The organism is Nocardia sp. XZ_19_231 (assembly GCF_015355705.1).
Lineage (GTDB): Bacteria > Actinomycetota > Actinomycetes > Mycobacteriales > Mycobacteriaceae > Nocardia > Nocardia salmonicida.
This window is the reverse complement of record NZ_JACUZI010000003.1, coordinates 911159-967190: the sequence shown is the minus strand read 5'-3', so window position 1 is coordinate 967190 and position 56032 is coordinate 911159. Positions and strand designations below refer to the sequence as shown.

Below are 56032 nucleotides of genomic sequence, written 5' to 3'. Positions count from 1 at the left end.
AACTGCTCGCCGACGGCGGGCTGATCGCCCACGGCACCCACGCGGGCACCCCGCGCTCGGTGAGTTTCAATGTCCACGCGTTCCGGGTGGCGGTCCAGCCCTCGACGGGTGTGGTCCGGATTCTGCAATCGATCCAGGTCGCCGACGCGGGCACCGTGCTCAACCCCGTGCAGCTGCGCGGGCAGGTGGAAGGCGGGGTCGCGCAAGCACTCGGTACCGCGCTCTACGAGGACATGCGGTCGGAATACGGTGTGGTGACCACCAGGACGCTGCGCCACTATCACGTTCCACAGTTCGCCGATCTGCCCCGCACGGAGGTCTATTTCGCCGAAACGAGTGACGAATTGGGCCCGCTGGGTGCCAAATCGATGAGTGAGTCCCCCTACAACCCGGTGGCCCCGGCCCTGGCGAACGCGATCCGCGACGCCATCGGTGTCCGCCCGGACCGATTACCGATGACCGCCGACCGGGTGTGGCGGGCCATCAAGGAAGGAACCGCCGGGTGAATACTCGCCTGCCCGAACATATTCGAGCCCGCATCGACTCCGTTCTCGACTCCGTCGACGCCGAACTGCGCGTGCGCTACCCCGGGGCCGGTGACCGGGTCCAGCCCGTGCACACCGCCTACGTTGCCGCCGACCGCGCCACCGCGCAGACCCCCGCCGAGTGGGGGGCTACCGCCTCGGAGTTGCTGCATCGCCACGCCGACTTCCTCGTCGGCCTCGACGTCACCGGCTCGCTGCCTGCCGTGCGCCGTCAACTCACGGACCGGCCGGTGCAGGACATGCGCATCGACTTCGAGGACGGTTACGGGTTCCGGACCGACGAGGAAGAGGACGCGGCGGCGAAGGTGGCGGGGGAGGCGTTGGCGGCGTGGGCCGAAAAGCCCGGCGCTCCGGTCTCTTTCGGTGTTCGGACGAAGGGGCTGGCCGCGAACGAACGTCGGCGCGCGTTGCGGACCCTCGAACTCGTCCTCGACGGGGCGGGTGGCGCGCTGCCCGGCTTCGTGTTCACGGTGCCGAAGATCCGTGCCGCGGAACAGGTGTCGGCGATCGTCGACCTGTGCACCGGGCTGGAGCGTGGCCACGGCCTGCCCGAACGGTCGCTGCGGTTCGAGCTGCAGATCGAGAGCCCGCAGGCGATCATCGCCTCCGACGGCACCGCGCCCATCGTCAAGATGATCCAGCTGGCCGACGGACGCTGTAGCGCACTGCATTTCGGTACCTATGACTACACCGCCGCCTGCGGCATCGCGGCCACCGATCAGGCCCTCGACCATCCCGCCGCCGACTACGCCAAGTCGGTGATGCAGGTCGCCGCCGCGCAGACGGGGGTGTGGATCTGCGACGGCTCCACCCAGATCGTCCCCGATGTCGATCCCGAGGGCGCGATGGCCAACCATTACCGCCTGGTCGACCGGGCGCTGCGTCGCGGCTACTACCAGGGCTGGGACATGCACCCCGGTCACCTGATCACCCGTTGGCTCGCCACCTACGACTTCTTCCGTAGCGCGTCCGAGGTGGCGGTGCCGCGCCTGATCGCCTATCTGGACCGGCGCGGCGGGGGCGTGCTGGACGAGCCCGCTACCGCCGAAGCGCTGGCGAGCACCGTGCTGCGTGGCCTGCGTGCCGGGGCGTTCACCGAGGCTGAACTACTCGCGAAGGCCCCGGACCTGACCGGCGATGTTCTGCTCGACCTCGCCGCTCGGCGGGTGCGTACGACATGAGCGACCCCCCGCAAATAGCGGTATACCAGTAATATCGAACCCGACCAGAGGAGGCACCCGTGAGCCGAGTCAACGGCAGCGACGATTTCACCCTGCTCCCGGATCTGGCCGTCCGCACCCTTGGCGGTTCGGTGATCTGGGCGAACGACGAATTCTTCGCGGAGAAGGAGAACCTCGTCAGCCCGGGTCCGTCGGAATACCAGCCGGCGACGTTCGGGCACAAGGGTCAGGTATACGACGGCTGGGAGACCCGCAGGCATCGCGGCAGACCCGGTGACGATTCGGCCGTCGTGCGCCTCGGCGTGCCCGGCGTGATCCGCGGCGTGGTGGTGGACACCGCCTGGTTCAAGGGCAACTTTCCGCCCGAGGTGTCGCTGTCGGCGCTGGCGATCGAGGGCTACCCGCCCGCCGAGGAGATCGCCGCCCGCACCGACTGGGTGACCCTGCTCGACCGCGTGAAGGTCGGTGGCGACAGCCGGAATCCGTTCGCCGTCGACGACGAGAACCGGTGGACCCATGTGAAACTCACCATGCATCCCGATGGCGGCGTGGCCCGCCTTCGCGTGCACGGCGAAGGTCGCCCCGATACCGCGCTCCTCGGCCTCGGCCCGCTCGACCTCGCCGCGCTGGAAAACGGCGCCATCGTGCTCGACTGCTCGAACCGCTTCTACAGTTCGCCGAACCAGATGCTCTACCCCGGCCTGGCCAGGGAGATGGGCGACGGCTGGGAGACAGCGCGTCGCCGCGACGACGGAAACGACTGGGTGCGCATCAAATTGGCGGGCCCCGGCGCGATCCGTCTCGCCGAGATCGACACCTCCTGCTTCCTGGGAAACAGCCCCGCCTCCGCGTCGCTCACCGGATTGACCAGCGACGGAACAGAAGTCGAACTCCTGCCGCGCACCGACCTGCTCCCCGACACCCGGCATCGTTTCGCGCTCGCCCTCGCGGCCGCCTCGGTAGTAGAGGTACGACTCGACATCTATCCCGACGGCGGCCTCGCCCGGCTGCGCCTCTACGGGGAGCTCAGCGCATGAGCGAGCTCCGCGATTTCGTCGGATACGGGCCGAATCCGCCCGACCCGCAGTGGCCCGACGGCGCGCTGATCGCGGTGCAGTTCGTGCTGAATTACGAAGAGGGCGGGGAGAACAACGTCCTCGACGGTTCGCCGCATTCGGAGACCTTTCTCTCCGAAATGACGCCCGCCGATGCCTTTCCGAACCGGCACATGAGCATGGAATCGCTCTACGAATACGGCTCGCGCGCCGGGTTGTGGCGGGTGCTGCGCGCCTTCGAACGGCGCGGCATCCCGCTCACCGTCTTCGCCGTGGCGCGGGCGATGCAGCGCAATCCCGAAGCGGTAGCGGCCTTTTCCGAACTCGGCCACGAAATCGCTTGCCACGGACTGCAATGGAAGTCGTATCAGCTGATCGATCGCGAGCGCGAACGCGCCGATATGGCCGAAGCGGTCCGCATCCTCACCGACCTCACCGGGGCGGCTCCCCTCGGCTGGTACACCGGCCGCGACTCCCCGAACACCCGCGAATTGGTCGTCGAACAGGGCGGTTTCGTCTACGACTCCGACTCCTACGCCGACGATCTCCCCTACTGGACCGAGGTGCGCGGCCAGAACCACCTCGTGGTGCCGTACACCCTCGATACCAACGACATGCGCTTCTCTTCCCCGGCGGGCTTCGCCAACGGCGACGAGTTCTACGCCCACCTGCGCGACGCCTTCGACGTGCTCTACCGCGAGGGGGCTGAAGGCTCCCCGAAGATGTTGTCCGTCGGCCTGCACTGCCGCATCGCGGGCCGTCCCGCCCGCACCGCCGCCCTCGAACGGTTCCTCGACCACGTCCGATCGCACGACCGGGTGTGGACGACGCGCCGCATCGACATCGCCGAGCACTGGCGCAAAGTCCACCCGGCGGGGGTTCGGCTCCTCGGCGACTGATCGCGCGACGCCGACCCCGCTGCGCGCGGGGTCGACGTCGGTCCGGCGCCTAGGCCAAACCGCAGCGTTCGATGTTGCTCAGCGTGATCTGGCGATCGGATTCCTTGGCCTGCGGGACGCGGTTGTAGGCGCCCATGGAATCCATGTAGTCGACGAACGCGGCCGCGATCTCTTCCGGCGTCGCATCGGGTTTCGCGGCGCGGATGTTGTCGACCAGGGTGCGCGTGGTCTCGCACTGTTCTTCCTGGGTGAAGATCGGCGGCGGGTCGGCGTGCGCGAAGGCCGGTGCGAGCAGCAGCACGAAAGCGGCAAGGACGGCGGATCGAATAATTCTCACGCCTGCGACTGTACGTTCGAAAAGGTAACGGCCCCAAGCTACTTGGCGTAGCGCGGGGCCGTTTTCGTACTCGGGTCAGGCGAACAAGGCGCTGACGAAGGGCACCGAGTCGACCAGGGAGGCGTTGACGGTGCCGTCGTGGTCGGTGGGGTAGGTGCGGAAGGTGAGCGGCTGGCGGTTGGCTTGCAGGACCGCGGCGTAGCGCAGGGTTTCGGGGGTGACCACGTCGGTGTCCTGGAGGCCCTGGCCGAGGAAGAGCGGGCGGTCGTAGCCGGATTCGGGCAGGCCCATGTAGTGGGCGAGCAGGCCGTGGACGTCGGGGATCGAGGACATGGGGCGGGCGAACATGCTGCCGATCGAGGGCTTCGCGGCGGCGAGTTCGTCGCCGAGAGGGCCGATGCATTCGGTTTGGGCGCGGGCGAGCCAGGTGCGGCCGGTGTCGGTGAGCAGGCCGTCGATGTTCAGGTCGGGGTAGGTGGTGCGCAGACCGCTGAGGATGTACAGGACGTAGGCGGTGAGGTGTGAGCTCAGGGCGATGGGGGGCACGCCGGGGCCGAGGAGTCCGATGACGTCCTCGATGTAGGCGGGGACGCCGGTGCCCACCGCGCCGCGGTAGTCCAAGGCGGGACCGCCGAATTCGGTGGCGTAGCGGGCGGTGAACACCGCGGCGCCCGCGCCCTGGGACTGGCCGACCACGGCCCACCTGTTCGACAGGGACGAGTACTGCTCGGTCGCGGCCTTTACCGCGTCGACCACATTGTGCGCTTCGGCGATGCCGTTCAGGTAGGGATGTTCGCCGGGGCCGCCGAGGCCCGCGTAGTCGGCGGCGACGATCGCGTAGCCCTGGTTCAACCAGGTGCCGAGGTAGGCCCAGTCACGTTCGACCGCGGCGGGCCCGGCCACGCTGTAGGCGCAGTCGTCGCCGAGTCCGACGGTGCCGTGTGCCCACGCGATCACCGGCCAGCCGCCCTGCGGGGCCTCGCCGGCGGGGAAATACACGGCCGCGCTGGTGGTGGTCGGCTGGTCGCCCGCGGTGGTCGATCGGTAGAGCAGGCGCTCGGCCCGGGCGGAACCGGGCAGGGTCGCCGCGGCGGACAGCGACTCGACGCCGACGACGGTGCCCGCCGACTCGTTCGGTTGCGCGCTCGCCACCGGTACCAGGCACAGGGCCGCCGCCAATACGGTCAGCGATGTCGCCGCGATCCTCGAAATCCTCATGGACCCACTCTTTCGTCTCGGTGGATGAGTGTCTCGCACGCTGGGCGGTGCACCCACTTCTGGGGGGCGATGGGGGAATCCTCGCGTCGTGACCGAATCGAGTGACGACACGCACATCATTCGTGTCCGGCGTGGTGTGTGAAACGACTCACACGCTGGAAGGCTCGGGAGTGTCGGAGGGCGCCCGCCCGGTGATCGCTAACAGTACGAGCGTTATGCTAAAACTCCTGGTCAGCACTACCCGCCGGTAGGCCCGATGCTTGCAATCAGCCCGCTAATTTCGCAAAGTTAGCAAACGCGTCGACAAAACTAGCTGAGATTCACACAACCAACAGGTAGACGGCTATTTCCGGGTGTGCCATTGTTTGGAAGTACACCCCTTGGGCCCTAGTAAGTCCTAGCAAGCCTGCAAATTGCTCCAGCAGTACGAGATGTGCAACCGAAAGCCTTCAGCCGCCGGTTGATTCGCACGCCGACTGTGTGGGGCACCGACCACACGAGGAAGTGGAGTCAAGAGATGTCTCTCCCCGGCACCCCGAAGACCGCAGCGGAAATCCAGCAGGATTGGGACACCAACCCGCGTTGGAACGGCCTGACCCGTACCTACTCCGCCGAGCAGGTCTCCAAGCTGCAGGGCAACGTCGTCGAGGAGCACACCCTCGCCCGTCGCGGTTCGGAGATCCTGTGGGATCTCGTGAACAACGAGGACTACATCAACTCGCTGGGCGCCCTCACCGGCAACCAGGCCGTGCAGCAGGTTCGCGCCGGCCTGAAGGCCATCTACCTGTCCGGTTGGCAGGTCGCCGGTGACGCCAACCTGTCCGGCCACACCTACCCGGACCAGTCGCTGTACCCGGCGAACTCGGTTCCCGCGGTCGTGCGTCGCATCAACAACGCGCTGTCGCGCGCCGACGAGATCTCCAAGGTCGAGGGCGACGAGACGGTCAAGAACTGGCTGGCCCCGATCGTGGCCGACGCCGAGGCCGGCTTCGGTGGCGCGCTGAACGCCTACGAGCTGCAGAAGGCCATGATCGTGGCCGGCGCCGCCGGTGTGCACTGGGAAGACCAGCTGGCTTCGGAGAAGAAGTGCGGCCACCTCGGTGGCAAGGTGCTGATCCCCACCCAGCAGCACATCCGCACCCTGACCTCCGCGCGTCTGGCCGCTGACGTCGCCGACGTGCCTTCGGTGATCATCGCCCGCACCGACGCCGAGGCCGCCACCCTCATCACCTCCGATGTGGACGAGCGCGACCGTGAGTTCCTGGACGGCACCCGTACCGCCGAGGGCTTCTTCGGTGTGAAGAACGGCATCGAGCCCTGCATCGCGCGTGCCAAGGCCTACGCCCCCTTCGCCGACCTCATCTGGATGGAGACCGGTATCCCGGATCTCGAGGTCGCGCGCAAGTTCGCCGAGTCGGTTCGCAGCGAGTTCCCGGACCAGCTGCTGGCCTACAACTGCTCGCCTTCGTTCAACTGGAAGCAGCACCTGGACGACGCGACCATCGCGAAGTTCCAGCGTGAGCTCGGCGCGATGGGCTTCAAGTTCCAGTTCATCACCCTGGCGGGCTTCCACTCGCTCAACTACGGCATGTTCGACCTGGCGCACGGCTACGCTCGCGAGGGCATGACCGCGTTCGTCGACCTGCAGGAGCGCGAGTTCAAGGCTGCTGCCGAGCGTGGCTTCACCGCCATCAAGCACCAGCGTGAGGTCGGTGCCGGCTACTTCGACACCATCGCCACCACCGTCGACCCCAACACGTCGACCGCCGCCCTGAAGGGCTCCACCGAAGAGGGTCAGTTCCACTGATCTCCCTCGGAGTTGCTTTGACCGGCAACGTCTTTCCTCTACTCCGGTAGGGGTGTACGCCCTCCCTCGCCGATCAGCCCTCGGTGAGGGAGGGCATCCCTATACTTTGGTCGCTATGACCTCCCCAGCCACCCCACAGCCAGACACACAGCAGGAGCGGGACGTGAGCAGCAGCGAGAAGATTCAGCGCGTTGGCATCATCGGCGCCGGACAAATGGGCGCGGGCATCGCGGAGGTGTGCGCACGCGCGCACGTCGACGTCCTCGTTTACGAGACCACGCGTGAACTCGCCGCAGCGGGCCGCGCACGCATCCTGCGTTCGCTGGACCGTGGCGTGAGCAGCGGCAAGATCACCGAGCGTGAGCGGGAGCAGGCCGCATGGCGGCTGCGCTTCACCTCCGATCTCAGCGACTTCGCCGACCGTCAGCTGGTGGTCGAGGCCGTTGTCGAGAACGAAGAGGTCAAGACGGCCATCTTCGCCGAGCTGGACAAGGTCGTCACCGACCCGAACGCCGTGCTCGCCTCCAACACCTCCTCGATCCCGATCATGAAGATCGCCGTCGCCACCGCCAACCCCGAGCGCGTGGTCGGTCTGCACTTCTTCAACCCGGTGCCGGTGCTGCCGCTGGTCGAGCTGGTCACCACGCTCAAGACCAGCGAGCCGGTCGCCAAGCGCGCCGAGCAGTTCGCCGCCGAGATCCTGGGCAAGCAGATCGTGCGATCGGCCGACCGCTCCGGTTTCGTCGTCAACGCGCTGCTGGTGCCGTACCTGCTCTCGGCCATCCGGATGGTCGAGTCGGGCTTCGCCACCAAGGACGACGTCGACAAGGCGATGGTGCTCGGCTGTGCCCACCCGATGGGCCCGCTGGCGCTGACCGACCTCGTCGGCCTCGACACCGTGAAGTCCATCGCGGACTCGATGTACTCCGAGTTCAAGGAGCCGCTCTACTCGGCGCCGCCGCTGCTGATGCGCATGGTCGAAGCCGGGCTGCTCGGTAAGAAGACCGGAGCCGGGTTCTACCAGTACGGCAAATAGAAGTTTGCTCACCGGAGGGCTGTGTTGATCGGAGCGCTGGCGCGCTCGAGCGGGGCCCTTCGGGCCCCTGATCTTCCCTCCCTCCGGGTACTCCTTCGTCGCACCCTCCGCTCAGTCCAGATCAGGGCGGGCCCCTAAAAGACTTACAAGAAGAGGCACTCAGGTGCTCGGGGTTTGCGGGGGGAGCGGCGCGGAGGCGTTCTTGCGGCTTAAGCTGCTGTAGCCGGACGCGCTCGCGTGCCCGGTGCTATGTCTCGAGCGCAGCGTGTGATCGAAAGGGAGTATCGGCGGTCATGGTCAACGTCACCGATGGATTCGGGTCGAGCGTTCTCGGATACCCGAGGATCGGTCCGCACCGAGAGCTCAAGCGTGCGCTCGAGTCGTACTGGCGCGGATCGCTCGAACGCGAGGAACTGCTCACGGTAGGGCGCGATATCCAGGAGCGTCAGTTCAACGAGCTGGCCGCGACCGGACTCTCCCAGGTACCGGGCAACACCTTCTCCTTCTACGACCACATCCTCGACAACGCGCTGCTGTTCGGTGCGGTGCCCTCGCGTTTCAAGGAATTTCAAGAGGGTCTCGACCCGCTGGACTTCTACTTCCTGATGGCGCGCGGCAACCCCGACACCCCGCCGCTCGAGCTGGTGCGATTCTTCGGCACCAACTACCACTACCGTCAGCCCGAACTCGACGCCGACACCACGTTTTCGCTGCATCCCGAGGCCCTGCTCGACGAGTGGGACCGGGCGGCCGCCCGCGGGATCGAGTTGCGTCCGGTGGTGCTCGGCCCGGTGTCGCTGCTGCTGCTGTCGAAGGCCGGGCATGTGCCGGGCGAGACCGAGTTCGACACGTTGAGCCTGCTCGATCAGCTGCTGCCGTTCTACGAAGAGCTGTTCTCGATCCTCGCCAAGCGAGGGTCGACCTGTGTGCAGCTCGACGAGCCGTGCTTCACCGGCGAGCGCACTCCCGCCGAACTAGCCGCGTTCGAGAAGGCCTATACCCAGCTGTCGAAGGCGCCGTTGCGTCCGCGCATCCTGGTCACCGGGCAGTACGGCGACTTCGGTGAGGCGCTGCGGATTCTGGCCGCGAGCAATGTCGAGGCGATCGGCCTCGACCTGGCCTCCTACCGTATGCAGCCGGAGGAGCTGGCGGCGATCCCCGGCATCAAGCGCAAGCGGATCTACGCGGGTGTCATCAGCGGCCAGAACGTGTGGCGGGCCGACCGGGTGGTCACGCTGAACTACCTGAACGCGATCGCCGAGGTGTGCCCGGATCTGGTGGTGTCGACCGGCACCACGCTGTTGCACGTGCCCTACGACGTGCTCGCCGAGTACGACATCGAGGGCAACGTGGCCGACCGGCTCGCCTTCGCGAAACAGAAGGTGGGCGAGGTCGTCTCGCTCGCCAAGGCGCTCACCGAGGGCCCGTCGGAGCACTGGCGCAAGCGGCCCACCGAAGTGCACTTCAAGCAGAAGCACGCGGTGCGTCAGCGGGTGTACGCCGTGACGCCCCAGATGCGCGAACGTGCGCCCTACGACGAGCGCGCGGCCGCGCAGCAGGAGCGGTTGAACCTGCCCCTGGTGCCCGCCACCACGCTCGGCTCGTTCCCGCAGAGCGGCAAACTGCGTCAGGCCCGCCACGAGGTGTCCTCGGGACGGCTGTCCGACGACGACTACCGCAAGCTGGTCGAGGCCGAGATCGAGGCGACGATCCGGCTCCAGGAAGACATCGGCCTCGACGTGTTCGTGCACGGTGAGCACGAGCGCAACGACATGATCCAGTTCTTCGCCGAGCAGCTCGACGGCTTCGCGACCACCCGTTTCGGCTGGGTGCAGGTGTACGGCTCGCGGTGTGTGCGCCCGCCGATCGTCTACGGCGATGTGGCGCGGCCCGCGCCGATGTCGGTGGAGTGGACCACCTACGCGCAGTCGCTGACCGACAAGCCGGTGAAGGGCATGGTCACCGGGCCGGTCACGATGCTGGCGCGCTCGTTCGTCCGCCAGGATCAGCCGCTCTACGAGACGGCCGACCAAGTGGCACTTGCCATCCGGGACGAAGTGGTGGACCTGGAGAAGGCCGGAATCGCGATCATCCAGGTCGACGAACCCGCCATCCGTGAGCTGCTCCCCGCCCGCCCGCACGGCCGCGAGGAGTACCTGCGCTGGGCGGTCGGCGCGTTCAAGCTGGCCACCTCCGGCGTGCGTTCCGACACCCAGATCCACACCCACATCGGCTATTCCGGCCGCACCGAGGTGGTTGACGCGATCGATCAGCTCGATGCCGACGTCACCGCGATCGTGGCGACCCGCTCGATCGAATGGGTCATCGAGGCGCTCACCGAGGACCTGTCCTCCGGCCACGGCCTCACCCACGGCGTCGGTCCCGGTGTGTACGAGAGCCGCTCGGCCCGCATCCCCGACATCGACGAGTTCGACGAGTTGCTCACCCAGGCCGCGAATGCCGTGACCCCGCAACGGTTGTGGGCCAACCCGGACGGCGGCCTCAAGACCCGCCACTACTGGCAGTTGGAGCCGTCGTTGCGGAACATGGTGGCCGCGGCTCGCCGGGTTCGTCGACGGGCGTTGGCCGCCCAGGCGGCTGCCGCGACCGAGGAGTAAGCGAACAAGACAAGGGGCGCACCGGATTCCGGTGCGCCCCTTTGTCTGGGCGTCGAACGGACACAGCGTGATTCGGATCAGGCCCTGATGATCGGGGGGAGGACGTAGGACTGGTCGAGGACTGCCTGCTGGGGCTGGTACATGCGCAGGCAGGGGCGGAAGTCGCCTTCGGGGGCGGGGAGCCAGTTGGCGCGGGCTTTGGGGTCGGCGGGTTCGGCGTGGCTGATGGTGATCGTGAGCGCGCCGTTGTCGTCGTAGACGAGGCCGGGGGTGCGGTCGCCGATCGAGTAGCGGTCGATCGGGTTGGCGCACAGGTAGAAGTCCGGGGTCGAGTACATGGTGATCGACCAGAAGGCGTCGACCGGCGGGGTGGGGTCGAGGCGAAGGGTGTAGGCGTTCGCGCCGGTCAGCTGCTGGCCGGTGCTGTCGGTGTAGATCATCGCGTAGGCGGCCTCGTAGGCGTGGTTGCCCCAGAGTCCGGCCTTGGCGGCTACGGCGCGAGCGATGATTCGCTGGTTCGGGTCGGTGATCTTGAAGTTCTCGTCGTCGACCGTGCCGACCTCGAAGAAGTCGATGTTGTAGTCGAAAAGGTGCAGCATCGACTGCCAGCCGTTCTCCCCGGCGCCAGCCCCGCTCTTCGTCGCGTTGCTCAGTTCTTCCTGGCCCTCACCCAATCCGGCGCGCAGCGCGGATGCTCGATCCGGGTCGAGGGACAGGTAGGGCGAGGCGCCCGCTGTGGTCAGGTCGATCGGCGCGAACGATTCCTGGAGCGCGAGATCGCGCTTCGCGGGAGGAAACGCCTGCGACCAGACACGGACTTTCTCGAGGAACATCAGGTCCGGGGCGACCGTCGGATCCGGCGACGGAAGTCCCGTCGGCTGTGCGGCTCCGTCGGCGGTTGTCAAGGTCAGCGCGTCCTGCAAGGCGTGCACGGCGGGGAGGTCGGCCTCGTCGGCGCAGGCCCATCGTCCGGCGATCACGCCGATAACGGTGGGGAAATGGATGACCGTCGTGTCGTCGGGGGCGGTACCGGTCCATCCCGGCGGTACCAGGAGGTAGTCGCCCGCGCGGTTTCCGGTGGCCCGCGTGCCGACGTAGGCGAAGTTGTCGGTCCAGGCGTCGATGAACTGCATGACGTAGTACCGCTCGCCGGCCTCCGGCACGTGGAAGGTCACCGGACCGACTGACAGGTCGATCAGACCGATCGAGTACACGGTGTCGTTGTTGATCGAGACGAAGGTCGCCGAGGCGTCGGCGAGGGTGCGGGCATGGGCGAAGTCGTTGAACGGCGTCGCGGGGAGATCGCCGATGCCCTCGTGGAGCAATCGCTCGATCGAATCGAGGTTGAAGACCAGCGGGAATCCGTACAGGTAGGCCTGTGCGGTCAATTCGGGGACGTTCTGATCCGGCATGCGCGCTCCTCGTCCTGGCGTCCGCGTCGCGCGACCATCGTCGGACCGCGCGACACCAGCATCCGCCGATACTCGGGCGGCTCACATCGCCCGGAGCGGGTGAGATCGCTGCGCGCCGGTTCGGTGGTCGAGCGGGTCAGGCGCGGATCATGGCGCGGGCGCCCGCGGTGAGCTCGGGCGCGGTGGGGGCGTTGTCCGGGTCGATCAGCCACTGCAGGAGCAGGCCGCCGATCATCGTCTGCAGGATCGCGCCGACATTGCTGTCGCCGTTGCCGAAGGCCTCGGTCAGACCGCGCCTTGCCCGGCCCTGCGCGTGGGCGAGTTCGGTGCGCAGCTCGGGCGAGTGCAGTGCCTGGTTGAGGCATTCGGCATTGGCGTGCCACAGCGGCGCGTTCTCGACGAACGAGGTGATCAGGCTGTGCCAGAACGCTTCGAGGCGGGCGGTGGGATCGGCCGGATCGCTCGCGGGGAGGGCGTCGAGGATCTGCGTGACCGCGCTCGCGCTCGATTCCAGCATCGCCTGTTGGAGCAGCTTGTCGCGGGTGCCGAAGTGGTAGTTGATGGCCGCGAGGTTGGTGCCGGAGGCGGCGACGATATCGCGGACGGTGGTGCGGGCATAGCCGCGTTCGGCCAGGCACTGCTTGGCGGCTTCCAGAAGATCTTCGCGCGTTCCCACCCGCGCACGATAGCAAGCGGCGCATACGTCTGTTTGTGACATCTGTTTCAAACAAACGTCAGTGACAAGTGTATGAAACGGATGTATGTTTCGCATATGACCTCTCGGCGACGTATCTCCCCGTTCGAATCCAGCTTCTTCGGCACCGGCACGACCATCGGCAGCGTGCCGACCGGCGGGATGCCACTGTTTCTCGGCACCACGGTGCACGGCGTGCTCGACCCCACGATCCTGCGGACAGTGCTCGACGAACTCGCCGCCGCGCATCCGCTGCTGCGCAGTCGGGTGGTGACCGACGACGGCGTTGGCTATTTCGTCCGCGACGACGAGTTCCGGCCTCGGCTCGACATCGTCGAAGGTGGGGAAGCCGAGTATCTGACGCTGGTCAACGGGCCGAGGGACTGGAGTGACGGGCTGTTTCGCGCGTACCTGCTGCGGGCGGGTCTGCGTCAGCAGATCGTGTTGGTCGTCCATCACGGAATCTCCGATGGCAGATCGGGATTCGCGTTGCTCGGGCAGATGTGGCGGCATTACGCGGCACACGCGACAGGTTCTGCTGTGCCGGAGGCGAATTCGGATCAGGCGCTGCCCGAGGCCATGGATACCCGGCTGGCCGAGGTGGTTTCGGTCGCGGCGGCCGGAGCATGGCTGGACGAAATCAGGGCTGGCGCGGCGACGATGGGTCCCGAGGACGCGCCGCGAACACTGCCCCGCGATGGTTCCGGCACCGATCCGCTCGGCCGATTCGCGATGCAGCGCATCGAACTGAGCGCCGAGGAGACCGCCGGACTCGTGACAGTGGCACGCGCCCATGGCCTTTCGGTGACCAGCCTGCTCGCAGGTACGGCGCTGACCGCCTTCCGAACTCGATTCTCCGAATCAGGCCCCTTGCCGATGATCTGCGGGTACGCGGCCGACGTTCGCGCGGAATTCGACCCGCCGGTACCCGCCGAGACGGTCGTCAACTTCGCCTCCGGCGCGGGCGTCCTGGTCCACGCGACCGGCGAAACCACCCAGCTCGAACTGGCTCACGCGATCGAAACCGGCCTGCGCGCCGGCCTCGACCGCCGCGAACCCGCCCACTTCCCCCTCGCCGCCCAACTCGTGAACGACGAACTCACCGCCGCCCTCCTCTCCGCACCCCCCACCATCGCCATCTCCAATATCGGCCGCCTGCAACCCCATTCGATCCCCGACGACATCGCCTTCGTCCGCGACGACGTCTACGCCATGGGCCCGGCCATGCCCCCGAAACTCACCACCTTCACCATCGCGGACCGCCTCACCCTCCAACTCGAATACGACACCGCCCTCTACCGCCGAACCCACATGGAAAAGCTCCGCCTCACCCTCGTCGAACTCCTCCAAACCCTCGAGTGACACAAGGTCAGTTGGGGGTTCCGTGGGCGAGTACTGCTTCGACGGTGCGGGTGGTGCCGTTGGGGGAGGTGACGTCGAGGCGGACCGGGTCGGCGGGCTTGCGGAGGTTGATGGCGGCGCTCAGGGCCTTGGCGGTGGTGATCGAGACGCCGTCGACGGCGGTGATCACGTCGCCGATGGTGATACCGGCTTCGCGGGCGGGCTGGCCGTAGAAGGCCCAGCTCACCTGGGCGCCGGCGGGTCTGGCATCGATGACCTGGACGCCGAGGGTGGCGGTGGGGCCGATGTGGACGGTGTCGGTGGGGGTTCCCGAACGGATCTGGGCCACGATTCGCATGGCGGTGTCGATCGGGACGGCGTAGCCGTTGGCTGGCTTGCCCTCGGCGCGGGCGTGCTCGCCGGACGCCGCCGTGATCACCCCGACCACCGCCCCTGACGCGTCGGCCAGCGCGCCGCCGGACTGCCCGCCCATCACCGGCGCGGCGATCTCGACCATCCCGTTCAGTGCCTTGCGGGTCAGGTCGGCGGAGTTCATGGCGACGATCGTCGCGTCCAGATCGGTGATCGGACCGGCGACCGAGGTCGGCTCGCCGCCGTCGCCGCCCGCGTCGCCGATGGCCAGCACATCCTGGCTGATCCGCAGGTCGGCGGAGGTGCCGAGCCGTGCGGTCGGTAGTCCCGTAGCCCCGGCCAACGACAGCAGCGCGATGTCGGCGCCGGAGTCGTAGCCGAGCACGGTCGCCTCGTAGACGAGTCCGTTGGCGATATCGGTGACGCTCAGCGCCTCGGCGCCCTTGATCACATGATGACTGGTCAGAATCTGTCCGTCGGAGGTGAGCACGATCCCCGATCCGGCCGCCCCGATGCCGAAACCGGCCGCGTCGACGTCGATATTGACCAGAACCGATTCCATCTGTCCCGCGACCAGCGCGGGGTCGAGCGGCACCAGCACGGGCGCCTGCGCCTGCGCCACGAACTCCGGCTCGACCAGGGCGAACTCCCCGCGATACCCGAGAAACGCGCACACCCCGAGCAGCGCGACCAGCATCGTCACCAGCACTCGTCCGACACGCTTCATGGCGGATGTCCTCTCTCGCGAGCCGACCAATCCATTGTGACCGGTTTTCCGCGTCCGCCGGTCTCGATACGGACGCGGTCGAGGCGCGGCCTACTTGGCAAAGCACGCATGCGGCTGTAGGCATGTAGCCATGAGCACCGCTGCCGCCTACGCCAAGCCCTCTCCTGACGGGGCCTTCGAAAAGGTCACGATCGAACGTCGCGAGGTCGGTCCCGATGATGTGCTGATCGATATCAAGTACGCCGGTATCTGCCATTCCGATATCCACACCGCGCGCGACGAATGGGGTGGCGCGCAGTACCCGTGCGTGCCAGGCCACGAGATCGCGGGCATCGTCGCCGCGGTCGGCTCGTCGGTGCGCAAGTACCAGGTCGGTGACCGGGTCGGCGTCGGCTGCCTGGTGAACTCGTGCGGAAAGTGCGTGCCGTGCCTGGCGGGCGAGGAGCAGTACTGCACCAACGGTCCCACCTGGACCTATAACTCGCGCGTCCCCGAAACCGCGCAGCCGGGCGGGTACACGATGGGCGGCTACTCCACCCAGATCGTGGTGGACGAGAGCTTCGTCGTCGCGATCCCCGAAGGCATCGGCCTCGACGTCGCCGCGCCGCTGCTGTGCGCGGGCATCACGCTGTTCTCGCCGCTGAAGCACTGGAACGCGGGACCGGGCAAGAAGGTCGCGATCATCGGGATGGGCGGGCTCGGGCACGTCGGTGTGAAGATCGCGGCGGCGCTGGGCGCGGAGGTGACGGTGCTGAGCCAGTCGCTGCGCAAGCGCGACGACGGCCTGCGCATGGGGGCCCACCACTACTACGCCACCAGCGACAAGGAAACCTTCCGTCAGCTGCGCGGCCGGTTCGACCTGATCATCAACACCGTCTCGGCCGACCTGCCCATCGACAGCTACCTGCGCCTGCTCGCCCTCGACGGCACCCTCGTGATCCTGGGCCTGCCGGAGAACCCGATGAGCGTCACCGGGCGCAACCTCGCCGGTTTCCGCCGGTCACTGGCCGGTTCGATGATCGGTGGCGTGGCGCAGACCCAGGAGATGCTGAACTTCTGCGCCTCGCACGGGATCGGCGCGGAGATCGAACTGATCTCCGCCGATGAGATCGACTCCGCCTACGACCGCGTGGTCGCCAGCGATGTCCAGTACCGGTTCGTGATCGACACCGCCACGGTGTAGCTGTCCGGGTCGGCGTACGCGCGCCGACGGGCTGGTGGGCGCTCGTCCTGGGTACCGTGACATTCGTGGTTGCCCAGGACGAATCCGCTGAACCTGCCGCACGGTCCGCCGACTCGAGACCTCTGCCTGCCTTCTGGTCGGTGCGAACACCACCGCGCTGGCTGCCGAGGGCGCTGCTGTATTCCGTGCTCGCGGTAGCCGGGTTGATCGCGGCATTCTGGGTGCTCGGCAAGATGCAGGGCCTGCTGACCGTGCTGCTGGTGTCGATCTTCCTGGCGTTCGCGATCGAACCCGCGGTGAATTGGCTTGCCGCGCGCGGTGTTCCGCGCGGGGCCGGCACCGGCGCGGTGTTCCTGGCCTTGCTGGTGGTGATCGTCGCGTTCGTGTGGACGCTGGGCGCGCTGCTGGTCAACCAGGTGACCATGCTGGTGGCGAACGCCCCCGACTACGTCCAGGATCTGGTGAACTGGATCAATTCGACCTTCCACCAGGATCTTTCGGGTGACGACCTGACCAAATACGCCTCGGAGTGGAGTTCCACGATCGAGAAGTATCTGGTGGGTCTGGCCGGAAACGTCTGGGGCATCGGCACTGTCGCGATCGGCGCGCTGTTCCAGCTGCTCGGGGTGCTGTTGTTCACCTACTACTTCGCCGCCGACGGCCCGCGTTTCCGCACCTGGGTGTGTTCGCTGCTGCCGCCGAGACAGCAGAAGCATGTGTTGCGGGCCTGGGACATCGCGGTCGAGAAGACCGGCGGCTACATCTATTCGCGGGCCCTGCTCGCGCTGTGCTCGGCGATCGCGCACTATGTCGCGCTGCGGGTGCTCGATGTGCCGTCGGCGTTCGCCTTGGCGCTGTGGGTCGGCGTCGTCTCCCAGTTCATCCCGACCGTCGGCACCTATATGGCCGGTGCGCTCCCGGTGCTGGTCGCGCTGGTACACGACCCGATCACCGCCCTGTGGATACTGCTGTTCATCGTCGCCTATCAGCAGTTCGAGAACTACGTCCTGCAACCGCGCATCACCGCGACCACCCTGGACATGCACCCGGCGGTGGCCTTCGGGGCGGTGGTCGCGGGTGCCGCGTTACTCGGGCCGACCGGCGCTCTGCTGGCGATTCCTGTCACCGCCACGCTGCAAGGTTTCGCGGGCGCGTATGTGCGCCGCTACGAGGTCACCGAAGAGGTCGACGCGCCTCCGTCGAAGAAGAAGCGCAAGAAGGCCGAGTCCGAAGCCGCATCCACCGACGAATAGGCAGCGCATGGCGATCCTGTTGTCCCTGGTGTCGATGTTGTCGACGCTGTTCGGCGGTTTCGTCGCCATGCGGATCGGCGACCGCAAGCACCTGGTTCTCGGATTGGCGGCCGGGGTGATGTTCGGCGTGGTCGCGTTCGATCTGATTCCCGAGGCGCTCGAACAGACCGACGGCATGTTCCGCGGTATCCCGTATGTGTTGATCGCCGCGGTCCTCGGCTTCCTCAGCCTGCACGTGATCGAGCGAGCGGTCGCCATCCATCGTGGTCACGAGCAGGAATTCGGTACGCACAAGCACGGTTTCGAGTCCGTCGGTCTCCTGGCCGCGGGCGGCCTGATCTTTCACAGCACCCTGGACGGTTTCGGTATCGGCCTCGGGTACCAGGCGGGCGCGGCGGTCGGCATGTCCGTCGCGATCGCCGTGATCTGCCACGACTTCGCCGACGGCTTCAACACTTTCACCATTCCCACCGTCTACGGCACTGCCCGCAAACGCGCCCTCATCCTGTTGGCCCTCGACGCCGTCGCCCCCGTAGTAGGCGCCGTTCTCGGCACCGTGATCCACGTCCCGGAGAACTGGATCGGCCTCTACATGGGTTACTTCGCCGGGTTCCTCCTCTACCTCGCCACCGCCGACATCCTCCCCGAAGCCCACGCGGGCCACCCCTCCCGACTGACCCTGCTGTGCACCCTCTTCGGCGTGGCCGCCATGTTCGTCGTCTCCGCCCTCAGCCACTGAGCAACATGGGACGCAGCCTGACCGGTCACGGCGCGCGCCGGCGGTAGCGTTCGCCGGATGGACACCCTGAACTCGGTGATCGTCGATGTCAACGATGTGTTCTGGAACTGGCTGCTGATTCCGCTGGTCATCGTGGCCGGGGTGTACTTCACGGTGCGCACCGGCGTGGTGCAGGTGCGGATGCTGCCCGAGATGTTCCGGGTGGTCGCGGAGAAGGGGCCGACGGCCGCCGACGGGAAGAAATCGGTGTCGGCGTTCGGGGCCTTCAGTATCTCCGCGGCGGCGCGGGTGGGGACCGGCAATATCGCGGGGGTCGCGACCGCGATCAGTGTCGGCGGGCCGGGGGCGGTGTTCTGGATGTGGGCGATGGCCACGGTCGGTGCCGCGTCGGCGTTCGTGGAATCCACCCTCGCCCAGCTCTACAAGCGCCGCGAAAACGAGCCGGGGACCTTTCGCGGCGGCCCCGCGTACTACATGGAATACGGGCTGCGGCGTCGTTGGCAGGGGTTGGCGTTCGCGGTGATCATCACGGTGACCTTCGGTTTCGTGTTCAACGCCGTGCAGGCCAACACCATCGTGGCGACCGGGCGGGCGTCGCTGTCGGCGCTGGACGGTGACTGGTTCGCCCCGGTGGTGGGGCTGTGTCTGATCACGCTGCTCGGGGTGGTGATCTTCGGTGGCGTGCGCCGGATCAGTCACATCACCGAGGTGCTGGTCCCGGTGATGGCGATCGTGTACCTGCTGCTCGGCATCGCGGTGGTGGCACTCAATATCACCGACCTGCCGCGGGTGCTGGCCGATATCGTCGGCGGGGCGTTCGGGTTGCGTGAGGTGGTCGGCGGCGGGATCGGTACCGCGCTCGCGCAAGGTATCCGGCGCGGGATGTTCTCCAATGAGGCGGGGCTCGGTTCCTCGCCCAATGCGGCTGCGGCAGCGGATGTTTCGCATCCGGTGAAGCAGGGTCTCGTCCAGTCGCTCGGCGTCTACTTCGACACCCTGCTGATCTGCTCGATCACCGCCTTCATCATTCTCACCACCGACCCCGACCTGTCCGAGCGGCGTAGCGCCGACCTCACCCAGAGCGCGCTGCAGGCGTCGCTGGGCGACTGGGCCGGGCACGTGCTCACCGCGGTGGTGTTCTTGCTCGCGTTCAGCTCGATGATCGGCAACTTCTACTACGGTCGCGCCAATATCGAATTCATCACCACTCGTCCACAGGTGCTCACCGCCTTCCGAATCCTGGTGCTGGTAGCCGTCTTCGGTGGCGCGCTCGGCTCGGTGGGTCTGATCTGGAACCTCGCCGATGTGTTCATGGGCGCGATGGCACTGGTCAACCTGGCCGCGATCATTCCGCTCGGCGCCGTCGCTTTTCGTCTCCTCGCCGACTATCGCGCCCAGCGTGGCGCGGGCGAAGACCCCGTCTACGTGCACAGCGCCGACATCGCAGACCCGGCGGGCGTGCAGTGCTGGCAGGCAACGATTGCGTCGAGCTTGCCCGGTAAACCCACCCACTAGTGGTAGGCATGGGAAATGGCGAAAAACTGGACCGAACCGGCTGATATCGCGCTGCGCGCCGACGGTCAGCGCGTCGCTGATCTCGACCCCTCGAGCACGCCGGGCTTCACCGGCGACAAGCGTTCGGGCAAGGAACTGCTGGCCGAACGGGCGACGGTGCTGTCGGTCTTGCAGGAGAAGCTGTTCGCGCACGGTCGCACCGGTGGACAGCACAGCGTGCTGCTGATCCTGCAGGGCATGGACACCGCGGGCAAAGGCGGCATCGTGCGCCACGTCATCGGTTCGGTCGACCCGCAGGGAGTCGATCACGCGTCCTTCGGCGTGCCGACCGAGCTGGAGAAACAGCACGATTTCCTGTGGCGCATCCGCAACAAACTGCCCGCGCACGGTCAGGTCGGCGTCTTCGACCGCTCCCACCACGAGGACGTGCTGGTGGTGCGGGTACACGAGCTCGTGCCGCAGGCGGAGTGGGAGCAGCGCTACGACCAGATCAACGCCTTCGAAAAAGAGGTCGCCGACACGGGCACCACCATCGTGAAGGTCGCCATGTTCGTCTCCCTCGACGAACAGAAGCGCCGGCTGCGCGAACGGCTGGAGCGACCGGACAAGTACTGGAAATTCAACCCCTCCGACATCACCGAACGCGCCTACTGGCCCGAATACCAGAAGGCCTACCAGGCTGTTCTCGATCGCACCGACACCGAGTACGCGCCCTGGTACGTGCTGCCCTCCGACAACAAGTGGTACGCGCGTCTGGCGGTCACCGAGTTGCTGATCGCCGCGCTGGCCCAGTTGAAACTCGATTGGCCGCCCGCCGACTTCGATATCGCCGAGCAGTTGCGTCGACTCGACGAATCCTGAAAACGAGCTTTGCGGAAACTCTCAGGTTCGGCCCGCATGATGTTCCCGGTGGGGAGCCAACGAGCGAAAGGCGTGTGACGACGGTGAGCACGGGCAAGAGTCCCTCGGGCAGGAATCCGCTGGCGGCGGCCGAGGCGGCCGACAAGAAGCGCAAGATCGCGATCCAGGTCGGCGTCGCCGCCGTCCTGGTGGCGCTGGTCGCGGCCATCGGCATCGGAATCGCCGTGCAGAAGTCCGATTCTGACAAGGAATCGTCGACGACTTCGGCGGCGCAGCTGCCCGCGACGGGCGGGGCGGTCACCGAGACCGGCACCGTTGTGATCGGCAATCCCGATGCCAAGGTCAAGGTGCGCGTGGTCGCCGACCTCCAGTGCCCGGCCTGCAAGCAGTTCGAGGCAGCCAACGGGGAGACCCTCGCCAAGGCCGCCGCCGACGGCACGGCCTCTGTGGAGTACCAGATCATCTCCTTCCTCGACAAGGCCTCGACCAACCAGTACTCCTCGCGCGCGGCCAACGCGTCGTTCTGCGTGGCGAAGTCCGACACCACCAAGTACCAGTCCTGGTTGCAGACCATGTTCGAGAAGCAGCCCGCCGAGGGCGGCGCAGGCCTGAGCAACGACGAGCTCATCCAGATCGCCACCGACGTCGGGTACACCGATCCCGCCGTGGCGACCTGCATCAACGACAAGCCGTACAACGACTACATCCAGCAGATCACCCAGACCACGCTGCAGAGCGGCGTGGAGTCGACGCCGTCGGTGTACATCAACGGCCAGCTGAACCAGTCCGACGCGATCTTCACCGAGAACGGCCTGGCCCCCGTGATCGCTGACGCGGCGAAGTGATCACCGCCCCCGCCCGCTCGGCCTGGCTGCTGCTGATCGCCGGGCTGGCGGGCTGGCTGGCGTCGTTCACGCTCACCGTCGAACGGTTCAAGCTGTTCGTCGACCCGAACTACGTCACCTCGTGCAGCATCAACTCGGTGCTGTCGTGCGGGTCGATCATGAAGACCGACCAGGCCGCGGTCTTCGGCTTCCCCAACCCGCTGATCGGCGTCGTCGGGTTCTCGGTCGTGGTGACACTCGCGGTGCTGTCGGTGGTCGGTATCGGATTCCCGCGCTGGATCTGGGGCGGGCTGTGGATCGGGACCGTCCTCGGCATCGCCGGACTGTGCTGGCTGATCTTCCAGAGCCTGTACCGGATCAACGCGCTGTGCCCGTACTGCATGGTGGTGTGGGTGGCCGTGCCGGTGTTGTTCGCGGTGACCACGCAGGAGCTGTGGGGTCGCTCGCGTGGGGCGATGGGGATCCTCGCCGAATGGCGCTGGACCCTGGTGGTGGTGTTCTACGCGGTGGTGCTGCTGCTGGTGTTCCTGAAGTTCCAGGACTACTGGCTAAGCCTGGTCTGACAGGGGCTTGGTGGCGTCCACGTATTGCATGAAACGGTGCACGCGCTGGTCGATTTCGGTCAGGCCCGCCCTGGCGAACAGCTTCGGGAAGGTGCCTCGGTCGAACAGGCGTAGGCCGCTCAGGCTCGCGGCCAGGCTGCTCGCCGACCCGAAGAGATTGTCTTCGGCGTAGCTGGTGCTGATCGCGATGCGGCCGCCGGGGGCGAGGACGCGGATCATTTCGCGGGTAGCGACCAGCGGGTCGGGGATCAGGTACAGGGCGCCGAAACAGCAGACGGCGTCGAAGGTTCCGTCGGCGAACGGCAGCGTGCGGGCGTCACCGCGGACGTAGCCGACGCGCGGGCTCGCGTTGTCGGCGGCGGCCTTGGCCAGCATCGGCGCCGAGTAGTCCAGGCCCGTGACGAAGCCGCCCTTGGTCAGGTACCCGCTGAGGTAGCGGGTGAAATTGCCTGGGCCGCATGCCAGATCGAGCACCTTCATGGGGCCGCTCAGGCGCAGGGTGTCGACCGCGTCGCGGCGGTCGGTGCCGGTGGTCCGGCCGCTGGCGAGGTAGAACAGCGTGGGTCGCCACGCGTGCTCGTACACCGCCGCCAGCGCCGGGGCGTTCATCGTCTTGCGAGCGAGATTCACTGTCGTGCGACCTCGATGGTCATGCCCGCTTCGCGCAGCCGCGCGCTGAGCGCCTCGCCCATCGCGGACGCGGGGGTGAGCACGCCCGCGCGCTCGGGCAGGGTGTCGAAGGCCAGGCTCAGGCCGCTCTGGCCGAGCAGCACTGCGGTGGCCTGGTAGCCGGGATCGCCGGTGCCGGAGAAGGTGGCCTGGTACTTGGCGCCGGAGCTGGTGCGGGCGAAGGTCTTCATGGTGAACCAGCCACTGCGGCGGGCCTTTTCGCCGGGGCCGGTGCCGGGCTTCGGCAGGATCCGGTCGAGCAGCTTGCGGCCGAGCGAGACGCGTGAGAGGACTGCGCCCGAAGCCATTCCGGCCACGATGCCGCCCGCGATTCCAGCGGCGACCAGCGGTGCGGCGGCCGAGGTACCAGCGTTCATCACCTCGCGGTAGCGGAACTGCTTGCCGTAGGCCCAGCCGAGCAAGCCGTTTGTGCGGCGCACGACCTTGGTGTTGTGCGAGGCCATTACGAACGTGGTGACCCAGCCGTCGAGGCTCGCGTCGATGCTGTCGGCGCGGGCCAGCGCCTGATCGGACTGGCGACCCACATCGGGTTCCATGCTGCGGTCCGGGCTCAGCGAATACGGGTGGGCCAGGATCTTGCCGCGCGAGGAATCGGCCGCGATGTCTTCCATCATCGCGCGTCCGGAGTCGATGGTGCCCCCGCTCGCCCCGCCCTTGAGATAGGCGACCAGGGTGGTGTCCTCGAGCTCGCCGGTGTCGTCGGCGATGCTGGCGCGGTAGATCTCGTACACGCTCAAGTCCGACGGAATCGAGTCGTAACCACAGGAATTCACGATCTTCGCCCCCGAGTCGACCGCGGCCTGCTCGTACTTCTCGATCGCGTCGTGGATGAACAGCGGCTCGCCGGTGAGGTCGGCGTAGTGGGTGCCCGCCGCGGCACACGCGCCGAGCAGCGGCAGGCCGTAGCGCAGGTACGGGCCGACGGTGGTGACCACGACCTTGGTGCGTTCGGCCATCGCGGACAGCGCCACCGGATCGCTGGAGTCGGCGACGACGAGTTCCCAGTTCGCAGCGGCCGGGCCGAGCTCGGCGCGGGTGGCGGCGAGCTTGGCCGCCGAGCGGCCCGCCAGGGCGATCCTGGCGTCGGCCGGGGCCGCGGTGAGCAGGTATTCGGCAGTGAGTTTGCCGACGAAACCCGTTGCGCCGAACAGGATCAGGTCGAACTCACGGTGCTGCGGCATTGCGTGCCTTTCGAAAAGGTGATCAGGGCTTGGTGGCTGGTGCGCTCGCCTTGCGGGCGCGGGTCTTCTTCACCGGTTTCGGCGGATGGGTACTGAGCCAATCGCGGTGGGCCAGGCCGAGTTCGGTGATCGGCGGATCGCCGTAGAGCCATTCCCTGGCGATCAGATGCCAGTTGTTGGTGCTGTCGAGCTGGCCGAGCATGCCGAAGGTGAGGAAGTCGGCGCGGCGGGAGAACAGGTGCTCCGGCGGCAGGTTCTGCTGCTTCATGCCGGTGAACTCGCTGGCCCTCGGATCGACGGCGAGCAGGAACGCGCCGCTGGCCAGTTCGGGGGTGATGGTGAGCTCCTCGTCGACCAGACACCATTCCGAGGCGGCGAGCACGTATTCGAGGCATTCCTCGGCGCCGATCTCCTCGGGCGAATCGATCACGCCGCGATCGATCATCAACTGCCGCAGGTCTTCGGCGCGATCCTCGGCGGCCGCGCGCAGGCACTGGATCTCGAAGCCGACCAGCTTGGGATCCATCCGGTTGAACAGCCCGAAGTCGAGGAAGGCGACCCGGCCGTCACGGGCGAGCAGCACATTGCCCGGATGCGGGTCGCCACAGAACTCGTTGAAGCTGAACAGCGAGCCGACATAGAAGCGGTAGATGATCTCGCCGACCCGATCGCGTTGCGCTGCGGGCATTTTCCGGATCTCGTCGAATCCGTCGCCGTCGATGAACTCGCTGACCAGCACGCGCGTGGTCGACAGCTCGGGCACCGAGGAGGGCACCACGATGAACGGGTGGTCGCGGTACAGGTGCGCGATCTCGGCCTGGGTGGTGGCCTCGGCCTGGTAGTCGAGCTCGCTCTCCATGTTCAGTTTCAGCTCGTCGAGCACCGCGGGCGTGATCCACGGCATCGCCGAGGCCAGCACCCGGCGGAACATGGTGAGGTTCTTCAGATCCGCGCGCACGGCGGCGTCGACCCCGGGGTACTGGACCTTCACCGCGACGGCGCGACCGTCGTGCAGGGTGGCCCGATACACCTGGCCGATCGAGGCGGCGGCGATCGGCTCCGAGTCGAATTCGGCGAAGATCTCCGCCAGCGGAGCACCGAAATCCTGCTCGATCACCGCGCGCATGGACTCGAACGAGACCGTCGGCGCCGCGTTGCGCAGCACGGCGAGGCGCTGCTGGAACCGCTCCCGGTGGTTCTCGGGCACCAGATCCAGATCCAGCACCGACATCATCTGGCCGAGTTTCATGGCCACGCCCTTCATGGTGCCGAGCACCATGACCACCTGTTCGGTGGTGCGGATCATCGACTCCTCGGCCATCCGTGCGCGCACCGCCTCCGAGCGGCCGCGCATCGAGAGCCTGGTCTTCTTCGAGCGGATGACCGAACCCGCCGCGACCGCCCCCAGTTTCGTCCCGCGGGCAAGCCGGGAAGTCGGCACGTTCTTCGCCATCGAGGTACCTCCGTTGGTGCCGACGTGCGCGGTGGTGTCGACGCGCAGCGTCACACGACCACCCGCGGTGACGCAAGCCACAGCGCCCCGCTCGGTTCAGCGTAGCCAACCGCGCGGCGTTGTCGAGCCCCGCTCCCTCGAATGGAGGAAAACCCTGGTCAGGGTGTCTGCGGCGGCATCTCGGGGAGCGGATGCGGTTGCGCGGTGAAGATCTCGGGTGAGCCGCCCGCGCGGGCCATGCCCTCGATCGCGCTCCAGGCCATCATCGTGAGGTAGTCGATCACGTCCTGGCGGGGCATGGCCTTGTCGGTGGTGGTCCACCAGTGGGTGGCCAGCTGGATGCCGCCGACCAGCACATACGACCACAGCATCGCGCCCTCGGTGCGCATGCCCTTGCTACCCGCTCGATCGACCAGCACCGTGGTGACCACCTCGGCGAAGAGCCGCTCGAACTCCGCCAGCGAGGACTTGTCGCCCGCGGCATTGCTCATGATGAACCGATAGACCTCGGGGTCGTCGTCGACGGTGCCCACGTATTCGGTCATCGCGGCGCGCACGAGTTGGTATTCGTCGGCGTCGAGGTTGATCGCGCCGTACACCCGCGGCAGCAGGGTGGTTTCGATGAAGCGCTGCATGGTGGCGTGGACCAGGTCGTTCTTGTCCGCGAAGTAGCGGTACAGCACGGTCTTGGATACGCCGATCTCGGTGGCGATCTCGTCCATGCCGGCCTGGCTGCCCCGCGCGCGGATGGCATTGAGGGTGCCGTCGACCAGCTCCTCGCGGCGGTCGATCTTGTGCTGTCGCCACCGACGTTTGCGGCCGTCGGCTTGGCCGCCGCCGCGCACACTGGCTCGGCTCGACTGCTCGCCGATCTCGACAAGGTCTTCGGTGGACAGAACAGCCCCCTTGTGATCGATGTTGGCGTCTCTAGTCAACAGCTTAGGCGCGCCGGTGTGGGGTGGCGCTCCTTTGGGCTACGTTGCGGCATTTACCACACTCCGGTGCTTACGCGCGCGTACGACAAACCGGGCGGTTCGCCGTGTCGTGGGAGCCGCCACGCGGGGTTGGCGGCGGCGCACTCGCCGCGCGCACAGCAGAATGGGGGCTATGGAGAAATCTCCCGGCCACACGGCGGTTCTCACGCCGCGCACCGAGCCCGCCGCACAGCCCGCCGACTTCGCGGTGATGACCGACGAGGCGGGCAAAAAACGTGACCTGTTCAAGATGAAGGCGCTGGCGACCAGTTTCCTGGTCGTGGCCAGCGTGATCTACCTGCTGTGCCGCTGGCTCGAATCGCGTGGCGGCGGTGGCGAGTGGGTGGGCTATGTCCGCGCGGCCTCGGAGGCGGGCATGGTCGGCGCACTGGCCGACTGGTTCGCGGTCACCGCGCTGTTCAAACACCCGCTGGGTCTGCCGATCCCACACACCGCGATCATCCGCAAGAAGAAAGACCAACTCGGCGAGAGCCTCGGCGCCTTCGTCGGCACCAACTTCCTCGCTCCCGACGTGGTCTCCGCCCGCCTGGAATCGGCGCAGATCTCGCTGCGCGTCGGTCGGTGGATGGCCGATCCGGCGCACGCGGTCAGGGTGGCGAAGGAGAGCGCGACGATCCTGACCGCGGTGGTCAACACCCTGCGCGACGAGGACGTCGAGCAGATCATCGACAACACCATCGTCAAGCGGATCGCCGAACCGCTGTGGGGGCCGCCGCTGGGTCGGGTGCTCTCGGAGATGATCGCCGACAACCGGCAGCGACCGCTGATCGATCTGTTGGCCGAGCGCGCGCACCAGTGGGCGCTCGGCTCACAGGACACGATCGATCGGATCGTGATGCGCGATGCGCCGCAGTGGGCGCCGAAATTTGTCAATACATTGCTGTCGGAGCGAATTTATCGGGAACTCGTCGAGTTCACCTGGAAGGTGCGCTCCGATCCCGATCATGAATTGCGCAAGGCCGCCGATCGCTTTCTCCTGGATTTCGCCGAGGACCTGCAACACGACGACGCGATGATCGCCAAGGCGGAGAAGGTCAAGGCCGAGATCATGGGCCGCGAACAGATCACCGGAATGGCCGAGGCCACCTGGCGAGCGGCGAAGCGGTTGATCTTGGAGTCGGCCGACGACCCGGATTCCACGCTCCGCAGGAAAGTCGCCGAGAATGTGCAGCAGCTCGGCGAGCGCTTCCGTGACGACCCGGCGATGCGTGGCAAAGTGGACGGGTGGATCGACCGCGGTGCTCGCTATCTGGTCGGCAACTACTCCGCGGAGATCACGACACTGGTGACCGATACGGTCGCCCGATGGGACGCCGACGAGGCGAGTAGGAAGATCGAATTGCAGGTCGGTCGGGATCTGCAATTCATCAGAATCAACGGCACGGTGGTCGGCTCACTCGCCGGCCTGGTGATCTATACCGTCTCGCAGCTGCTGTTCCACTGAAAGACCTGGTAGCCGGGGCTGCGTACGCGCTAGCCGACCGGGTGCTAACTGTAGTGCTTGCAATAGCTAGCACCCTGTTCTAGTATTGGCCTTACAACGCCAGAAGGTGAGCGATGACAGACCAACCCGAGAGTCGTGTAGCGCACGCGGCTCAAGATATCGGAGGTTTCATCAGGGCACAGCGCGAAGGTGCGCAGGTGTCCCTGCGTCAGCTCGCCGCTCTGGCGGGGGTAAGTAATCCGTACCTGAGCCAAATCGAACGCGGATTACGTAATCCCTCCGCCGAAGTACTCGCACAGATCGCCAAGGCGCTGCGAGTTTCCTCGGAGGTGTTGTATGTGCGGGCAGGATTTCTGGAACAGCGTCCGCACAGCCCGGTCCGTGACGCCCTGCTGGCCGACACTTCGGTGTCCGAGCGGCAGAAACAGGTGTTGCTGGAAATCTATGAGTCGTTTCGCCGGGAAAACGGGGAAGAAACCGGCTCAGGGGGGAACGGACGAGACAGTGACGTTTCGTTCACGACAACTGACACTCCGCCACACCAGGAGAATGAAGACTGATGACCGAAAAGACCGCCACTGTCAGCAAGCCGCTGTTCGCCACCGTCGGCGCCGGTGACGCCATCTACGCCGCCGTGAACGACGTTGTCGCCGACGTCCGCGGCCGCGTTGTCGCCACCGATGCCAAGGCCCGCGTCGAAGAGGCCCGCGAGCGCATCGCGAACGTGCCCGCCGACGTGCAGGCCCAGTTCGACACCCTGCGCGACCGCATCTCCGGCCTGCCGTCGGAGCTGCCGGAGGATCTCGCCGAGCTGCGCGAGAAGTTCACCCCCGAAGAGCTGCGCAAGCTGGCCGAGCAGTACTACCGCCAGGCGCTCGACATCTACGCCGATCTCGCCGTTCGCGGTGAGGAGACCGTCGACCGGCTGCGTGCCAACCAGGCCGTCGACGAGCAGATCGGTCGCGTCGAGACCCTCTACAAGGATGCCTCCGCTCGCGCCGAGGATGCCCTGATCAAGGTCAACGACCTGCTGGGCCGTACCAAGGCCGAGGCCGAGGCTGTGGCCGACAAGGTCGACGCCGTCGTCGAGGCCGAGGTCGTCGCCGTCACCACCGAGCCCGCTCCGGCCAAGCCCGCCGCTCCGGCTCCGGCTCCGGCCCCGAAGAAGGCTCCGGTCGCCAAGAAGGCCGCTCCGGCCAAGAAGGCCGCTGCGCCTGCGCCGAAGAAGGTCTAAGCATCACTGCTGACTGCGGCCCCGTACACCAAGTGTGTGCGGGGCCGCTGTTCGTATGATGGGGGTGTGAACATGGTGAATGGGATGACCTCGCTGATTCTGCTGATCCTGTGGATCGGCGCCTTCGGCGCGACGGTGTTCGCGCTCATTCACGCTGTGCGCCAGCGTTCGGATGCCTTTACCGCCGTCGACAAGATGACCAAGCCCATCTGGCTGGCCATTCTCGGCGGTGCGCTGGTGTTTCTGCTGATCGGTATCGGCGGGCTGGGGATGCTGTCGTTCATCGCGATCATCGCGACCGGTGTGTACCTGGCCGACGTGCGTCCGAAGGTCGACGAGGTGCAGCGCGGCCCGCGCTGGTAAAAAAGCCCACTCGGAGGGCTCGCGGGTGAGTGGTACACGGTGTTACTGTATCTAGCAGTAACACAAAGGAGTGTACCGATGCGCGCAAAGTTGCCGACGGCTCTGGTGAACCTGGTCGGCCGGGTATCCACCGTGGTCGAGACCACCCTCGCGGCCCACCGGGCCGACCTGCGGACACGGAAGCACGGGCTCGCGGCCTTCGATCCGCCGCGGATGCCCTACGACGTGATTCCGGTGGTCACCGCCGATGGCGCCCGCCTGCGGGTGCACGCCTACGGCCCGGTCGACGCGCCCGTCATCGTGTTCGCCCACGGCTGGACATGTTCGCTCGAGTACTGGAACGCCCAGATCAACGCCTTCGCCGGCGAGTACCGCGTGGTCGCCTACGACCAGCGCGGCCACGGCGAGAGCACCAACGGGTACGCCCGCCCGAGCACGAATCTGCTCGCCGACGACCTGTGCGACGTGCTCGACGCCGTGTTGCTGCCGGGTCAGCGCGCGGTGCTGGCCGGGCACAGCATGGGCGGGATGACGCTCATCGCCTGGGCGGGCCGATACCCGGAGCGCGTCGCCGAACAGGCCGCCGCGGTGATCCTCACCAATACCGGCGCGCACTCGCTGGTCGAGGTGTCGACCATGGTTCCCGGTCTCAACGTGCCGCTGCGGATTCTGCGCGGCCGGTCGATGCCGACGCCGGACTGGCTCGGCAGGCTGATCCTCGGCACCCCGGTGGTTCTGCCGCCGATCAAGCCGGTGCGCTGGATCTTCGCCCGTCAGGTGATGACTCTCGATACCTCGCGCGAGACGCTGGACTACGCGCTGTCGGTGGTGCGCGGCTGTCCGATGATGACGCGTTCGCGCTACGGGTTCCTGCTCACCGCGCTGCACCTGGGCGATGACGCGAAGAACTTCTCGGTCCCCACCACCGTGCTCGCGGGCGCCCGCGACGACATGACCCCGGCGATCCACGCCGAGCGCCTGGCCGCGCTGCTGGCGGAAGCGGGCACACTCGCCCGGTTCAAGGTGCTGCCGACGGGGCATCTCGGCAATGTCGAACGCTTCGATCTGTTCAATGCCGAAGTGGCCCAGGTACTCTCCGCCGTCCGCGAGCCCGTGCGCGCCATGGCCTGATCGCCTGCGAGAATCGGCGGATGAGTTCTACCGCTGTGACCTCGGACGACCGTCGGTTCGTGCTGACCCTCGGGTGCCCGGACCGGCCGGGCATCATCGCCCGGATCTCCTCGTTCATCGCCGAATTCGGCGGCTCGATCGTGGAGGCCGGGTACCACTCCGACGGTGACATCGGGTGGTTCTTCACCCGGCAGGCTGTGCAGGCCTCGACGGTGCCGTTCTCCATCGACGAGCTCCGGGAGCGCTTCGCCGAGGTGGCTGCCGACTTCGGTCCCGAGACCGATTGGCAGCTCCACGATTCCGGTGCGCCGCGGCGGGCGGTGCTGCTGGTCAGCAAGGACGGGCACTGCCTGCACGACCTGCTCGGGCGCGCGCAGGCCGGTGAGCTGCCCGCGACCATCGAGGCCGTGATCGGCAACCATCCCGACCTCGCGGGGATGACCGAGGCGCACGGGGTGAAGTTCCACTACGTGCCGTTCCCGAAGGACCCGGCCGAGCGCGGCCCAGCCTTCGAGCAGGTGCGCGAACTCGTCGACTCCCACGATCCGCACGCTGTGGTGCTCGCCCGGTTCATGCAGGTGCTACCCGCCGACCTGTGCGCGCACTGGGCCGGGCGGGCGCTCAATATCCACCACAGCTTCCTGCCCTCGTTCGTCGGCGCGCGGCCCTATCACCAGGCGTACGCGCGCGGGGTGAAGCTGATCGGGGCGACCTGTCACTACGTCACCGCCGAGCTGGACGCCGGGCCCATCATCGAGCAGGACGTGATCCGGGTCGATCACGCCGATGACGTGCGCGACATGGTGCGCCAGGGCCGTGACATCGAGCGGGTCGTGCTCGCGCGCGGGCTGCGCTGGCACCTCGAGGGCCGGGTACTCGTGCACGGTCGGCGCACGGTCGTGTTCGAGTGATCTACAGGTCGTAGAACGGTGCGGCGTAACGGAATTCGCCGGTGACGGCGGAATCGTAGGCGGTGAGCGGGCGGACCTGGAAGTACGGCCCCCATTCGGCCTCGTCGGGCACGATGCCGAGGCGAGCGCCGGGGACGAAACCGAAGCGGGCGTAGTAGTCGGGATCGCCGACCAGGCCGACGACCGATTCGTCGAGGGCATCGGCGGCGCCGAGGGCGGCATGGACCAGCGCCGAGCCGACGCCGGACTTCTGGTTCTCCGGATCGACCCCGAGCGGGCCGAGGGCCAGCACGGGGAACGGGCCGATACCGGCTCTGGTGAGACAGATGTGCCCCACGACGATGTCGTATTCGAGCGCGACCAGTGACAGCGTCGGCATCCACGCCTCGTCGGTGCGTAGCGTTTCGACGAGGGCGGGTTCGGGTGGTTCGGTGACGGCCGGATCGCCCGCGTAATGCGGGGCGAAAGCGGCGCGGTGAATCGCGGCGATCGCCACCGCGTCCGCTGGGGTCTCGCGACGGATCAGCACAGGCTTAAGTCTCCAGGATTTGGGTAGGTGAGCGCAATGATGTGCGGCGGCCGATGTCCGAATACGTCGATGCCCTCTGCGCCGGACTCGGCCGCGCGTATGCCATGCTCGGGAAATGACTTCCGCGCCGCTGACCCGGGCCGCAGTGGCCGACATGATCGACCACACCCTGCTCGCTCCGGAAGCCACGCCGGCCGAGGTCGACGCGTTGATCGCGGACGCGCGCAAACTCGGGGTGTACGCGATCTGTCTGTCGCCCTCGATGCTGCCGGTGCGCGCGCCGGGGCTGGTGGTGGCCACCGTCGCGGGCTTCCCGTCCGGCAAACACCACTCGCTGGTGAAGGGCGCCGAGGCGCGGCTTGCCGTGGATCAGGGCGCCGCCGAGGTCGACATGGTGATCGACGTGGGCGCCGCGTCGGCCGGTGACTTCAATGCCGTCCTCGCCGACATCATCACCGTGCGTGAGGCGACCGGGGAACGGGCCGTGCTCAAGGTGATCATCGAATCGGCCGCGCTCACCGACGAGGCGATCGTCGGCGCGTGCCGGGCGGCCGAGCAGGCGGGTGCCGATTTCGTGAAGACCTCCACCGGTTTTCATCCGGCGGGCGGTGCGAGCGTGCACGCGGTGCGGTTGATGGCCGAGACCGTCGGCGGGCGACTCGGGGTGAAAGCCAGCGGCGGAATCCGCACCGCCGAGGACGCCGCCGCGATGATCGAAGCCGGGGCTACGCGGCTCGGGTTGTCGAAATCGGCCGCGGTCCTCGACGGTTTTCCCGAGTAGCCGCCGCCCTCGGATGATCAGCAGGTGAACTCGGACTGCTGGCCGGACGGGGCGCTCTCGAGTGCGGTCTTGCCACCTGAAAGGTGCACGTTCACACCGTCATCGGTGACCTTGACCTCCTGCGCGCGCAGGCCGAGCGGATAGCTCTGCAAGCTCTGGGTGAAGGTCTCGACGATGCCCTGCACGAGGTCAGTGGGCAAGCCGATGCCGAGTAGCTGAGCCGACTTCGTCTCCACGGTGATGTTGCCGTCGCGGATGAGCGGCTGCACCTCGAGTTGGGCGAGGCCGCCGAGCACATCGAGAGTCAGCACTCCGGTGCTCGCCGACGAGCTCACGCCGCTGACCATGGTGCCGAGGGTCTCGCGGATGCCGTCGTTGTTCCAGGTCACATCGGCAGTGGAGCTGTCGATGGTGCCGCCGCCTCGGCCGCGGTCGACGAGTTCGATGCCGTTGAATTTCGCGTGCACGACCATTCCGACAGCAGGGCCGAACTGGTTGTCCTCGCTGTCGACGGTGATCGTGCCGACCTTGCCGTCCGCATAGGACAGCAGGATCGGGCGCAGGCCGAAGCCCACGTCGATGCTCGAGCCCATCTGTTGCTCGAACGCGCCGCTGATGCAGCTCGAGATCTTGTGTCGGGCATAGGCTTCGGTTCCGGCGATGGCCGCGACGAGTAGGGCTGCGACCACGGCCAACGCGATCACCAGAGAGCGCCGACCGATCCTGGGGCGTGGGGACTTTTGTGTGGTCATGGCATCAGAGTCTTCCCGATCTTTCTGTGTCCGCTCTGAGGACGTGGTGAAAGCCTTCACAGCAAAATGTGACCTGGCGCACTGGACCGGGCGTAGCCTGGACTCATGACTGGCGAGGACGCGCGCCGGGTGGCGGGGACAGCGGATCATCGGTGGCGGGTGCTGCGGCGCCTCGCCGGGCGGCACGCGGGCTTCTTCACCACGCGTCAGGTGTTGCGTACCGGCTGCGAATCGCAGGTCAGGGCGGCCCTGGGGGACGGGTCGGTGACCAGGGCCGGGGTCGGGATGATGCGGCTCGGGCAGTGGCGGGTGGGGCCGCTGGACGAGTACGCGATGTGGGCGGCGTGGTTCGACGGCGCGGCGGCGGTGTCGTATCAGAGTGCGGCCGAACTCCACGGGCTCGGCAGGTTGCAACCGCGGTTTCTGCATCTGTCGGTGTCGGCGGGCCGCCCGCCCGTGACGCCGCGGTTGGTGCTGACCCGACGCAAGCTCTGCGGGGCGGATGTGGAGTCGGCCGGGCCGTTCCTGGTGACGACGCCGGTGCGGACGGTACTCGATCTGGCCGAGACCGAGATCTCGCAGTCGGCGTTGGACGAGGTGGTGGCCGACGCGGTGGCGATCCATCGGTGCGATACCGACGAGATCTGGTGGGGTGGTCAGCAATTGGCGCCGCGCGCGTCGACGCGGGTGCGGCGCGCGTTAAGCCGGGTGTGACGGGGCGACGACGTCCCAAGGGACCGACAGCACGCAGTCGCGCATTCGCCGGTGATACGGGCGCAGTGGGAAACCGTTGGCGCGCAACATCTGCGCCGCTTCTCGCCAGCGGACGCGGGGGCCGTACGGTGCCATGGCCGCGGATCGCTCCCAGGCTTGGTCGGCCGCGGTGAGGAGGGCGTGGATACGTTCACCGGCGATGTTGCGGTGGATCAACGCTTTCGGCAGGCGCTCGGCGATGTCGGAGGGCCGGTCGACGGTGAAGGGATCCCAGGCCAGAGTCAGGGAGAGCGGGCGGTGGCGGTCGAGCAGCACCCAGGCGCACCGGCGACCGAGTTCATCGCAGGTGCCGTCGACGAGCAGGCCGTCGGGGGCAAGATTGGACTGGATTCGGGACCACGCGTCGGGAACCGCGTCCTCGGGGTATTGACGCAGGACGTTGAACGCGCGGACGAGGGTGGGTCGCAGACCGGCCAGTTCGAAGCCGCCACGGGCGAAGCGGACGCCGTCGCGGGGTTCGACGACGCGGGCCGGGTCGATTTCGAGACCGACCACCTCGAGGTCGGGGCGGACGGTGCGCAAGCGAGCGGCCAGCTCGAAGGTGGTCCATGGGGCGGCGCCGTAGCCGAGGTCGACAACCAGGGGCGTGGTGGACTCACGCAGTGTCGTGCTGACGAGTTCGTCGTTGACGAGCCAGCGATCGCTGCGGCGGAGGCGATTGACGCCCGTGGTGCCGCGGGTGATGGTGCCGACCGGCGGGACGGCCTTGCGGCTCGGGGCCACGGGGTGGGTCAGACGGTCTTCTCGGCGGATTCTCGATCCAGGTAGCGCACGGTTTCTTCCTGCTCGGCGCGGAACAGGTCGACGAGGTTCACCAGCATCAACTGCTCCAGGCGCGGGCCGACCATGGGGATGAAGACCTTGGCGGTGGGGGAGAAGCGCATGGTGGCGCCGGTTTCGGTGGGGAAAAGGCGGATGGTGCCGGTGAGGCTGCCGGGGCCTGCGGGGATCGAGGCGGAGAACTTGCCCTCGGTCTCGTCGTGGGCGAAGGGACCCCAGCTCTCCTTGCGGGTGATCACCATGTCTTTGCGCATGACGGTCTGGGCGATCTCGGGGAGCATCTCGCGGGGCAGGGTGTGGTGCAGGACCACGTCGATGCCGTCATCGGAGACGTCGAGGCTGACCACTTCGTTGTTGGGCGCGTGCTTGCGCATCTCGGCGACGCGGGCTTCCCAGTAGTCCCTGCTCTGGAGGGCTGCGTACAGCTCTTCGGTGGTGTGCAGGGGGTAGCGAGCGGAGTAGTCCAGTCTGCGTGCCATGGCAGGACACGTTACGTGGTTGGGGTGTGGGCGGCGGGAAGTGGTGGGTTGTCTGTGCTCGGTCCTAGAAATCGATGCCGACGGTTACCGGTTCCGGCTCCAGCGTCACGCCGAACCTTTCCTGAATGCCCGCGCGGACGGTGCGGGCCAGGGCGACGATGTCGGCGGCGGTCGCGGTGCCGCGATTGGTCAGGGCCAGGGTGTGCTTGGTCGACAGGCGCGCGGCGGCGGCTTCACCGGGGAAGCCCTTCGCGAAACCGGCTCGTTCGATGAGCCAGCCCGCCGAGAGCTTGGTGCCGTCCGGTGCGGGATAGGTGGGCACCTTGACGTCGTCGCCGACGTGCGCGGCGATCGCGGCCAGCACTCGCGGCAACTGGTCCTCGGTGACGACCGGGTTGGTGAAGAACGAACCGGCACTCCAGGTGTCGTGATCGGCGGGGTCGAGGACCATGCCCTTGCCTGCCCGCAGGCGGAGCACCTGCGCGCGCACCTGCTCGGCGGGCAGGGTCTCGCCGTCGCCCGCGCCGAGCGCCTTCGCCAGTTCGCCGTAGCGCAACGGCGCGCTCAGCCCGCTCGGATCCAACGCGAACTCGACCGCGAGGACCACGGCGTCGTCGCTGTGCTTGAGCACACTGGTCCGGTAGCCGAAGCCGAGTTCGGTGGGCGCGACCCAGCGCACGTCCCCGGTCTTGCGATCGAGCAGACGCACCCGGCGCAACAGCGACGCGACCTCGACGCCGTAGGCGCCCACGTTCTGCACCGGCGTCGCACCGGCCGAGCCCGGAATCCCGGACAGGCACTCCAACCCGCCCAGCCCGGCCGCGACGGTCGCCGCGACGACCTCGTCCCAGTTCGCGCCCGCCTCGGCCACCACGCCGTCGGCGCCCAGCTCAACATCGGTCGTGCCGACCCGGACGACCACGCCGTCAAAGCCCGCGTCGTCGATGAGCAGGTTCGACCCGCCCGCCACCAGCAGCACCGCGATACCGGCCGCATCCAGGGCCTTCACCGTGGCCACCAGGGCCTCGGTGCTCGCACATTCGGCCAGCAGCGCGGGCCCGCCGACCCGCAGGGTCGTCAATTCGGACAAACGCACCGAATCGCGGACCTTCGCGCCGGTATCGGCAAGCAGGTCACGCAGCTGATCGGAGGACACCACCCGTGTTGTACGCACGTCCGCAGACGGTACCGTGTCGAACATGGCTACACCTCTGGCGTTCACTGCCGGCTACACGCATTCCGTCGATGCGGTGCGCGCCGCGTACTCCGACGAGCAGTACTGGAAGGCCCGGATCGCCGAGGTCGGCGGCCCCGGTGCCCGGCTCGACGCCTTCGCCGTCGACGGCGACCAGGTCCGCGTCCAGATGGTGCAGTCCATCCCCGCCGACCAGCTCCCGCCCGCCATCACCGCGGTGCGCCCCGGTGACCTGGTCATTCCGCGCACCGAGACCTACACCGGCATCGGTGGCATCTTCGAAGCCCACGTGGACGGCGCCCCCGCTGTGGTCCGTGGCACGGTCACCATGGCCCCCGACGACGGCACCGGCTCCACCACCGCCATCAACGGCACCATCGAGGTGAAGATCCCGCTGTTCGGCGGCAAGATCGAGGCGGCCATCTCGGAGCGCCTGATCGAACTCCTCGGCAACGAGGCCACGTTCACCGAGGAATGGCTCAACCGGCAGTAGCGGTTGTGGTGAGACCGCGCTCACGGGGTGCGGGTCGATAGCTCGGCGTACATTCGATGCGTGAGCAAACATTCGGTAACCGGTATGTTGCGCGCGCGCGGGCTACCGCGCGTCGTAGTTCGTCGGCGCAGCGCCGTGAAGTGGGCGTTCGTGGCGGTCGATCCGTGGTTGCGGTGATCTTGCTGGCGGTGCTCGTTGTGCTCACCGGGTGCACGATCGACCGGCCGGGCAAGGATGCCGAGGCGGCGGCGCCGGTCGCGCAGGTCACCATCGCGCCCACACCGGGAGCCACCGATGTCGATCCCGTCGCGCCCGTTTCGGTGACGGTCGCCCATGGCACGATCGACCAGATCGCCCTCACCAATGCCGGCGGCAAACAGATCACCGGTCAGCTCAGCCCCGACCGCACCACCTACAAGGTCTCTGAACCGCTCGGTTACGGCGCGTCGTACACCTGGGCGGGGACGGCCATCGGGGCTGACGCCAAACCGGTCACGATCGACGGCACCTTCACCACGATCAGCCCCCAGTCGACCGTCCCGGCCACGATCAATATCGGCGACGGCCAGGAAGTCGGGATCGGGGCGCCGATCATCCTGAAGTTCGCGGGGCCGGTCGCGAACAAGGCGGCCGTGGAGAAGGCGCTCACCGTCACCACCGACCAGGGCACCGAAGGATCCTGGGCCTGGCTGCCCGACGACGACGGCTCGCGGGTGCACTGGCGTCCGAAGAACTACTGGACTCCCGGCACCACCGTGCACGTCGCCGCGAAGCTCTACGGCGTCGACCTCGGCGGCGGCGCCTACGGCGACTCCGATGTCACCTCCGACTTCACCATCGGCCGCAGCCAGATCGTCATCGCGAACGCACCGAGCCACCGCATGCAGGTCGTGCGCGACGGCGCCACGATCTTCGACTTCGCGGTCTCCTACGGCGAAGGCAACGAGCCGCGCAATGTCACCCGCTCGGGCGTGCACGTCGTCACCGAGAAGTACGAGGACTTCATGATGTCGAATCCGCCGTACTACACCAACGTTCGCGAACGCTGGGCCGTCCGCATCTCCAACAACGGCGAATTCATCCACGCCAACCCTGAATCCCTCTCGGCCCAGGGTTCGTCGAACGTCACCAACGGCTGCATCAACCTCTCGCCCGGCGATGCTCAGGCCTACTTCCCGACCGCGCTCTACGGCGATCCGGTGGAGGTGACCGGCACCTCGATCGAGTTGTCCCAGGCCGACGGCGACATCTACGACTGGGCCGTCGACTGGTCGACGTGGACGTCGATGTCCGCCTTGCCCGCCGGATAGATCCGACCCCTGCCGTCGTGCCGCGGTGCGATGTCCACGGCACGACGGTTCGGCCTCTTCTAGCGACGGGGCAGGAGTAGTGCCGGGACGAGCGCCAGCGCGATCATGACGGGCGCGATCAGATAGGTGTGCTGGAACGCGTCGGCCAGAGCGGGGGCCAGTTCGGCCCGCTGATCCGCCGTCATGGCATGCAGCGCCTGGAGGCCACCCGCCACCGGGAGCAGCGCGCCCAGTGTCACCGAGGCCACCGCCGTGCCAATCGCCATCGAGGTGGTGCTGATCATGTTGAGCACCGTCGACCCGGCAGGCTGCTGCTCGCGGCTCAGCGGCCGGGTGGCCGTGGTCATCACCGGCATCAGGGTTCCGCCGCCGCCCGCGCCCATCAGCACCATCGTGAGGCACAGCGCCCAGTACGGCGCGTCCGCGTCGAGTTGGACCACGAACAGCACGAACCCGGTGAGCGCCACCGTGATCGACACCGGCAGGTACCGGCCGGGCGGGATCCGATCGATCAATCTGCCCGCCACCTGCATCGTCGCGCCCGACGCCAAGGCGAACGGAATCCCCAAAGTGCCTGCCACCAGCGCTGACTCGTCGCGCACCACCTGGAAGTACAACGGCAGCAGCAACATCGAACCGAAGTAGCCGCCCGCGAACACCGCGAGCAGCACCGCGGACGTGCCGGTGATCCGGTTGCCGAGCACGCGCAGATCCAGCAGCGGCACCGAGGTGGTCAGCGAACGACGCACGAACGCGGCGATCAAGCCGATCCCCACCAGCAGCGGCACCAGCACCGCGGGGGTGGCGAACCCGGCACTCTCGCCCGCGGCGGTGACGCCGTAGATGACCAGCGCCAACCCGGGCGACATCAGCAGCAGCCCGCGGATGTCGAGCGCCCGCGGCGGTTCCGGCGTGTCGTCGGGCACCACCCGCATCGCCAGTAGGAGCACCAACGCGCCCAGCGGCAGATTGATGAAGAACATCCACCGCCACGACACCTCGTCGATCAGGTATCCGCCGATCACCGGGCCCAGCAGCGGGCCGACCAGAATGGCCAACCCGAGCGTGCTCATCAATTGCCCCAGCCGCTCGGGTCCGGCCGCGCGGAGCAGGATCGTCATGCCGACCGGCATCAACAGCCCGCCGCTCGCACCCTGAATCAGTCGAAAAGCGATGAGCGACTCGATGTTCCACGACAGTCCGGCCAGCACCGAGCCGACCACGAACGCGCTGATCGCCGTCAGATACAGCCGCTTGGCGCCGAATCGGCCGACCAGCCACGCCGAGGTCGGCACCACGGCACCGAGGGCGAGCGAGTAGCCGGTGGCGACCCACTGGATCGTGCTCAGGCCCGCGTGGAATTCCATCGACAACTTGTTGATGGCGACATTCACGATGGTCTGATCGAGCGTCGCCATGATCATGCCGACCACCAGGACCAGGGCGACCCGCATCGGATCGCGGCTGGTGGTCGGTTCGACGGTGGTGAGCACGGCGGTCACTTCCCGTACGGCTGGGCCAGGCGGGCGGCGCGCAGTGCTTCGCCCCACCAGGTCAGCTGATCGAGCATGGTCGCGGCGGCGGCGTCGGCATCATTCGGAGCGGTGAGCTCGCCCGCGTCGTCGAATCGGCCCCACGGATTCGGGAAGCAGACCGAGTCGCGGACGGTGACCGCGTGGAGTTCGGCGAAGACCGGACGCAGGTGTTCCACGGCACGCAGCCCGCCGGAGATGCCGCCGTAGGAGACGAAGCCCACCGGCTTGGCCTGCCATTCGGCGTGGTGGGTGTCGATCAGGTTCTTCAGCGAACCCGGGTAGCTGTGGTTGTACTCGGGTGTCACCACCACGAACACATCGGCGCGCGAGAGCTTTTCGGTGGCCTCCGCGACAGAGGGATGGTCGGTGGCGGCGCCGAACGCGTGCGGCAACTCGATGCTCGCGGTGTCGACGACATCGACGGTGATGGCGTCGCGCAGTGCCGCCTGCCGGACGAACCAGCTCGCGATCGTCGGGCCGAAACGCCCCTCCCTGGTACTGCCGATGACGACCGCGAGCCGCAGCGGGCTGATATCGGTTCGGACGTGGTCAACCGTGGCGCTCATGACGTTCCTCTTCGTCGGTGACGGCCCTCGGCCGCCGCTGCGCTCTACCGTCCTACCTCAACCGTTCTCGAGGTCAAGCCGAAGAAGTCTTCGGTTGTCCGGGAATATCTCCGGCCTTAAGCTGCTTATTGCATATATACGCAGATAAGCAGTCTTGAAAGGCAGGCCATGACCACCTCGCTGTTCGCTCACCGCGACTACCGACTGCTGTTCACCGCCCAGGTCGCGGCCCTGTTCGGCACCGGACTCACCACCGTCGCGCTCGGTCTGCTCGCCTACGAACTGGCGGGCGGCAACGCGGCCATCGTGCTCGGTACCGCGTTGACGCTGAAGATGGTCGCCTATGTGACCGTCGCGCCGATCGCGGGCGCCTACGCGGGTCGACTGCCGCGCAGGCAGTTCCTGATGGCGCTCAACGGAATTCGCGGCGCGATCGTGCTGACTCTGCCCTTCGTCGACCAGATCTGGCAGATCTACGTGCTCATCACGCTGCTACAGATCGCCTCGGCCGCCTACACGCCCACCTACCAGGCGGTTCTGCCCGACATCCTGCCCGACGAGCGCGACTACACGAAGGCGCTGTCGGCGGCCCAGCTCGCGGCGACCATGGAAACGCTGCTCAGCCCGATGCTGGCGGCGCTGGCCCTGAGTCTGATCAGCTTCCACTGGCTGTTCGTCGGCACCGGGCTCGGCTTCGCGGTGTCGGTCGCGCTGGTGCTGGCCGCGCGCATCCCGAACGCGGTAGTCGGAGACGGTGCGATCACCGAACGGCTGGCCGCCGGGCTGCGACTGTTCGCGGCGACTCCGCGACTGCGTGGACTGCTCGGATTGAACCTGGTGGTCGCCGCCGCGGGCTCGGTGGTGATGGTCAACACCGTGAACTACGCCCGGGACGTGCTGGGCGGCAATCAGTCCGGCGTCGCGCTGTTGCTGGCGGCGAACGGCCTCGGCACCATGGTCATCGCCCTCGCCCTGCCCCGGATCCTGGACCGCCGCGGCGAGCGTCCGGTCATGCTCGCCGGTGCCGCTGTTCTGCTCGTCGGCCTCGCCGCCGCGCTCGCGCTGTCGACCCTGCCGATCGGCGAGTGGCACTGGTCCGCCGCCCTCGCCACCTGGGCCACCATCGGCGCGGGCACCGCGCTGATCCTTACCCCGACCGGCCGTGTCCTGCGTCGTTCCGCTCGTGCGCAGGACCGCCCTGCCCTGTTCGCGGCCCAGTTCTCCCTGTCCCATCTCGCCTGGCTGATCACCTACCCGATCACCGGCTGGCTGGCCACCACCGCGGGTTTCACCGCCACCTGGGCGACCCTGGCTGTCATCGCCGCCCTAGGCGCCACCACGGCGATCCGGTTGTGGCCCCGGCACGACCCGAACGAGATCACCCACATCCACGAACTCGGCTCGGTCGACCCGGCGATCCTGGCCGACGCGATCCAGATCGGGCCCCGGCACTTCCAGCACACCCACTCCTACGTCATCGACCCCGACCACCCGCGCTGGCCGACGAAGACTCCGGCCTACGTCTGAACCGGCTACGCCTCGACGGACTCGCTGGCGCGATCCTTGCTCAGCGCGACGGTCTCGTCGGTGGTCATCCCCTGCTGCTTGGCCAGCAGATCACGGATCTCGATGAGCAGTTCGGTCTCGGTGGGCTCGGCGTCCTTGGTGGTGCCGAACTTGTTCTTCAGCGACTTCATCGGCAGCATCAGCACGAAGTACAGGACCGCGGCGACCATGAAGAAGTCGATGAACGCGGTGATGATCGGGCCGAACGCGATGAAGGTCGCCGGCTTGTCGGCGATCAGCTGGACACCGAGGCCGAGTTCATTGGTCGAACCGAACACCGCGAGCATCGGATTGATGAGCCCCTTGCTGAACGAGGAGACCACCGCAGTGAACGCGGTACCCATCACGACCGCGACCGCGAGGTCGATGACGTTCCCGCGCATCAGGAAATCTTTGAACCCACCGAAAACGGACTTGATACCGAGCATCGAACATCTACTCCTCAGACTGGCTATCGACAAACGGCCATGTTAACTATCGTTCGCTCGGCATGGCGAATTCATAGCAACACCCGAGCGATCCGCTCCCAGTATCAATTCCCGCCGCCCGCCCCGCTACCCGAACGGCCACCGATCCTGGATTCGCCTACCCCGCCCTGGAATTGAGGTACCCGACGGGATGGCGCGCGAAGCAGATCGACCGAGGAGCTCGACGCCCAGTCGTGTCGAGCCTCACGTTTACCGGGCGAGGAGGGTCGAACGCGGGTATCCGCCGTACTCAGGAGCGGCGGGCGAAGGAGCCGGGGCCTGCCTGATCGCGGGGTTTGACGACGATGGTGTCGAGGTTGACGTGGGGCGGGCGGCTGGCCACGAAGCCGACGATTTCGGCGATGTCCGCGGCGTAGAGGGGGTCGATGCCCTCGTAGACCTTGGCGGCGCGGTCGGCGTCGCCGTCGAAGCGGACCAGCGAGAACTCGGTTTCCACGGCGCCGGGGGCGATCTCGGTGAGGCGGACCGGTTGGCCGAGGAGTTCGCCGCGCAGGGTTCGGTGGGCAACGGCCTGGGCGTGCTTGGCGGAGGTGTAGCCGGAGCCGTTGTCGTAGGTGTGCAGGGCGGCGATGGAGGTGATGGTGACGATCAGGCCGTCGCCGGAGGCGATCAGTTTCGGCAGCAGGGCCTTGGTCACGCGCAGGGTGCCCACGACGTTGGTCTCCCACATCCAGCGCCAGTCGTCGAGATCGGCGTCGAGGACCGTGGCCATGCCCTTCGCGCCGCCCGCGTTGTTGACCAGCACGTCGACGTGGTCGATCGCGTCGGTGAACGCGCGCACCGATTCCTCGGAGGTGACGTCGAGTTCGAGCGCGGTGCCGCCGATCTCGGCGGCGAGGCGCTGCACCCGGTCGAACCGACGGGCGCCCACATAGACGTGATAGCCCTGCTCGGCCAGTTCCCGGGCGGTGGCTTCACCGATTCCCGAGCTGGCTCCGGTGACGACGGCGGTGCGAATGCTCATGTTGGTCGATCTTATTCGCCCCGGATTTGCGGGCGCCATGGCTCCGATCACCGTGACGTCAGACGTGCGGATCGCTTCGCGACCGCGCCGATTAGCCTGTCGGTATGGCTATTCGCGATGCTGTCAGTGCCGATGGAACGAGGATCGTCTACCAGGTGAGCGGCACCGGTAGACCGCTGGTGCTGTTGCACGGGTGGGCGGGGAATCTGCGCTGCTGGGGTGCGGCCGCCGATGATCTGGCCGAGCGATACCGGGTGATCGCGGTCGACCTGCGCGGGCACGGGTACTCCGACGATCCCGGCGCCGGTTATGACGATCCGAAGGCTTGGGCGGGCGATGTGGCCGCGGTGCTGGCCGCCGAGGGCATCGACTCCGGTGCGGTGCTGTTGGGCTGGTCCTACGGCGGGATCGTCGCCACCGACTACCTCGCCACCTATGGCACCTCGGCGGTCGCGGGTGTCGTCTACTGCGGTGCGCCCGCCCATATCGGCCGCGATGTGCCCGGTGCGGCTCCCGGGCCCTCGATGGAGAAGGCGATTCCGGGGGTGTTCGACGAGGCCGCCGGGCGCGCGGTGCGTGCGTTCGCGGTGTTCGGCAATGCCAATACCGGGCCGGGCGCGGACAAGGGTGTCGATGCGCAGCGGTTGTTCGGCGGCAGTCTCGCGACCGCGCCTTCGGTACGCAAGGCGCTGTTCTACCGCACGATCGACAACACCGAAACGCTGCGCGCGCTGGATGTTCCGGTGCTCGTGCTGCACGGCACCGACGACCCGGTGGTCCCGGCGGCCAATGGTCAGTACATCCTCGACAATGCCCCTGACGCCCGTGGTTCCTTCTGGGAAGGGGCCCAGCACGGGCTCTTCATCGAGGACCGGCCGCGCTTCTTTGCCGAGGTCAGCGCGTTTGTCGACGCGCTGGAGTGAGTTCGACGCACCCCACCCTCTCTGAATCGGCAATGTTTCAGAAACATGTCCAGGGCAGGTGAGGGCGACCTACTCTGAGCTCGACGGCCTTGTCCTGCGGCCGGGCATGGAGGTGGCGCATGAGCGTCTTGACGCGTTGTGTGCTGGTTCTTGCGGCGGCTTTGACGTGCGCCGCCCCGGTGGCCGGAGCGAACCCGACCTCCGACGCCGCGCGGCTGATATCCGTCGCGCCCGGTCCCGGCCGGGTCGTCGAGCTGGTGGTGTACTCCGCCGCCATGGCGAAGTCGGTGACTGTGGCGGTGCTGCCCGCGCCCGACGGCACGGCGAAGGCGCCGGTGCTGTATCTGCTCAACGGCGTCGACGGTGGCGTCGGCCCCACCGGTGAATGGCGTGACGGCGGCAACTGGCTCACCCGCACCGACGCCGACGCCTTCTTCGCCGACAAGCAGGTCACCGTCGTGATGCCGATCGGCGGCGCGGGCAGTTACTACGCCGACTGGCGGGCCGACGACCCCGTCCTCGGACGTCAGCGCTGGACTACCTTCCTCACCCGCGAATTGCCCCGCGTCATCGACGCCGAGTTCCACGGCGACGGCGTCAATGCCGTTGCGGGGGTGTCGATGGCAGGCACCGCGGCCTTCCAACTGGCGCTCGCGGCACCCCAGCTCTACAAGGCCGTCGGCTCCTACAGCGGCTGCGTCTCCACCAGCGGTCCGCAGGGCCACGCCATCGTCAACACCGTTGTCTCCGGTCAGAACGGTGACCCTGTGAACATGTGGGGACAACCCGGCGACCCCCTCTGGGCTGCCAACGATCCCTTTCTGCACGCCGAGCGATTGCGCGGCCTCGCCATCTACGTCTCCTCCGGGACCGGCCTTCCCGGTGCGCTCGACACCGTCGACGGACCTGGACTGAGCGGTGATTCGATGAAGTTGGTGGACCAGCTGATCATCGGCGGTGCCCTCGACGCGGTAACCGGCCTGTGCACACAGCAGCTCGCTACCCGTTTTCGCGAGCTGGCCATCCCCGCCGCAATCGACTTGCGCCCCAACGGAACTCACTCCTGGGGCTATTGGCGCGACGACCTCCGTCACTCCTGGCCGCTGTTCGCCGCGGCCTTGCGGGTCGGCTGAAACTGCCGCCTGCTCGCAGGTCGTGTCGGCCCGCTCGGTCGGCGCTGATTCATGACTTGCGAATAACTTTGCATGCTTGTTGTGTCATATTTCGCAATTCACGGCATCAGCTAACGAGTCTGACCGGTCTATTTCCGCCGATGGAATCGGGCGACGGTGTGCGCGGAAGAGATCGCGCGGCGACACGCGGGTGGGTGTAACCACGCAGGTAGGGTCGGTGATGTGATTGGTCGGCGGTGCCGATGTGATCGGCTCGTGATTGTGCCGGGGAACGAAGGAGAACGAACGTACAGATTTCGGGAAAATCTTATGGGAACCGTCACAGACTTTCGCTGAATTCGTGTGTAGCGTTCTGGAATGTCGTTGGATCGTATGTGGAGAAGAAGATTCGGCGTCGAGAACGGAGTTCGATGATGTTCGGTCGGGCAGTGGGCGCACGGGTTGTAGTGGCCGTGTCGGTCGTGTTGGCCGGTCTAGTGGTCGGGGCGCCAGTGGGCGCCGAGCCGACAGCGCGCATCGATGATCAGCGGGTCGAGGCGGATCGCACCATCGACGTGGGCGTGTACTCACCGGCGATGGACATCGTCACCAGGGTGCGGGTGTTGCGGGCGGCGGATCCGAATGCGCCTGCGCCGACGCTGTATCTGCTCAACGGAGTGGGCGGGGGTAGCGACGGCAATTGGTTGGATCGAACCGATGTCGTCGAGTTCTTCAAGGACAAACAGGTCAATGTGGTGATTCCGTTCGGCGGAGCCGGTAGCTATTTCGCGGACTGGAAGACCGACGATCCGGTGCTCGGCAAGCAGCGGTGGACCACGTTCCTCACCAAGGAACTACCGCCCGTGATCGACAAGGAGTTCGACGGTACCGGCGCCAATGCCATTGCTGGACTGTCGATGGCGGGGACCTCGGTGTTCCAACTCGCGCTCTCCGAGCCGGGACTGTACCGGGCGATCGGCTCCTACAGCGGGTGTGTGCGTACGAGTGATCCACGCGGACAGGCGATCGTGCGAACGGTGGTGGGCAGCAGGCTCGGCAACGCGGCCAATATGTGGGGCCCACCCACCGATCCCGAGTGGTCGGACAACGACCCGTACCTGCACGCGGAATCGTTGCGCGGCACCGACGTCTACATCTCCTCCGGTACCGGCATTCCCGGCCCGTACGACAACATCTTCGCCCAGGGCGACCCGGCCCAGATGACCATGCAGTTGCTGTTCGGCGCCGGGCTGGAGGCCGTCACGAATCTGTGCACCCAGCAGCTGCGCGATCGACTGCAAACGCTCGGCATCCCCGCCACGGTGGATATGCGCCCCAACGGCACCCACTCGTGGGGCTACTGGGAGCAGGACATGCACAAATCGTGGCCCGTGTTCGAGGCAGCGCTGCACCGGGCGTGACAGCCACTGTGCTGTCCGAAATCCGCTCGCGCTCCGGCGCCGGATCGGGCAGGCTCGACTGCGACGAGGCCGTGAACTGACTCACGAACGCGCTGTGACAGCCGTCACCGAACCCGGTAGGGGCAACGGTGGCGGCGTCGCGGCGTGCACACTGGAGGGTGTGAGCCAGCGTCGTCCCGAACTTTTGCCCCATCGCATCGCGGTGCTATCGGTGCATACCTCGCCGCTGGCGCAGCCCGGCACCGGGGACGCGGGCGGGATGAATGTCTACGTGCTGCAAACCGCGCTCGAGCTGGCAAAACGCGGCACCGAGGTGGAGATCTTCACCCGCGCGACCTCGTCGGAGCTGCCGCCGGTCGCCGAGGCCGGACCCGGCGTGATCGTGCGCAACGTCGTCGCGGGCCCGTTCGAGGGACTCGACAAGCACGAGCTGCCCACCCAGCTGTGTCCGTTCACCGCCGAGGTACTGCGCCAGGAAGCGCGCCACCTGCCCGGCCACTACGACCTCGTGCACTCGCACTACTGGCTCTCCGGCCAGGTCGGTTGGCTCGCGCGCGATCGCTGGCGGGTGCCGCTGGTCCACACCGCGCACACCCTCGCCGCGGTGAAGAACGCCGCGCTCGCCGAGGGCGATACCCCCGAACCCGAAACCAGGGTGATCGGCGAGAAGCAGGTGATCGCCGAGTCCGACCGGCTCGTCGCCAACACCGGTGACGAAGCCCATCAGCTCGTCGAGCTCTACGGCGCCTCGCCCGACCGCATCGACGTGGTGCCCCCCGGCGCCGACCTGACCCGCTACCGCCCCGGCGACAAGCTCGCCGCGCGCACCGAACTCGGTCTGCGCGCCGACGAGCAGATCGTCGCGTTCATCGGCCGGATCCAGCCGCTCAAGGCCCCCGATGTGCTCGTGCGGGCCGCGGCCGAGCTCCTGAGTCGCGATCCGAGCCGCAAGCTGCGTGTGCTGATCGTGGGCGGGCCGTCCGGTACCGGACTGGCCAAGCCGCACGCGCTGATCGAACTGGCCGCCGCTCTCGGCATCGCCGAACGGGTCACGTTCCTGCCGCCGCAGCCCGCCGACAAGCTCGTGCAGGTGTACCGCGCGGCCGACGTGGTCGCCGTGCCCAGCTACAACGAATCCTTCGGCCTGGTCGCCATCGAGGCACAGGCCAGCGGCACTCCGGTGCTCGCCGCCGATGTCGGCGGTCTCGGCACCGCGGTGCGCAACCACGAGTCCGGCCTGCTGGTGCCGGGGCATCGCACGCCCGACTGGGCCGACGCGCTGGCGGCCCTGCTCGACGATCCCGACCGGCTGACCCGCATGGGCGCGACCGCGGTCGAGCACGCGAGCCGGTTCTCCTGGGCGCACACCGCCGACGGGCTGCTCGACAGCTACGCTGCCGCGATGGCCGGATTCCGCGCCGAACGCGGACCGATCGCGCTGCACGCCGGCGAGACAAGTCAGGCCAGATCGCGGGCGCTGTGGCGGCGCCGGACGGGAGTGCGCAGGTGAGCGCCGTTTCACAGATCATCGACGACACGCTGCGCGATCGCGAGATCGAATACACCCGCCACGGTGACGACACGTTCATCGTCGTGCTGCCGGGTGAGCGCAAGCTGAAGACCACGGTGATGCTGACCGTCGGCAAGCACGGGGTTCGCATCGAATCGTTCGTCTGCCGCAAGCCCGACGAGAACTTCGAAGGCGTCTACAAATACCTGCTGCGGCGCAACCGCCGCCTCTACGGTGTGGCCTACACCCTCGACAATGTCGGCGACATCTACCTGGTCGGCCGCATGTCCGCCGAGTCGGTCACCGACGACGAACTCGACCGTATCTTCGGTCAGATCCTCGAAGCCGTCGACAACGACTTCAACATCCTGCTCGAGCTCGGGTTCGCCGAATCCATTCGCAAGGAATGGAAGTGGCGGGTCTCGCGGGGTGAGTCGCTGAAGAATCTGCGCGCCTTCGAGCACATCATCGACGACGCCGACAAGGTCTGAAAACAAACGATGCCGGACAGGAGAGTTCCTGTCCGGCATCGTTTCTCAGCTCAGCAGTTGGTCGGGACCGGTTCGTTGCGGAAACGGGCCTCGACGTAGTTCCAGGCATCAGGGAAGCCCGCCACGGCGGCGGTCATGTGCTCGGAGATCTCGACGGTGTTCAACTGCACCGGCGCACCCGCACCGCACCAGCGGGCGATGGTGTCGGCGACCGGCGCGTACGGGGTGAGGATGTCGTACTTGCCCTGCCAGATGTAGGTGGGTGCGGTCGGCGCGCCCTGGAAGTGCACGAGGCTGTTCTCGCGCAGGACGCCACGGGCGACCTGGCTGCCCAGCAGCTCCTTGGATGCCGCCATCTGGTCGGCATTGCGCAGGGCGCCGTGGAACAGCAGGAAGCGACGGCACGCGTCCTTGGTGAATTCACGGAACCACAGACCGTTTTCGTTGAGCTGGTCCGACACCGGCACCTGATCGGGGTACTCGCGCTCGATGCCCATGGCGGCGGCGAAGGCGAGGCCGAAGCCGGGGTGCGGCGCGAAACCCAGTGCGTCGGCCATCAACTCGAGGTCGGCGGGGATGCCACCGGACACCACGGCCGCGAGCTTCAGCTCCGGCGCGTAGGTGGGCTGCAGCGCACCTGCCCACGCGGTGGCCATGCCGCCACCGGAGTAGCCGGCGATCGCGACCGGCGAGGAACCGACACCCAGCTCGGCGACCTTCTGCACGGCCCGCACGCTGTCGAGAGTGATCATGCCGCTGAGCTTGGCCGCACCGTAGGCCACCGTCGGGCCGAGGTAATCGGGCACCGAGATCGCCCAGCCGCGCGCCAACGGCAGCATGGCGCCCGGCGCGTCCTGCAGCTCGCCGTTGAACAGCGACTGCGAGGGGTTGCAGCGGGTGCCGATGGAGTTGATCAGCGCCTGGTAGGACACCAGCGGCGGGTTCTTCACGCCGGTCGGCAGCAGCACCGTGGTGATGCCCATGATCGCGTCGCCCGCCGAGTTGGTGGAGCGGAAGGCGACCTGGTGACCATCGGTGCCCGGGTACATCCAGGTGTCGATGTGGCGGGTCCGCACGACGTCACCGGGTGCCAGCGCGCTGATGTCAGCCGGTGCGGTGAAGAACGGATCCGGATCCGGCGTCGGATAAAGCGGGTTCGCACCCGCAGGAGCAGCGAACAAGCCCACTGATAGCAGACTCAACACCAATATTGCGATTCTCGACACAGCTTTCCTTCATCAATAGTAGTGCTGCCCAACGAAACGACCCGACCCGTGCAGAAGTATCTAACGAAAACCGGTGCTCTGTACCGACCAGTAGTCAAAGTGTCGCGTGCCACACCTTGTGACGCTTCACATCAGTGATGGGCATAACCGGCGCTGGTCAGGCCCGATGCAGTAGGTAGGAGTGGTGATGGCGGTGCTAGCGCTCGATATCGGGGCGACGAAATTTGCCGCGGGACTTGTGGACCCGCACTACGGGCTGCACGGGGTGCGCCGGGTGGCCGCGGCCTCGGACGACCCGTGGGCGACATGTCGGCAGCTTCTGGTCGCTGTGGCAGATGACAACGAGGTGAGCGCGGTCGGGATCGGGTCGGCCGGACCGGTCGACGTGCCTGCCGGGGTGATCCGGCCGTTGAACCTCGCGGCGTGGCGGGACGGGTTCGCGATCGTCGAGCAGGTGCGGGCGCTGTTCCCGAACGCGGTGGTGCGGTTGGCGATCGACGGCGCGTGTCTGGTGCTGGCAGAGCATCGAGTCGGTGGGTTGCGTGGGGTGGACAACGGGTTGGCCCTGACGGTGTCGTCGGGGGTCGGTGGGGGGATCATCGCCGACGGGCGAGTCGTGGTGGGGCGCACGGGCAATGCCGGTCACCTCGGGCACATCGTGGTGCCCGGCGACGACACCGCTTGTCCCTGTGGGGGAGTCGGGTGTGTGGAGGCGGTGGCGAGCGGGATGTCGTCGGTGCGTTGGGCGCGTGCGCGTGGCTGGGCGGGCGGCAGCGGTGTGGAACTCGCCGAGGCCGCGGGTGGTGGTGACCCGATCGCGCTCGCCGCCATGGCTCGTGCGGGAACCGCCTTGGGGCAGGCGATTTCGTCGGCGGCCGCGCTGCTGGATGTGGATCGGGTGGTGATCAGCGGTGGGTTCGCGCATTCGGGGGAGCCGCTGTGGGGGCCGTTGCGGGCTGCCGTCGCCAGGCATTCGCGGCTCGAGTTCATCGAGGAGCTGTCGGTGGAACTGTCGACGTTGAGCGAGGGCGCCACGCTCGTCGGCGCGGGGGTGCTCGCGGTCGAGGCGGCCGCGAGCTGAGGCGGTGTGAGGGCTCTTCGGTCCGGCTGGCGATGCGCTCGGCGCGTTCGTTATGCCTGGTCGTCGGCGCGCGTAGCCTCGATGAGGTGGCTGCCGACTACGTGCCGGGCGATGTCGTCCATATTCCGGAGGGTCCGTTCCAAGGGGTGTGCGCCGTAGTGCGCGAAGTCGACTCGGTGGCGTCGCGATTACAGGTCGACGCGCTGGTCAAAGGCGGACCCTACGAGCTGAGCATCGGCTTCGACGAGGTGGAGTGGGCCTGACATCGTCGAAATGTCAGAATGACCCCTATGACCTACACCCTCGTGCTGCTGCGCCACGGCGAGAGCGAATGGAACGCCCTCAACCTGTTCACCGGCTGGGTGGACGTGCAACTCACCGACAAGGGCATCGCCGAGGGTAAACGGGCCGGAGAGCTGCTCAAAGAGGCAGGCATCCTGCCCGACGTCGTCTACACCTCGCTGCTGCGCCGCGCGATCAGCACCGCCGACAACGCCCTCGGCACCGCCGACCGGCTGTGGATCCCGGTCGTGCGCGACTGGCGCCTCAACGAGCGCCATTACGGCGACCTGCAGGGCAAGAACAAGGAGCAGGTCCGCGAGCAGTACGGCCAGGATCAGTTCATGCTGTGGCGTCGCAGCTACGACACCCCGCCGCCGCCGATCCAGCCCGACAACGCGTACAGCCAGGAAGGCGACCCGCGCTACGCGGGCATCGAGGTCCCCGAGACCGAGTGCCTGCTCGATGTGGTCAAGCGGATGGTCCCGTACTGGGAAGACACCATCTCCGCGGAACTGCGCACCGGCAAGACCGTGCTGGTCGCGGCGCACGGCAACTCGCTGCGCGCGCTGGTGAAGCACCTCGACGGCATTTCGGATGAGGACATCTCCGGCCTGAACATCCCCACCGGTATCCCGCTGGTCTACGAGCTGGACGAGAACATGCGCCCGGTGAAGGCCGCCGAGTACCTGGACCCGGCTGCCGCTGCCGCCGGTGCCGCCGCTGTCGCCAATCAGGGCGGCAAGTAACTCCTTCGTTGTGCCGTCCGGGCGATGTCACACTCGCGTCGGCTGTGTCGTCACCTCGGTAGATCCGCGAAACGCGCGGTTGCCGAAGGAGTTACGCCATGTTCACCGCCTACGTCATCGTCACCGTCGTCGCCGCACTGTGGGTGGGGTTCTCGGCGTTCTCACTGCTGCGCCGGGCACCGTTCGTGGTGGAGCCGCTGGTGGAATACGGCGTCCCGCAGACCTGGTGGACGCCGCTGGGAATCGCCAAGGCCCTCGGTGCGGCGGGGCTGCTGGTGGGGTTGTTCGTGCCGGTGATCGGGATACTCGCCGCGATCGGGCTGATCCTGTACTTCGCCGGTGCGGTGGTGACGGTGTTGCGGGCGCGCTCGTACAAGACGGTGGCGTTCCCGGTGCTGTACCTGGCGCCGGTCGCCGTGGCGCTGGGTCTCGGGATCGCGGCGTAGTCGAAGACTCGGTCGGTGGATCTGTTCGCTAATTCGTGGCTGCCGGTGGTGGTGTACCTGCTGCGCGATGGTCCGCAACGTCACAGCCAACTTCTCGTTGGCGCGGGTGGGATCAGTCAGAAGATGCTCACCCACACGTTGCGGCGGATGGAGCGGATGACGCTCGTACGCAGGCGGCGGTATGCCGAATCGCCGCCACGGGTCGAAGACGAACTCACCGAAGCGGGCCGTGATCTGCTCGTTCCGATATATGCGCTCGGCGCATGGGTCGAGCGGCACGGGCCCGCGGTGGCCACCGCGATATACGGCGAACCGCCGAACTGACACGCCCGGCGGAGCTTCAGGTGCCCGCCGGGTGAACGGCAAAAGAACGCCATACCAAGTGCCTGTGACCTGCGTGAAACTTCGCCGACCCGCCGACGTTATGTCGGTCCGCACTCGTACGATCAATCTTGTGAGTGTTCCGCAGGCAGTGCTGTTGGCAGTCCTCGCGGCTGTCGTCGGGCTGGCAGTCGGGGGCCTGCTGATCCCGTTCGTCAATGCCAGGCAAGCCGCCCGAACCCAGGAAGACACCGGGCTGACGATGTCGCAGGTGCTCGACCTGATCGTGCTCGCGTCCGAGTCCGGCATCGCCGTGGTCGACGAATACCGCGATGTGGTGCTCGTGAATCCGCGCGCCGAGGAACTCGGGTTGGTCCGCAACCGGTTGCTCGACGAACGCGCGTGGGCGGCCGTGGAGAAGGTGCTGGCGACCGGTGAGTCCGCCGAGTACGACCTCACCGCCAAGAACCCGCTACCCGGTCGTGGCCGGATCGCCGTGCGTGGCGTGGCCCGCAAGCTCTCCCGCGAGGAAACCAGCTTCGTCGTGTTGTTCGCCGACGACGATTCCGAGCAGGCCCGCATGGAGGCCACCCGGCGCGATTTCGTCGCCAACGTGAGCCATGAACTCAAGACCCCCGTCGGCGCGATGAGCCTGCTGGCCGAGGCCATGCTGGAATCGGCCGACGATCCCGAAGCCGTGCGCCACTTCGGTTCCCGTGTGCTCGGGGAATCGCGACGCCTCGGCAAGATGGTGACCGAGCTGATCGCGCTGTCGCGCTTGCAGGGCGCCGAGAAACTGCCCGATCTGGCCGTGGTCGACGTCGACACGGTGGTGCAGCAGGCGGTCGACCGCTCGCGCACCGCCGCCGAGGCCGCGGGCATCACCGTCAGCACCGACCGGCCGAGTGGGCTGGAAGTGCTCGGCGACGAAACGTTGCTGGTTACCGCGCTGTCGAATCTGGTGGAGAACGCGATCGCGTATTCGCCACAGGGTTCGCATGTGTCGGTGAGCCGGTCGCTACGCGGCGATCATGTCGCGATGGCGGTCACCGATCGCGGCATCGGGATCGCCAAGGAAGATCAGGAACGGGTGTTCGAGCGGTTCTTCCGTTCCGACAAGGCCCGTTCCCGATCGACCGGCGGCACCGGGCTCGGCCTGGCCATCGTGAAACACGTGGCGGCCAATCACAACGGTGAAATCACCCTGTGGAGCAAACTGGGCACCGGCTCGACGTTCACGCTGCGCATCCCCGCCCATCTGGAAACCGATGGTGACGAGGACGCGGAACAGACGCCGGAGTCCACCACGAGAGAAACCACCGTCCCGCGCACTCTCGCGGGACGAACGAACGGTGTGGAGGCACGCAGATGACGAGTGTGTTGATCGTCGAAGACGAGGATTCGCTGGCCGAGCCGCTGGCGTTCCTGCTTCGCAAGGAAGGCTTCGACGTCACCGTCGTCGGCGACGGCCCGTCCGCGCTGGCCGAATTCGACCGCTCCGGCGCCGATATCGTGCTGCTCGACCTGATGCTGCCCGGCATGAGCGGCACCGACGTGTGCAAGCAGCTGCGCACGCGCAGCGGCGTGCCGGTGATCATGGTGACCGCGCGTGACAGCGAGATCGACAAGGTCGTCGGGCTGGAACTGGGCGCCGACGACTACGTCACCAAGCCGTACTCGGCGCGCGAGCTGATCGCGCGGATCCGGGCCGTGCTGCGCCGCGGCGCCGGTGACGAGCTGGACTCGGGCAGCGAGAACGGCGTGCTCGAGGCGGGACCGGTGCGGATGGATGTGGACCGGCACACCGTGCACGTCAACGGTGGTCAGGTCACCTTGCCGCTCAAGGAGTTCGACCTGCTCGAGTACCTGCTGCGCAACTCCGGTCGCGTGCTCACCCGCGGCCAGCTGATCGACCGGGTGTGGGGCGCCGATTACGTGGGCGACACCAAGACCCTCGACGTGCACGTCAAGCGACTGCGCTCGAAGATCGAAGCCGACCCGGCCAAGCCGGAACACCTCGTCACCGTACGAGGCCTCGGCTACAAGCTCGAAGCCTGACACCACCCACCACAACGAGAAGATCCCGCCGGCGCACCGGCGGGATCTTTTCGTTCATAAACAGAATGGCTGATCTAGCAAGAACATGGGTAACTCACCGGGCACGAGCCAACTCAGCTAACGACGTTGCAGCCGGCCGCGTGCCCGACTCTCCCGCGCCTGGATCTGGCCAAGAGTCGCGGAGAGGCGGTCAGAGCACGCTCCATGCGGTGCCGAGGGGGGTTTCGATCTTCTTCAGGGAGACCACTTCCACGCCGTCGAACTGCTTGCAGTCGTAGATCGGCACGTCGGCGCCGTTGCCGCGGCAGCCGATGGGGGAGGAGGTGCCCACCGTGGAGATGATGATGTATTTGCCGTTCTTGGCGGCGTCGATCGCCGCCGGGTCGTTGTAGTTCACGAAATCGGCCGTGAAGTCCGCGTACGCGGCCGGATCACCGTTCGGTTCGGCATTGGCCAGGCCGGTCATGGAGAGGGTCGCGCCGATCGCGAGGGTCGCTGCGTAGATCGCTTTCTTGGACATGGACAGCTATCCAACCCGAGTTCGGTGACAGATGCACGACCTACAGATGAACCGAATGGTTACGAGGTTTTCACTCCGAG

At 67.2% G+C, this 56032-nt stretch carries 59 protein-coding genes (2 of these 59 cut by a window edge); 38 read left to right on the top strand and 21 right to left on the bottom strand.

What is annotated here, in order from left to right; all coding sequences use genetic code 11:
- The 4 genes in view from IBJ82_RS17650 to puuE are tightly spaced (at most 59 nt apart) and all read left to right on the top strand, a layout consistent with a single transcriptional unit that may run on beyond the window.
- A protein-coding gene (locus tag IBJ82_RS17650) for a molybdopterin cofactor-binding domain-containing protein (RefSeq protein ID WP_194826936.1) crosses the window boundary here: on the top strand, window positions 1-506 show its 3' end. It extends 2566 nt beyond the left edge of the window; only the last 506 of its 3072 coding nucleotides appear in the window; the start codon falls outside the window, past its left edge; the stop codon is at window positions 504-506.
- Window positions 503-1726 (top strand): aldolase/citrate lyase family protein, encoded by a 1224-nt coding sequence (locus tag IBJ82_RS17645; protein ID WP_194826935.1) that lies wholly within the window; start codon window positions 503-505, stop codon window positions 1724-1726. The genes IBJ82_RS17650 and IBJ82_RS17645 overlap by 4 nt, the downstream gene beginning before the upstream one ends.
- A 59-nt stretch (window positions 1727-1785) precedes the next feature.
- A complete protein-coding gene (alc, locus tag IBJ82_RS17640; RefSeq protein WP_194826934.1) occupies window positions 1786-2763 on the top strand; it encodes an allantoicase in 978 nt (325 codons plus the stop codon).
- Window positions 2760-3680, top strand: coding sequence for an allantoinase PuuE (gene puuE / locus IBJ82_RS17635; RefSeq protein WP_194826933.1), 921 nt, complete (start codon window positions 2760-2762; stop codon window positions 3678-3680). Before alc ends, puuE begins: the two co-directional genes overlap by 4 nt.
- 49 nt (window positions 3681-3729) lie before the next feature.
- On the opposite strand, the gene IBJ82_RS17630 is transcribed toward puuE, so the two are convergent.
- Entirely contained in the window at window positions 3730-4017 is a 288-nt protein-coding gene (locus IBJ82_RS17630; RefSeq protein WP_194826932.1) for a hypothetical protein, read from the bottom strand.
- 75 nt (window positions 4018-4092) lie between these two features.
- Window positions 4093-5235 (bottom strand): lipase family protein, encoded by a 1143-nt coding sequence (locus tag IBJ82_RS17625; protein ID WP_194826931.1) that lies wholly within the window; start codon window positions 5233-5235, stop codon window positions 4093-4095.
- Window positions 5236-5752: 517 nt separating this feature from the next.
- Between IBJ82_RS17625 and aceA the strand changes: the two genes are divergently transcribed.
- The 3 genes from aceA to metE all read left to right on the top strand — a co-directional run bounded on the left by aceA (window position 5753) and on the right by metE (window position 10696).
- The gene (gene aceA, locus IBJ82_RS17620; RefSeq protein WP_194826930.1) at window positions 5753-7042 is read left to right on the top strand and encodes an isocitrate lyase; all 1290 of its coding nucleotides are present in this window, start codon (window positions 5753-5755) and stop codon (window positions 7040-7042) included.
- A 163-nt stretch (window positions 7043-7205) separates the two neighbouring features.
- Window positions 7206-8078 carry a 3-hydroxybutyryl-CoA dehydrogenase gene (locus tag IBJ82_RS17615; protein ID WP_255284589.1) on the top strand — a complete coding sequence of 291 codons (873 nt, stop codon included), beginning with the start codon at window positions 7206-7208 and terminating at the stop codon, window positions 8076-8078.
- Window positions 8079-8371: 293 nt separating this feature from the next.
- Complete coding sequence (gene metE, locus IBJ82_RS17610; RefSeq protein ID WP_194826929.1) at window positions 8372-10696, top strand: 5-methyltetrahydropteroyltriglutamate--homocysteine S-methyltransferase; 2325 nt, start codon at window positions 8372-8374, stop codon at window positions 10694-10696.
- Between the two features lie 77 nt (window positions 10697-10773).
- On the opposite strand, the gene IBJ82_RS17605 is transcribed toward metE, so the two are convergent.
- Both IBJ82_RS17605 and IBJ82_RS17600 read right to left on the bottom strand, forming a co-directional pair.
- Window positions 10774-12108, bottom strand: coding sequence for a DUF1254 domain-containing protein (locus IBJ82_RS17605; RefSeq protein ID WP_194826928.1), 1335 nt, complete (start codon window positions 12106-12108; stop codon window positions 10774-10776).
- Between the two features lie 136 nt (window positions 12109-12244).
- Window positions 12245-12784 (bottom strand): TetR/AcrR family transcriptional regulator, encoded by a 540-nt coding sequence (locus IBJ82_RS17600; protein ID WP_194826927.1) that lies wholly within the window; start codon window positions 12782-12784, stop codon window positions 12245-12247.
- A 96-nt stretch (window positions 12785-12880) separates the two neighbouring features.
- Here IBJ82_RS17600 and IBJ82_RS17595 point away from each other — a divergent pair, with 96 nt between their 5' ends.
- Window positions 12881-14164, top strand: coding sequence for a hypothetical protein (locus tag IBJ82_RS17595; RefSeq protein ID WP_194826926.1), 1284 nt, complete (start codon window positions 12881-12883; stop codon window positions 14162-14164).
- Between the two features lie 7 nt (window positions 14165-14171).
- Here the strand turns inward: IBJ82_RS17595 and IBJ82_RS17590 are convergent, their stop codons facing one another.
- On the bottom strand, window positions 14172-15242 hold the full coding sequence (locus IBJ82_RS17590; RefSeq protein ID WP_194826925.1) for a S1C family serine protease: 1071 nt from the start codon (window positions 15240-15242) through the stop codon (window positions 14172-14174).
- A 130-nt stretch (window positions 15243-15372) separates the two neighbouring features.
- Between IBJ82_RS17590 and IBJ82_RS17585 the strand changes: the two genes are divergently transcribed.
- The 7 genes from IBJ82_RS17585 to IBJ82_RS17555 all read left to right on the top strand — a co-directional run bounded on the left by IBJ82_RS17585 (window position 15373) and on the right by IBJ82_RS17555 (window position 22201).
- Window positions 15373-16425 carry an NAD(P)-dependent alcohol dehydrogenase gene (locus tag IBJ82_RS17585; RefSeq protein WP_063004052.1) on the top strand — a complete coding sequence of 351 codons (1053 nt, stop codon included), beginning with the start codon at window positions 15373-15375 and terminating at the stop codon, window positions 16423-16425.
- A 140-nt stretch (window positions 16426-16565) separates the two neighbouring features.
- Entirely contained in the window at window positions 16566-17678 is a 1113-nt protein-coding gene (locus tag IBJ82_RS17580) for an AI-2E family transporter (RefSeq protein WP_370585354.1), read from the top strand.
- A gap of 7 nt (window positions 17679-17685) precedes the next feature.
- Entirely contained in the window at window positions 17686-18417 is a 732-nt protein-coding gene (locus tag IBJ82_RS17575; RefSeq protein ID WP_194826924.1) for a ZIP family metal transporter, read from the top strand.
- Window positions 18418-18474: 57 nt separating this feature from the next.
- Window positions 18475-19932 carry a sodium:alanine symporter family protein gene (locus IBJ82_RS17570; RefSeq protein WP_194826923.1) on the top strand — a complete coding sequence of 486 codons (1458 nt, stop codon included), beginning with the start codon at window positions 18475-18477 and terminating at the stop codon, window positions 19930-19932.
- 15 nt (window positions 19933-19947) lie between these two features.
- Window positions 19948-20793 carry a PPK2 family polyphosphate kinase gene (locus IBJ82_RS17565; protein WP_194826922.1) on the top strand — a complete coding sequence of 282 codons (846 nt, stop codon included), beginning with the start codon at window positions 19948-19950 and terminating at the stop codon, window positions 20791-20793.
- 83 nt (window positions 20794-20876) lie between these two features.
- On the top strand, window positions 20877-21638 hold the full coding sequence (locus IBJ82_RS17560; protein ID WP_370585353.1) for a DsbA family protein: 762 nt from the start codon (window positions 20877-20879) through the stop codon (window positions 21636-21638).
- Entirely contained in the window at window positions 21638-22201 is a 564-nt protein-coding gene (locus tag IBJ82_RS17555) for a vitamin K epoxide reductase family protein (RefSeq protein ID WP_370585371.1), read from the top strand. The genes IBJ82_RS17560 and IBJ82_RS17555 overlap by 1 nt, the downstream gene beginning before the upstream one ends.
- Here the strand turns inward: IBJ82_RS17555 and IBJ82_RS17550 are convergent.
- The 4 genes from IBJ82_RS17550 to IBJ82_RS17535 all read right to left on the bottom strand — a co-directional run bounded on the left by IBJ82_RS17550 (window position 22187) and on the right by IBJ82_RS17535 (window position 26370).
- Window positions 22187-22831, bottom strand: a complete 645-nt coding sequence (locus tag IBJ82_RS17550; RefSeq protein ID WP_194826920.1) for a class I SAM-dependent methyltransferase — start codon at window positions 22829-22831, stop codon at window positions 22187-22189. The two genes, IBJ82_RS17555 and IBJ82_RS17550, sit on opposite strands and share 15 nt — an antisense overlap.
- Window positions 22828-24072: a trans-acting enoyl reductase family protein gene (locus IBJ82_RS17545; protein ID WP_194826919.1), complete on the bottom strand. Its 1245-nt coding sequence runs from the start codon at window positions 24070-24072 to the stop codon at window positions 22828-22830. Before IBJ82_RS17545 ends, IBJ82_RS17550 begins: the two co-directional genes overlap by 4 nt.
- A 22-nt stretch (window positions 24073-24094) precedes the next feature.
- Window positions 24095-25525, bottom strand: a complete 1431-nt coding sequence (locus tag IBJ82_RS17540) for an AarF/ABC1/UbiB kinase family protein (RefSeq protein WP_194827216.1) — start codon at window positions 25523-25525, stop codon at window positions 24095-24097.
- Window positions 25526-25683: 158 nt separating this feature from the next.
- Entirely contained in the window at window positions 25684-26370 is a 687-nt protein-coding gene (locus IBJ82_RS17535) for a TetR/AcrR family transcriptional regulator (RefSeq protein WP_194827215.1), read from the bottom strand.
- A 262-nt stretch (window positions 26371-26632) separates the two neighbouring features.
- Here IBJ82_RS17535 and IBJ82_RS17530 point away from each other — a divergent pair, with 262 nt between their 5' ends.
- The 6 genes from IBJ82_RS17530 to purU all read left to right on the top strand — a co-directional run bounded on the left by IBJ82_RS17530 (window position 26633) and on the right by purU (window position 31603).
- Complete coding sequence (locus tag IBJ82_RS17530) at window positions 26633-27964, top strand: DUF445 domain-containing protein (protein WP_370585352.1); 1332 nt, start codon at window positions 26633-26635, stop codon at window positions 27962-27964.
- Window positions 27965-28077: 113 nt separating this feature from the next.
- The gene (locus tag IBJ82_RS17525; protein WP_194826918.1) at window positions 28078-28524 is read left to right on the top strand and encodes a helix-turn-helix domain-containing protein; all 447 of its coding nucleotides are present in this window, start codon (window positions 28078-28080) and stop codon (window positions 28522-28524) included.
- Window positions 28524-29198 (top strand): heparin-binding hemagglutinin, encoded by a 675-nt coding sequence (locus IBJ82_RS17520; protein WP_305082279.1) that lies wholly within the window; start codon window positions 28524-28526, stop codon window positions 29196-29198. Before IBJ82_RS17525 ends, IBJ82_RS17520 begins: the two co-directional genes overlap by 1 nt.
- Window positions 29199-29270: 72 nt before the next feature.
- A complete protein-coding gene (locus tag IBJ82_RS17515; RefSeq protein ID WP_056814570.1) occupies window positions 29271-29561 on the top strand; it encodes a DUF2516 family protein in 291 nt (96 codons plus the stop codon).
- Window positions 29562-29639: 78 nt separating this feature from the next.
- On the top strand, window positions 29640-30692 hold the full coding sequence (locus IBJ82_RS17510; RefSeq protein WP_194826917.1) for an alpha/beta fold hydrolase: 1053 nt from the start codon (window positions 29640-29642) through the stop codon (window positions 30690-30692).
- A gap of 20 nt (window positions 30693-30712) precedes the next feature.
- Window positions 30713-31603, top strand: coding sequence for a formyltetrahydrofolate deformylase (gene purU, locus IBJ82_RS17505; RefSeq protein ID WP_194826916.1), 891 nt, complete (start codon window positions 30713-30715; stop codon window positions 31601-31603).
- A gap of 1 nt (window position 31604) precedes the next feature.
- Here purU and IBJ82_RS17500 read toward each other — a convergent pair whose 3' ends face one another.
- A complete protein-coding gene (locus IBJ82_RS17500; RefSeq protein WP_194826915.1) occupies window positions 31605-32132 on the bottom strand; it encodes a GNAT family N-acetyltransferase in 528 nt (175 codons plus the stop codon).
- 115 nt (window positions 32133-32247) lie between these two features.
- Here IBJ82_RS17500 and deoC point away from each other — a divergent pair, with 115 nt between their 5' ends.
- Window positions 32248-32913, top strand: coding sequence for a deoxyribose-phosphate aldolase (deoC, locus tag IBJ82_RS17495; RefSeq protein ID WP_194826914.1), 666 nt, complete (start codon window positions 32248-32250; stop codon window positions 32911-32913).
- A gap of 17 nt (window positions 32914-32930) precedes the next feature.
- Here deoC and IBJ82_RS17490 read toward each other — a convergent pair whose 3' ends face one another.
- Complete coding sequence (locus IBJ82_RS17490) at window positions 32931-33665, bottom strand: DUF2993 domain-containing protein (protein ID WP_194826913.1); 735 nt, start codon at window positions 33663-33665, stop codon at window positions 32931-32933.
- A 105-nt stretch (window positions 33666-33770) separates the two neighbouring features.
- Here IBJ82_RS17490 and IBJ82_RS17485 point away from each other — a divergent pair, with 105 nt between their 5' ends.
- The gene (locus IBJ82_RS17485; RefSeq protein ID WP_056814556.1) at window positions 33771-34379 is read left to right on the top strand and encodes a hypothetical protein; all 609 of its coding nucleotides are present in this window, start codon (window positions 33771-33773) and stop codon (window positions 34377-34379) included.
- On the opposite strand, the gene IBJ82_RS17480 is transcribed toward IBJ82_RS17485, so the two are convergent.
- The 3 genes from IBJ82_RS17480 to IBJ82_RS17470 form a co-directional block, all read right to left on the bottom strand.
- Entirely contained in the window at window positions 34365-35162 is a 798-nt protein-coding gene (locus tag IBJ82_RS17480) for a class I SAM-dependent methyltransferase (RefSeq protein ID WP_194826912.1), read from the bottom strand. The two genes, IBJ82_RS17485 and IBJ82_RS17480, sit on opposite strands and share 15 nt — an antisense overlap.
- Window positions 35163-35170: 8 nt before the next feature.
- A complete protein-coding gene (locus IBJ82_RS17475) occupies window positions 35171-35698 on the bottom strand; it encodes a DUF2505 domain-containing protein (protein WP_194826911.1) in 528 nt (175 codons plus the stop codon).
- 64 nt (window positions 35699-35762) lie between these two features.
- Window positions 35763-36899, bottom strand: a complete 1137-nt coding sequence (locus IBJ82_RS17470; RefSeq protein WP_194826910.1) for a UDP-N-acetylmuramate dehydrogenase — start codon at window positions 36897-36899, stop codon at window positions 35763-35765.
- On the opposite strand from IBJ82_RS17470, the gene IBJ82_RS17465 reads away from it, so the two are divergent.
- Window positions 36898-37386, top strand: coding sequence for a DUF2505 domain-containing protein (locus IBJ82_RS17465; protein WP_194826909.1), 489 nt, complete (start codon window positions 36898-36900; stop codon window positions 37384-37386). The genes IBJ82_RS17470 and IBJ82_RS17465 overlap by 2 nt on opposite strands.
- Window positions 37387-37550: 164 nt before the next feature.
- On the top strand, window positions 37551-38696 hold the full coding sequence (locus IBJ82_RS17460) for an Ig-like domain-containing protein (RefSeq protein WP_370585351.1): 1146 nt from the start codon (window positions 37551-37553) through the stop codon (window positions 38694-38696).
- A 59-nt stretch (window positions 38697-38755) separates the two neighbouring features.
- On the opposite strand, the gene IBJ82_RS17455 is transcribed toward IBJ82_RS17460, so the two are convergent.
- Window positions 38756-40198 carry a DHA2 family efflux MFS transporter permease subunit gene (locus tag IBJ82_RS17455; RefSeq protein ID WP_370585350.1) on the bottom strand — a complete coding sequence of 481 codons (1443 nt, stop codon included), beginning with the start codon at window positions 40196-40198 and terminating at the stop codon, window positions 38756-38758.
- A complete protein-coding gene (locus IBJ82_RS17450) occupies window positions 40195-40797 on the bottom strand; it encodes an NADPH-dependent FMN reductase (RefSeq protein ID WP_194826907.1) in 603 nt (200 codons plus the stop codon). The genes IBJ82_RS17455 and IBJ82_RS17450 overlap by 4 nt, the downstream gene beginning before the upstream one ends.
- 168 nt (window positions 40798-40965) lie before the next feature.
- On the opposite strand from IBJ82_RS17450, the gene IBJ82_RS17445 reads away from it, so the two are divergent.
- Complete coding sequence (locus IBJ82_RS17445; protein ID WP_194826906.1) at window positions 40966-42324, top strand: MFS transporter; 1359 nt, start codon at window positions 40966-40968, stop codon at window positions 42322-42324.
- Between the two features lie 5 nt (window positions 42325-42329).
- Here the strand turns inward: IBJ82_RS17445 and mscL are convergent, their stop codons facing one another.
- Complete coding sequence (gene mscL / locus IBJ82_RS17440) at window positions 42330-42791, bottom strand: large conductance mechanosensitive channel protein MscL (protein ID WP_194826905.1); 462 nt, start codon at window positions 42789-42791, stop codon at window positions 42330-42332.
- 289 nt (window positions 42792-43080) lie between these two features.
- Window positions 43081-43815: an SDR family NAD(P)-dependent oxidoreductase gene (locus tag IBJ82_RS17435; protein ID WP_194826904.1), complete on the bottom strand. Its 735-nt coding sequence runs from the start codon at window positions 43813-43815 to the stop codon at window positions 43081-43083.
- Window positions 43816-43919: 104 nt separating this feature from the next.
- Between IBJ82_RS17435 and IBJ82_RS17430 the strand changes: the two genes are divergently transcribed.
- The 5 genes from IBJ82_RS17430 (at window position 43920) to IBJ82_RS17410 (ending at window position 49272) form a co-directional block, all read left to right on the top strand.
- The gene (locus IBJ82_RS17430) at window positions 43920-44738 is read left to right on the top strand and encodes an alpha/beta fold hydrolase (RefSeq protein ID WP_194826903.1); all 819 of its coding nucleotides are present in this window, start codon (window positions 43920-43922) and stop codon (window positions 44736-44738) included.
- A gap of 119 nt (window positions 44739-44857) precedes the next feature.
- Window positions 44858-45871, top strand: coding sequence for an alpha/beta hydrolase family protein (locus IBJ82_RS17425; protein ID WP_194826902.1), 1014 nt, complete (start codon window positions 44858-44860; stop codon window positions 45869-45871).
- Between the two features lie 413 nt (window positions 45872-46284).
- Entirely contained in the window at window positions 46285-47271 is a 987-nt protein-coding gene (locus IBJ82_RS17420; RefSeq protein WP_194827211.1) for an alpha/beta hydrolase family protein, read from the top strand.
- 151 nt (window positions 47272-47422) lie between these two features.
- The gene (gene mshA / locus IBJ82_RS17415; protein WP_194827210.1) at window positions 47423-48781 is read left to right on the top strand and encodes a D-inositol-3-phosphate glycosyltransferase; all 1359 of its coding nucleotides are present in this window, start codon (window positions 47423-47425) and stop codon (window positions 48779-48781) included.
- A gap of 14 nt (window positions 48782-48795) precedes the next feature.
- Window positions 48796-49272, top strand: a complete 477-nt coding sequence (locus IBJ82_RS17410) for a YbjN domain-containing protein (protein ID WP_370585370.1) — start codon at window positions 48796-48798, stop codon at window positions 49270-49272.
- Window positions 49273-49322: 50 nt separating this feature from the next.
- Here IBJ82_RS17410 and IBJ82_RS17405 read toward each other — a convergent pair whose 3' ends face one another.
- Complete coding sequence (locus IBJ82_RS17405) at window positions 49323-50453, bottom strand: lipase family protein (protein WP_228537354.1); 1131 nt, start codon at window positions 50451-50453, stop codon at window positions 49323-49325.
- Between the two features lie 232 nt (window positions 50454-50685).
- Between IBJ82_RS17405 and IBJ82_RS17400 the strand changes: the two genes are divergently transcribed.
- The 7 genes from IBJ82_RS17400 (at window position 50686) to IBJ82_RS17370 (ending at window position 55432) form a co-directional block, all read left to right on the top strand.
- Entirely contained in the window at window positions 50686-51579 is an 894-nt protein-coding gene (locus tag IBJ82_RS17400; protein WP_194826899.1) for an ROK family protein, read from the top strand.
- Window positions 51580-51665: 86 nt separating this feature from the next.
- A complete protein-coding gene (locus IBJ82_RS17395; RefSeq protein ID WP_228537169.1) occupies window positions 51666-51842 on the top strand; it encodes a hypothetical protein in 177 nt (58 codons plus the stop codon).
- 27 nt (window positions 51843-51869) lie between these two features.
- Window positions 51870-52607 carry a phosphoglyceromutase gene (locus tag IBJ82_RS17390; RefSeq protein WP_194826898.1) on the top strand — a complete coding sequence of 246 codons (738 nt, stop codon included), beginning with the start codon at window positions 51870-51872 and terminating at the stop codon, window positions 52605-52607.
- A 98-nt stretch (window positions 52608-52705) separates the two neighbouring features.
- The gene (locus tag IBJ82_RS17385; RefSeq protein ID WP_194826897.1) at window positions 52706-53053 is read left to right on the top strand and encodes a DoxX family protein; all 348 of its coding nucleotides are present in this window, start codon (window positions 52706-52708) and stop codon (window positions 53051-53053) included.
- A gap of 15 nt (window positions 53054-53068) precedes the next feature.
- Window positions 53069-53377 carry a helix-turn-helix domain-containing protein gene (locus IBJ82_RS17380; protein WP_194826896.1) on the top strand — a complete coding sequence of 103 codons (309 nt, stop codon included), beginning with the start codon at window positions 53069-53071 and terminating at the stop codon, window positions 53375-53377.
- 130 nt (window positions 53378-53507) lie between these two features.
- Entirely contained in the window at window positions 53508-54746 is a 1239-nt protein-coding gene (locus IBJ82_RS17375; protein WP_056816211.1) for a cell wall metabolism sensor histidine kinase WalK, read from the top strand.
- The gene (locus IBJ82_RS17370; RefSeq protein WP_056814516.1) at window positions 54743-55432 is read left to right on the top strand and encodes a response regulator transcription factor; all 690 of its coding nucleotides are present in this window, start codon (window positions 54743-54745) and stop codon (window positions 55430-55432) included. The genes IBJ82_RS17375 and IBJ82_RS17370 overlap by 4 nt, the downstream gene beginning before the upstream one ends.
- A gap of 190 nt (window positions 55433-55622) precedes the next feature.
- Here IBJ82_RS17370 and IBJ82_RS17365 read toward each other — a convergent pair whose 3' ends face one another.
- Entirely contained in the window at window positions 55623-55952 is a 330-nt protein-coding gene (locus IBJ82_RS17365; protein ID WP_101465522.1) for a hypothetical protein, read from the bottom strand.
- A gap of 70 nt (window positions 55953-56022) precedes the next feature.
- Window positions 56023-56032, bottom strand: the 3' portion of a protein-coding gene (locus IBJ82_RS17360) for a hypothetical protein (RefSeq protein WP_194827209.1). The gene runs 815 nt beyond the window's last position; only the last 10 of its 825 coding nucleotides appear in the window; its start codon lies off the right edge, out of view; it ends in the stop codon at window positions 56023-56025.

What these genes read in the sequence shown, in the direction of transcription:
- IBJ82_RS17625 (WP_194826931.1), bottom strand. Translation starts at nt 5,235, where the DNA reads ATGAGGATTTCGAGGATCGCGGCGACATCGCTGACCGTATTGGCGGCG.
- IBJ82_RS17400 (WP_194826899.1), top strand. Translation starts at nt 50,686, where the DNA reads ATGGCGGTGCTAGCGCTCGATATCGGGGCGACGAAATTTGCCGCGGGA.
- IBJ82_RS17520 (WP_305082279.1), top strand. Translation starts at nt 28,524, where the DNA reads ATGACCGAAAAGACCGCCACTGTCAGCAAGCCGCTGTTCGCCACCGTC.
- metE (WP_194826929.1), top strand. Translation starts at nt 8,372, where the DNA reads ATGGTCAACGTCACCGATGGATTCGGGTCGAGCGTTCTCGGATACCCG.
- IBJ82_RS17475 (WP_194826911.1), bottom strand. Translation starts at nt 35,698, where the DNA reads ATGGCACGCAGACTGGACTACTCCGCTCGCTACCCCCTGCACACCACC.
- puuE (WP_194826933.1), top strand. Translation starts at nt 2,760, where the DNA reads ATGAGCGAGCTCCGCGATTTCGTCGGATACGGGCCGAATCCGCCCGAC.
- IBJ82_RS17485 (WP_056814556.1), top strand. Translation starts at nt 33,771, where the DNA reads ATGACTGGCGAGGACGCGCGCCGGGTGGCGGGGACAGCGGATCATCGG.
- IBJ82_RS17365 (WP_101465522.1), bottom strand. Translation starts at nt 55,952, where the DNA reads ATGTCCAAGAAAGCGATCTACGCAGCGACCCTCGCGATCGGCGCGACC.
- IBJ82_RS17565 (WP_194826922.1), top strand. Translation starts at nt 19,948, where the DNA reads ATGGCGAAAAACTGGACCGAACCGGCTGATATCGCGCTGCGCGCCGAC.
- IBJ82_RS17525 (WP_194826918.1), top strand. Translation starts at nt 28,078, where the DNA reads ATGACAGACCAACCCGAGAGTCGTGTAGCGCACGCGGCTCAAGATATC.
- IBJ82_RS17530 (WP_370585352.1), top strand. Translation starts at nt 26,633, where the DNA reads ATGGAGAAATCTCCCGGCCACACGGCGGTTCTCACGCCGCGCACCGAG.
- IBJ82_RS17545 (WP_194826919.1), bottom strand. Translation starts at nt 24,072, where the DNA reads ATGCCGCAGCACCGTGAGTTCGACCTGATCCTGTTCGGCGCAACGGGT.
- IBJ82_RS17445 (WP_194826906.1), top strand. Translation starts at nt 40,966, where the DNA reads ATGACCACCTCGCTGTTCGCTCACCGCGACTACCGACTGCTGTTCACC.
- IBJ82_RS17515 (WP_056814570.1), top strand. Translation starts at nt 29,271, where the DNA reads ATGGTGAATGGGATGACCTCGCTGATTCTGCTGATCCTGTGGATCGGC.
- IBJ82_RS17390 (WP_194826898.1), top strand. Translation starts at nt 51,870, where the DNA reads ATGACCTACACCCTCGTGCTGCTGCGCCACGGCGAGAGCGAATGGAAC.
- IBJ82_RS17465 (WP_194826909.1), top strand. Translation starts at nt 36,898, where the DNA reads ATGGCTACACCTCTGGCGTTCACTGCCGGCTACACGCATTCCGTCGAT.
- aceA (WP_194826930.1), top strand. Translation starts at nt 5,753, where the DNA reads ATGTCTCTCCCCGGCACCCCGAAGACCGCAGCGGAAATCCAGCAGGAT.
- IBJ82_RS17540 (WP_194827216.1), bottom strand. Translation starts at nt 25,525, where the DNA reads ATGGCGAAGAACGTGCCGACTTCCCGGCTTGCCCGCGGGACGAAACTG.
- IBJ82_RS17470 (WP_194826910.1), bottom strand. Translation starts at nt 36,899, where the DNA reads ATGTTCGACACGGTACCGTCTGCGGACGTGCGTACAACACGGGTGGTG.
- IBJ82_RS17595 (WP_194826926.1), top strand. Translation starts at nt 12,881, where the DNA reads ATGACCTCTCGGCGACGTATCTCCCCGTTCGAATCCAGCTTCTTCGGC.
- IBJ82_RS17370 (WP_056814516.1), top strand. Translation starts at nt 54,743, where the DNA reads ATGACGAGTGTGTTGATCGTCGAAGACGAGGATTCGCTGGCCGAGCCG.
- IBJ82_RS17450 (WP_194826907.1), bottom strand. Translation starts at nt 40,797, where the DNA reads ATGAGCGCCACGGTTGACCACGTCCGAACCGATATCAGCCCGCTGCGG.
- IBJ82_RS17385 (WP_194826897.1), top strand. Translation starts at nt 52,706, where the DNA reads ATGTTCACCGCCTACGTCATCGTCACCGTCGTCGCCGCACTGTGGGTG.
- purU (WP_194826916.1), top strand. Translation starts at nt 30,713, where the DNA reads ATGAGTTCTACCGCTGTGACCTCGGACGACCGTCGGTTCGTGCTGACC.
- deoC (WP_194826914.1), top strand. Translation starts at nt 32,248, where the DNA reads ATGACTTCCGCGCCGCTGACCCGGGCCGCAGTGGCCGACATGATCGAC.
- IBJ82_RS17585 (WP_063004052.1), top strand. Translation starts at nt 15,373, where the DNA reads ATGAGCACCGCTGCCGCCTACGCCAAGCCCTCTCCTGACGGGGCCTTC.
- IBJ82_RS17570 (WP_194826923.1), top strand. Translation starts at nt 18,475, where the DNA reads ATGGACACCCTGAACTCGGTGATCGTCGATGTCAACGATGTGTTCTGG.
- IBJ82_RS17490 (WP_194826913.1), bottom strand. Translation starts at nt 33,665, where the DNA reads ATGACCACACAAAAGTCCCCACGCCCCAGGATCGGTCGGCGCTCTCTG.
- IBJ82_RS17420 (WP_194827211.1), top strand. Translation starts at nt 46,285, where the DNA reads ATGTTCGGTCGGGCAGTGGGCGCACGGGTTGTAGTGGCCGTGTCGGTC.
- IBJ82_RS17575 (WP_194826924.1), top strand. Translation starts at nt 17,686, where the DNA reads ATGGCGATCCTGTTGTCCCTGGTGTCGATGTTGTCGACGCTGTTCGGC.
- IBJ82_RS17425 (WP_194826902.1), top strand. Translation starts at nt 44,858, where the DNA reads ATGAGCGTCTTGACGCGTTGTGTGCTGGTTCTTGCGGCGGCTTTGACG.
- IBJ82_RS17435 (WP_194826904.1), bottom strand. Translation starts at nt 43,815, where the DNA reads ATGAGCATTCGCACCGCCGTCGTCACCGGAGCCAGCTCGGGAATCGGT.
- mscL (WP_194826905.1), bottom strand. Translation starts at nt 42,791, where the DNA reads ATGCTCGGTATCAAGTCCGTTTTCGGTGGGTTCAAAGATTTCCTGATG.
- IBJ82_RS17605 (WP_194826928.1), bottom strand. Translation starts at nt 12,108, where the DNA reads ATGCCGGATCAGAACGTCCCCGAATTGACCGCACAGGCCTACCTGTAC.
- IBJ82_RS17590 (WP_194826925.1), bottom strand. Translation starts at nt 15,242, where the DNA reads ATGAAGCGTGTCGGACGAGTGCTGGTGACGATGCTGGTCGCGCTGCTC.
- IBJ82_RS17510 (WP_194826917.1), top strand. Translation starts at nt 29,640, where the DNA reads ATGCGCGCAAAGTTGCCGACGGCTCTGGTGAACCTGGTCGGCCGGGTA.
- IBJ82_RS17430 (WP_194826903.1), top strand. Translation starts at nt 43,920, where the DNA reads ATGGCTATTCGCGATGCTGTCAGTGCCGATGGAACGAGGATCGTCTAC.